Here is a 45,679-nt window from a genome sequence, read left to right on the forward strand (position 1 = left end):
GACATGGCGGATCACCGTGGCATGGTGGACGCCCAGAACCTCCGCCGCGCCGGAGACCGTTCCCACCCGCGCGACCTGATAGGCGGTGCGGATTTCATCCCAGTTTTCAAAGCTCATTTGTGCGCCTGTAAACATCCATTGCGCGATCATTACACTTGTGTTCGGCAAGGCAAAGCCCGAATTTTTCTGCAAGTGCAAACCCCTGTTGGAGACCCTCCCATGACCAAGATCCTGCGGATCGATACCTCGATCAAAGGCCCATATTCGGTGTCGAAGAAACTGGCCGAAAAGATCACCGCGAAGATCGGCGGCGATGTCACCGTGCGCGACGCGACCGCCCTGCCGGTGATCGACGGCGCGTGGATCGCCGCGGCCTATACGCCCGCCGCCGACCGCACCCCGGAACAGAAGGCCGCGCTGGCGCTGTCCGACGAACTGATCGCCGAACTGAAGGCCGCCGATGTGGTCGTGCTTGGCAGCGGCGTCTACAACTTCGGCGTCACCGGCCCGCTCAAGACCTGGATCGACCAGATCTGCCGCGTCGGCGAAACCTTCAAATATGGCGAAAACGGCCCGGTCGGGCTGGTCGGCAACAAGCGCGTGATCGTCGCCTATGCCTCGGGCGGCGTGCCGGTTGGCTCGGCCTATGACCTTGCCACGCCCTATATCCGGCAGGTGCTGGGCTTCATCGGCATCACCGATATCACCGTCGTCGCCACGCAGGGCGTGAACGTCGACGAAGCGGCGGCGCTGGCCAATGCCGATGCGCAGATCGCGGCGCTGGCGGCCTGAACGCCCCCTTGCCGATGACGGATGGCCCCTCGGTTGACTCCGGGGGGCTTTTTCTGTAGTCAGGCCACGATTCCCCGGAGGTATGCCCCTCCGGTCCCTGTTCTGTGACGGGGATCGCCACCAGTCAGCGCGTCGCGCCCACTGGTGCGCTTGTCGTTTGCCGCGCGGGCTTTCGCCCCCGCATGTCGTAGCCCGCCGCATCGCGGCACATGGAGGTGACCATGTTCGAGAATCTCTCCGAACGCCTTGGCGGCGTGTTCGAGCGTCTCACGAAGCAGGGCGCGCTTTCCGCCGACGACGTGCGCACCGCGCTGCGCGAAGTGCGCACCGCTCTGCTTGAGGCTGACGTCTCGCTGCCCGTGGTGCGCGAATTCGTGAAGAAGGTCGAGGCCGAGGCGACCGGCGCGCGGGTGACGAAATCGGTCACGCCGGGCCAGCAGGTCGTCAAGATCGTCCATGACGAACTGGTCAAGATGCTGGCGGGCGACGACGATGCCGGCGCGCTGAAGATCGACAATCCGCCCGCGCCGATCCTGATGGTCGGGTTGCAGGGCTCGGGCAAGACCACCACCACCGCGAAGCTCGCCCGCCGTTTGAAAGAGCGGGAAAAGAAGCGTGTGCTGATGGCCTCGCTCGACATCTACCGCCCGGCGGCGATGGAGCAGTTGCAGATCCTCGGCCATCAGGTCGGCGTCGACACGCTGCCGATCGTGGCGGGCGAAACCGCGGTGCAGATCGCGAAACGCGCCAAACAGGCGGCGACGCTTGGCGGCTATGACGTCTACATGCTCGACACCGCGGGCCGTCTGCACATCGATCAGGTGCTGATGGACGAGGTGCAACAGGTTCGCGACGCGGTTTCCCCGCGCGAAACGCTGCTGGTCGTCGATGGCCTGACGGGTCAGGTCGCGGTCGAGGTCGCGCAGGAATTCGAGGACAAGGTCGGCATCTCGGGCGTCGTGCTGACCCGGATGGACGGCGACGGGCGCGGCGGCGCGGCGCTGTCGATGCGCGCGACGACGGGCAAGCCGATCCGCTTCGTCGGTCTGGGCGAAAAGATGGATGCGCTGGAGACCTTCGAGGCCTCGCGCATCGCCGGGCGCATCCTTGGCATGGGCGACATCGTCGCGCTGGTCGAGAAGGCGCAGGAGGTCTTCGAGGCCGAACAGGCCGAGCGCATGATGAAGCGGTTCCAGAAGGGCCTCTTCAACATGAACGACATGAAGGGCCAGCTCGACCAGATGCTCAAGATGGGCGGGATGCAGGGCGTCATGTCGATGATGCCGGGCATGGGCAAGATGGCCAAGGCGGCGGAAACGGCCGGCTTTTCGGATGTCATGATCCGGCGGCAGATCGCGCTGATCAATTCGATGACCAAGAAGGAACGGGCGAACCCCGATATCCTTCAGGCCAGCCGCAAGAAGCGGATCGCGGCGGGCGCCGGGCTTGAGGTCGCTGAACTGAACAAGCTTTTGAAGATGCACCGGCAGATGTCGGACACGATGAAGAAGCTGGGCAAGATGGGCAAGGGCGGCATGCTGAAGCAGGCGATGGCCGCGATGCAGGGCAAGGGGGGCGGCCTGCCCTCGCCGGGTGAAATGGACCCCGCGAAGATGGAAGAGGCCGCCAAGGCCATCGGCCAGATGAAGGGCCTGCCGGGTGTGCCCGGAATGGGCGGAATGAAGCTGCCGGGCGGGCTGTCCGGTCTTGGGTTCGGCAAAAAGAAATGACCGCTGTTCCGACCCTCGAAACCGACCGTCTGGTCCTGCGTGCCCCCGGCCCGCAGGATCTGCCTGCGATCTATGATTTCTACGATTCCGACCGCTCGCGCTTCGTCGGCGGGCCGTGCTCGCATGAACAGGCTTGGCGGTTTCTGGCGATGGAGATCGGCCATTGGGCGCTGCGCGGCTACGGCCGCTGGACCGTCGAGGAGCGGGCCACCGGCGCGGTGGCCGGCATGGTCGGGCTGTTCAACCCCGAGGGCTGGCCCGAACCCGAAATCGGCTGGGACCTGTTCAACGGCTACGAGGGCCGCGGCTATGCGACCGAGGCGGCCCGCGCCGCCCGTGCCTATGCCTATGACACGCTCGGGCTGGACACCGTCATCAGCCTGACGCGGATCGCCAACACGCAATCGGCGGCGGTGGCGCAGCGGCTTGGCGCGACGCTCGAAGGCACGTTCCACCACGAACGCCACGGCATGATGAATGTCTGGCGTCACCTGTCGCCCGCGCAGCTGAAGGAGCAGGCCGCATGACCGATGACGTGACCCGCGCCGCCGCGCTGCTGAAGGAACACCGCGATTCCATCGACCGGCTCGATGCGATTCTCGTCTACACGCTGGCCGAAAGGTTCAAGCACACCCAGTCCGTGGGGCGGCTGAAGGCCGAACATCATCTGCCCCCCGCCGATCCGGCGCGTGAAGCCACGCAGATCGCCCGGCTCGAAACGCTGGCGAAGGAAGCGGATCTCGATCCCGACTTCGCCCGTAAATTCCTCAACTTCGTGATTTCGGAAGTGATCCGGAACCACGAAACCTTTCAGAAATAAGGGCCTCGGCCCCCACCAGCCATCACAGGAGACAACACCATGGCTATGAAGATCCGGCTCGCCCGCGGCGGCTCCAAGAAACGTCCCCATTACGCGATCGTCGCGACGGATTCGCGCATGCCGCGCGACGGCCGCTTCCTTGAGAAGCTGGGCACCTACAACCCGCTGCTGGCGAAGGATTCCGAGGATCGCGTGAAGCTCAACGTCGAGCGCGTGCAGCACTGGCTGGGTCAGGGCGCGCAGCCGACCGACCGCGTGGCCCGCTTCCTCGAAGCCGCCGGCCTCAAGGCGAAGACCGAGCGCAAGAACCTGAAGAAGGCCGAGCCGGGCGACAAGGCGAAGAAGCGCGCCGAGGAAAAGGCCGCGAAGGCCGCCGCCCCCGCCGAGGAATGATCCCGGGGAATGATCCGGTCAACGACCTGATCTTCGGCTGAAGATATGGGCCGGGCAGCGATGCCCGGCCTGTTGCCAAATGGCCCGGAGCGTGGTCCAAGACCGGGATCGGGTCGCGTGCGGATCGGTCGCAGGGGGCCAGCCCCCTCGCGCATTCTGCGCTCACCCCCGGGATATTTATGGAAGAATGAAGACAGGCCGTTTATCCGGGCGGTTCTGAAATACGCTCCTGATGCAGGGGGAGAGAATGGCGAACAACGATCGGGTCTGCGTGGGCGCCATCGCCGGAGCCTTCGGCGTGAAGGGCGAGGTGCGGCTGAAGAGTTTCTGCTCCACCCCCGCGGATATCGCCGCCTATGGCCCGCTCTGGACCGAGGATGGCGCCCGCCAGTTCACCGTGAAGCTGACCCGCCCCGTCACCGGCGGGCTGGGCGCGCGGCTGTCGGGCGTGGCGACGAAGGAAGAGGGCGATGCGCTGAAGGGCGTGACGCTGTGGGCGGACCGGGACCGGCTGCCCGCGCTGCCCGACGATGAATTCTACCATGCCGACCTGATCGGGCTGGATGTCTTTGACACCGGCGGGGCGGCTTTGGGCAAGGTGCGGGCGATCCAGAATTTCGGTGCCTCGGACATACTGGAGATCTACGCGCCGGGGCGGAAGAGCACGCTGATGCTGCCCTTCACCCGCGCGGTGGTGCCGACGGTCGACCTGAAGGCGCGGCGCATCGTCGCCGATCCGCCGGAGGAGCTGGAGTGATGCGCGTCCTGCTGCATCCGGGCTTCCACAAGACCGCCACGACCACGGCGCAGGATTTCCTGCATGAAAACCGCAAGCTGATCTGGCCGCATGCGGCGCTGGTGCTGCCGGCGCGGATCCGTCCGGTGACGGAGGCCGTCTTTGCCGGGGCGGGGATCACGGCGGCGATGACGGCCTTTTTGCGCGGGCTTGACCTGACGCCGCGGCGCACGATCCTGATCAGCGGCGAGAACCTGCTTGGCCGGATGCCGCGCGGTTTGACCGGGGCGCCCTATCCCGATGCCGTGGCGAACCTGCGCGCGCTGCTGGCGGCCTTCGAGGGGCTTGGCTGGCCGTGCGAGGTGACGCTGTATCTCTCCACCCGCGATCAGGCGGGGTGGGAGGAAAGCCTCTGGGCGCATCACGCGCGCAAGGACCGGGACGAGCCCTTCATCGACGATCTGGCCACTTTCCGCGCCCGCGTCGGAGGGGTGAGCCTTGCCGAACAGCTGGACCGCATCCGCGCGGGTCTGCCGGGGCTGCGTGTCCTGAGCCACGACATCGCGGAATTCGCGGCGATGCCGTTGGGGCCCGGCCAGCCCTTCGTCGACTTTCTGGCGCTGCCCGAGGCGCAGCTGCGGGCGTTCCGCCCCGTCGCGGCGCGGAACGCCTCGCTCCCACGCGAGATGACCGAACGGTTTCTGGCGCTGAACCGCGACTGGAACACCGACACCCCGGCCGCCAAACGCGCGCTGCGGCAGGCGGAGGGGGACGCCCGATGAGCACCGAAGACGACCTGCCGAAGCCGATCGCCACCTACAAGGGGGCGCAGAAATTCTCGCTCGGCGATTTCGCCGAGGCGGCGGCCTCGGACAGCGCGCCCGCGTCAACGGGCGGGCGCTCCATCGGGCGGCGGCATGTGGTGACCTCGCTTGCCGGACCGCTGAAGCCGCGCGACCTGATGGAGGAGAGCGCCGAAAAGCAGGGCGTCTGGCGGGCAAAGATCGTGACCCTGTTCCCCGAGGCCTTCCCCGGCGTGCTGGGGCTGAGTCTGACCGGCAAGGCGCTGCATGACGGGATCTGGGCGCTCGACACCATCGACCTGCGCCCCTTCGGCATCGGGCGGCACAGGAACGTCGACGACACCCCCGCGGGCGGCGGCGCGGGCATGGTGCTGCGCCCCGATGTGGTGGCCGCTGCGCTGGACCGCGCGGCCGAGGGCACGCCCGAAGACCGCGCGAAATGGCCGGTGATCTACCTCTCGCCGCGCGGGCGCCCCTTCACCCAGGCGATGGCGCGCCGATTCGCCGGGGCCGAGGGGATGACCCTGCTGTGCGGCCGGTTCGAGGGGGTGGACGAGCGCGTTCTGGAAGAATACGCTGTCGAGGAAGTGTCGATCGGCGATTTCGTCCTGACCGGCGGCGAACTGGCCGCACAGGTCTTGATCGACGCGACGGTTCGCCTTATACCGCGCGTGCTTGGGAATCAGGCTTCCACCGAGGAGGAGTCCTTTTCGGATGGTCTGCTTGAGCACCCGCAATACACCCGCCCCGCGCTTTGGCAAGGTCGCGCGATACCGGAAATTCTTCAGTCCGGGCATCATGCGAAGATAGAGGCGTGGAAACGGGTGCAGGCCGAAAGGCTGACGAAGGAACGACGACCTGACCTCTGGCGGGCTTGGTGTGCGCAGCACAACAGGGACCCGGATGAAGACCGAGAGCTCTGAGGACGCGAGAAACCATTGCGGAACCACCGCAAGCAACCAAAGGAACAGCGATGAACCTGATCGCACAACTCGAGGCGGAACAGATCGCCGCCCTCGGCAAGACGATCCCGGATTTCAAGGCCGGTGATACCGTGAAAGTCGGCTACAAAGTGACCGAAGGCACCCGTTCGCGCGTGCAGATGTACGAAGGCGTCGTCATCGCGCGCAAGGGCGGCTCGACCCTCGCGGCCTCGTTCACCGTCCGCAAGATCTCGTTCGGCGAAGGCGTCGAGCGTGTCTTCCCGCTCTATTCGACCAACATCGATTCGATCGAGGTCGTCCGTCGCGGCCGCGTCCGCCGTGCGAAGCTGTATTACCTGCGCACCCGTCGCGGTAAATCGGCCCGCATCGCCGAGGACACGACCTACAAGCCCAAAGCCCAAGCCTGAGGAGTGGACCGATGAAAGCCGAAACCCATCCCGACTACCACTTCATCACCGTCAAGATGACCGACGGCACCGAATACCAGACCAAGTCGACCTGGGGCAAGGAAGGCGATGTGATGTCGCTGGACATCGACCCGACCTCGCACCCGGCCTGGACCGGCGGCAACGCCCGCCTGATGGACACCGGTGGCCGCGTGTCGAAGTTCAAGAACAAATACGCTGGTCTCGGCTTCTGATAGCCGCCAACGGACCCGAAGAAGGGCGCGCCACCGGCGCGCCCTTTTGCTTTGTCAGCCCGGTCCCAGATATTGCGCGTTGCGCGCCCGGATACGGGCTGCGGCCTCGTCATACAGGAACGGCAGGAAGGCGAACCTTTGCCCCCGTGTCACCCGTGACACCTGATGCAGAAGCGCGCAGGAAAACACCACCGCGCCGCCGACAGGCGCTTTGAAGCCGCGCGGGCCGTATTCGGGAAAGCTGACCTCGCCGCCCTCGAAATCCGCGTTCAGGTTGATCGAGACGGCAAAGCGCCGATGCGCCGTCGCCGCGGTGGTATTGTCCCGATGCGCGGCGAAATGGCCGCCGTCCTCGGCGGCGTAGCGGGCGACGATATAGCGTTCCATCCGGGTGGCGTGGAAGTGGAAGGCCTTGGCGATCTCGGGCAGGACGCGGCGCTTGAACCGGGCGCGCAGTTCCTCGATCAGGTCTTCATCCGCGATCACATGATCCTGCCGCCGCTTGAACCGCGGATCGGACACCGCGAGGGGCCGGCCCCCCTCTTCGCGCATGAAGCCGCTGTCGACCCCGCCCCGGCTTTCGTAGAGCGCGATCAGATGGGCGCAAAGCTCCGGCTCGAACACCCGCGGCAGGATCAGCACCGGCGCCTGGATCACCTCGCCGATATGCGCCTCGGGCGGTGGCAGGCCGTCCAGCAGCGCCAGCAGCCGCCCGACATCCGCGCCATCTTCCGCGAGGGGGATCGAGGCGATCACCCGCATCCCCGGATCGGCCACGATCCATCCGGGCCGGAACCCCGTCCCGTCGGCAAGGCGATATAGCTGCGCCAGCCGCAGGTCGGGATCGTGAAAGAACCGGTAGCCCGGTTCCCCCTCATGCGGCACGGCATCGGTCGTGATCCCGAAGAAGCTGGCGCGACGATCGTCGAACAGATCCCGCCGGGCCAGCACCGCGCGCAGCGCGCCCTGCGCCGCCGCCGCATCCGACCGGCCGAGGAAGCCCAGCACCAGATAGCGCCCGGCCATCGCGCCGATGCTGAACGGCCGCCCTGAGCCGATAGGCCAGCTGAACATCGGCGCCGGTTCCCCGGGCGTCAGGGCGGGGCCGATCCGGGGGAAAATCTGTGTTTGCACGGTCATCGGAACCCATCCTTCGCTGCCTGCGCCGCAGGATAGCGGGGCAGACTTAACAACAGGTTCGCCACTTTCCCCGGCGAATCGTCCCGCGCCTCCCCCGATGCCGATCACAGACTCTTGCGCGCGGCGGCAACCTTCGTTAGCCCGTCTGAGATGCTCCGCGCCCTGCCAGGCGCTTAATGATCCGGGGGTGCCACTTGGCGCATATCATCGTTTTCGGCAACGAAAAGGGCGGCTCGGGGAAGTCGACCACCTGCATGCATGTCGCGACCGCTCTGGTGCGGATGGGGTTCACCGTCGGTGGGCTCGACCTTGACCTGCGCCAGCGCAGCTTCGGCCGCTATGTCGAAAACCGCCGCGTCTTTCTGGGGCGCGAGGGGCTGGACCTGCCCGTCCCCGACTACCGCCCGCTGCCCGAGCTTCCGCCCGAGGCGATCCCCGAGGGCGAGAATGCGATGGACTACCGCATCTCTTCCCTCGTGGCGGAACTTTCGGGCCATGACTTCATCGTCATCGATTGCCCCGGCTCGCATACCCGCGGCGCGCAGGTCGCGCATTCGCTGGCCGATACGCTGGTCACGCCGCTGAACGACAGTTTCATCGACTTCGACCTGCTCGCCCGGATCGACCCCGAAACGCTCAAGGTGCAGGGACCGTCGATCTATTCGGAAATGGTCTGGTCGGCGCGGCAGTTGCGCGCCCGCGCCGGGCTGAAGCCGATCGACTGGATCGTGCTGCGCAACCGGATGGGCGCCCAGCAGATGCACAACAAGCGCAAGGTGGGCGCGGCGCTCGAAGAACTCTCCCGCCGCATCGGCTTCCGCGTCGCGGCGGGCTTTTCCGAACGGGTGATCTTCCGCGAACTCTTTCCGCGCGGGCTGACGCTGCTCGACCTCAAGGACATCGGGATCGAGAACCTGAACATGTCGAACATCGCCGCCCGGCAGGAATTGCGCGAACTGGTCAAGGAACTGAACCTGCCCGGGGTCGAGGTCAATTTCTGAACCGTCCCCGGGGCATCTGCCTGTCGTTTTTCCATAAATATCCCGGGGGGAGTCTTCATGAAATGAAGACGGGGGGCAGCGCCCCCCGCAACGATGGCCACAGGCGGTCCGGCCCGTCAGATCAGCGCGGCATGTTTCAGCGCCGCGTCGATCTTGGCCTTGGTCGCATCCGAAAGCCCGGTCAGCGGCAGGCGCACTTCCGGGCTGCACAGGCCCAGCTTCGACATCGCGTATTTCGCCCCAGACACGCCGGGTTCAAGGAAGATCGCGATATGCAGCGGCATCAGGATATCCTGATATTCCAACGCTTTCGCATAATCCCCGGCCAGCGTCGCCGCCTGCATTTCCGCGCAGAGCTTCGGCGCGACATTCGCCGTGACCGAGATGCAGCCCACGCCGCCCATCGCATTGAAGCCGACCGCCGTCGCATCCTCGCCGGACAGCTGGATGAACTCCCCGCCGCAGGTGAGCCGCTGCTTCGCCACCCGCGCCAGATCGCCCGTCGCATCCTTCACGCCGACGATCCGCGGCAGCTTCGCCAGTTCGCCCATCGTTTCGGGCGTCATGTCGACGACGGACCGGCCGGGGATGTTGTAGATGATGATCGGCAGGCCGCAGGCATCGTGGACGGCGGTGAAATGCGCCACCATGCCGCGCTGCGTCGGCTTGTTGTAATAGGGCGTCACCACCAGCGCGGCATCGGCGCCGGCGGCCTCGGCATGGCGGATCAGCTCGATCCCCTCGGCGGTGGCGTTCGAGCCGGCACCGGCGATCACCGGGATCCGGCCGGCCGCCGCCTTCACCACCTCTTCGACCACAAGGTTGTGTTCCTCATGGCTCAGGGTCGGGCTTTCGCCCGTCGTGCCCACCGGGACGAGGCCGTTCGAGCCCTGTTCCACATGCCAGTCGACCAGTTTTTTCAGCGTGTCCAGATCCAGCGCGCCGTCCTTGAACGGCGTGATGAGTGCGGGAAAGGACCCTTTGAACATGACACGCTCCTGAAATTTGGCGGATTCGCCCGGTTGATTTCGCGCGGAACATAGGCGAGCGCCCGCGCCTTGCCAACTTGTGAATTGCGCTGGCGGGTGCTTCCCTGCAACAAGGGGAAAACAAGAGCAGAGCCATGTTTCATCCGACCGCCCGCCTTCTTATCCGTGCGGCCCTCGTGGCCGCTGCCCTGTCCGCACCGGCCGCCGCGCAGCAGGGTCCGATGCCCGCGCCCGATACCATAACCGCCGACGAAGCGCACCGCGTCGCGATCGAGGCGCTGAAGCGCGCGCTGACCCTTGCGGGGCGCGAGGACTGGGTCTTTGCCCGGGCCGAGGCCAAGGCCGCCGGTCCGGTGGCCGTGGACATCATCGAATGGCACCGGCTGCGGGCCGGCGCCGGCACGTTCGACGACTACCGCGCCTTCGCCACCCGCCACGCCGACTGGCCGGGGATGGACCTTCTGCGCCGCCGCGCCGAAAGCACGCTGACCGAGGCTCCGGCCGCGAAGGTCGTGGCCTGGTTCGCCGGCGCGATGCCGCAGACCGGGCAGGGGGCGCTGACGCTGATCGCCGCGCTGCAATCCGAAGGCCGTCACGCCGAGGCGCGGCAGACCGCGCGCAACGTCTGGCGGTCGCTGAAGCTGACCGAGGCCGAGGAAACCGCCTTCCTCGCCCGTTACGGCGATCTCGTGGCGCCTTATCATGCCGACCGGGCGCAGGCGATGCTGGACCGGGGCGAAACGGCGCAGGCGCAACGGCTGGTGCCGCTGCTGCAACCGGGGCCGCGGGCGCTGAGCTCGGCGCGGATCGCGCTTCAGCGCCGCATGGGCGGCGTCGACCGGCTGATCAACGAAATCCCCGAGGGGCTGCGCAATTCGGCTGGGCTGGACCGCGACCGCACCGTCTGGCGCTGGCGCAACAGCATGGAGGATGGCGCGGCGGATATCCTGCTCGACCGTTCGACGGATGCGCAGAACCTTGGCGATCCGGCGATCTGGGCCACGGTGCGCGGGCAGCTGGCGCGGTTCTACATGCGCAAGGGCGATCCGCGGCTGGCCTACAAGATCGCGGCGCGGCACCGGATGCAGCCGGGTGGCGGCGACTGGGCCGATCTGGAATGGCTGGCGGGCTATGCGGCGCTGAAGCTGGGCGATGCGCCCGTCGCGCTGGAACATTTCACCCGCGTCGCCGATCACGTCCGCAGCCCGATCAGCACCGCCCGCGCCGCCTATTGGCAGGGCCGGGCGCTGGAGGTCATCGGCCGGGTGGGCGAGGCGCGCGAGGCCTTTCGTCAGGGCGCGCGCTGGCAGACGGCCTACTACGGCCTCCTCAGCGCCGAACGGCTGGACCTGCCGCTCGACCCGGCGTTCAGCCAGCCGACCGTGCTGCCCGACTGGCACGACGCCGCCTTCACGCTGAGCGACGTGCATCAGGCGGCGCTGATGCTGCACGAGGCCGGGGCGCAGGATCTGGCCCGCCGCTTCCTGCTGCATCTTGAGGAAAGCCAGCCCGCCGACCAGATCCCCCCGATGGCCGCGCTGGCCGAGGATTGGGACGATGCCTATCTGGCGCTGAGCCTTGCCAAGCGGGCGGCGAATGCCGGGGATGTGCTGGTGTCGGCCTATTATCCGATCCCGGCGCTGACCACCGACGATCTTGGCGTGCCCGAGGAGCTGGCCCTGTCGATCGCCCGGCGCGAAAGCGAATTCGACCATACCGTCGTCAGCCACGCGGGCGCGCGCGGGCTGATGCAGCTGATGCCCGGCACCGCGCAGCTGATGGCGCCGGCGATCGGCGAACCCTATGAGCCCGCGCGCCTGACCTCGGATCCGACCTACAACGCGCGGCTCGGCGGGGCCTATCTGGCAAAGCTCAGGGCGGAGTTCGGCACCTCGCCGGTGCTGGTCGCGGCGGGCTACAACGCCGGGCCGGGGCGGTCGCGCCGCTGGATCGTGGAGCAGGGCGATCCGCGCCTGCCCGATGTCGATGTGGTCGACTGGGTCGAGATGATCCCCTTCACCGAAACCCGGAACTACGTGATGCGGGTGGCCGAAAGCCTGCCTGTCTATCGCGCGCGGCTGGGTGAGCCCGATCAGGGGCCGGTCCGCTTCACCGAGGAACTGCGCGGCACGCCGCCCGCCATCGAGGCCGATACGCAACCCCCGCCCGAGACGGTGATCCCCACCGGCGCCCCGGCACCGCAGGCGCCGCTCAGTCCTTCTGCGCCATGAGGATCTGGCGGGCCTTCACCCGCGCCCGCCAGATGGTGAACAGCCCCGCGCCCACGGTGATCGCCGCGCCGATGGCGACATGCAGATGCAGCACATCGCCAAAGGCCCACATGCCGAGGATCGAGCCCCAGACCAGTTGCAGATAGGCGATGGGTTGCAGGGCCGATGCCTCGGCCATCTCATAGGCGCGGATCATCAGATAGTGGCCCGACGTCGCCGTCAGGCACAGAAGCGCCATCCAGCCCCAGTCGCCCAGGCTCATCGGTTCCCAGAAGAACATGCCGCCAAGCGTGGCAAAGACGACGCCCACGATCCCGGTCCAGAAGAACGAGACGATCCCGTCGTCGCTATGGCCGACATAGGCCGTCAGCAGCGCATAGGCGGCGAAGATCACCGCGCTCAGCAGCGGGATGACGGCGCCCATGGTGAACAGCCCCTTGCCGGGGTCGAGGATGATGATCACGCCGACGAACCCCACCGCGATCGCCGTCCAGCGCCGCCAGCCGACCTTTTCGCCCAGAACCGGCCCGGACAGAGCGGCGACGATCAGCGGATAGCAGATGAAGACCGAATGGGTGTTGATCAGCCCGTTCTGCACGAAGGAAAAGATGATGACGTAGATCTGCACCACCAGCAGGATGCCGCGCAGCGCCTGCAGCCAAGGCCGCTTCGCCCGGATCGCATGGCGCAGCCCGCCCCGCGTCCGTGCCGCCATCGCGATGACGAACAGCGCAAAGAACCAGTAGCGGATCATCACGATCATGTAGGTATTGTAGGCCTCGGACAGATGGCGCGAGATCCCGTCCTGCATGGCAAAGATGAAGGTGACCGCCACCATCATCATCACGCCCTTGCGCGTATCCTGTTGGGTCATGCCAGAACTCCCCGGCTCATGTGTCGTTTACCGGCGTATCCCGGCGCGCGCTCGACCGCAAACCCGGCGGCCGTCAGGGCGCGGCGCACGAAGCCCGCGGCGGTATAGGTGGCGAAGGTGCCGCCGGGCGCGGTATGGCGGGCGACCTCGGCCAGCAGATCCGCACCCCACAGCTCGGGGTTCTTCGCCGGGGAAAATCCGTCGAGGAACCATGCGTCCGCCCGGCCCGGCCAGAGGGGCAGGGTATCGCGCGCGTCGCCTTCGATGATCTCGGCGCTGACCGGCCCCAGCGTGAAGCGCCGTTCCCCCCGCGCCCATGCGGCGATCATCGGCGCGGCGAAGGCATGCGCCTCCGGAAAGGCGGAAAGCGCGCGGTCCATCTCATCCCCCGACATCGGGAAGGCCTCGAAAGAGGTGAACTGCACCGGCACATCCCCCGCCGCGATCGCCACGGCGATCAGATTCAGCCCGGTGCCGAAGCCCAGTTCCGCGATCCGAAAGCCGGGCCGGAACCGCGCGGGCAGCCCGTTGCCCTCCAGAAACACGTGCCGCGTTTCCGCAAGCCCGCCGGCAAGGCTGAAATACGGATCGTCGAAGCGCGTCGAAACGGGCGTGATGCCATCGCGCCAGTCAAGCGCGGCGGGGCTCTGGTCAGGGCAGGTCATCGGAGGTAGTCCGTGGGGGGCGGGCGGAATGTCCGTGACGGGCCGCTTAGTCGAAAGGACACGGAATTGGCAAGGGCTGACAGGATCACGGTCCGGGGAGGCGGCATTTTCGGCCTTGCCTGTGCCTATTCCGGCGCGATCCGTGGCGCGCGGGTCACGGTGGTAGAGCCACGCCGAATCGGCGCGGGCGCCTCGGGCGGGACGGTGGGCGCGCTGGCGCCGCATGTGCCGGAACAGTGGAATCCCAAGAAACAGTTCCAGTTCGAAAGCCTGCTGATGGCGGCGGATTTCTGGGCGGACGTCGCGCGGCTCGGATCCGATCCGGGTTATGCGCGGCTCGGCCGGATCCAGCCTCTGGCGGATGCGGATCAGGTCGCCCGCGCCCATGCCCGCGCGATGGGCGCCCGCGATCACTGGGGTGAGGCCGCCGTCTGGCGCGTGGCGGAGGCGGCGGAGTTCCCCTTTGCCCCCCTCTCGCCCACCGGGCTCGTTGTCCACGACAGCCTCACCGCGCGCATCGCGCCCCGCACGGCCTGCACGGCGCTGGCGCAGGCGGTCATCGCCTTGGGCGGTCAGATCGTCCCCGAGGCACCGGACGAAGGCGCGGTGATCCACGCCACGGGGCACGAAGGGCTGGCCGATCTGTCCCGCGCCTTCGGACGCCCTGTCGGCAACGGGGTCAAGGGGCAGTCGGCGCTTCTGCGGCTCGATCCCGGCGCGGTGCCGCAGGTCTATGCGGACGGAGTCCATATCGTGCCGCATGCGGATGGAACGGTGGCGATCGGCTCGACCTCCGAACGCGACTTCGCCACCCCCGACAGCACGGATGCCCAGCTCGATGCCCTGATCGCCAAGGCCCGCGCGATCTGCCCCGCGCTGGCCGAGGCCCCGGTGACCGACCTCTGGGCCGGCGTCCGACCCCGCGCCCGGACCCGCGCGCCGATGCTCGGCCCCTGGCCCGGCCGCCCCGGCCATTTCATCGCCAATGGCGGGTTCAAGATCGGCTTCGGCATGGCGCCCAAGGTCGGCGCGGTCATGGCCGATCTCATCCTCGAGGGCCGCGACGCGATCCCCGCGGGCTTCCGGGTCGAGGACAACCTCTGACCCTTCCCATCGTGTTTCCATAAATATCCCGGGGTGAGCCGGGAGAAAGCGGCCTTCCGGTGGAAGGACGCCCCGGCGAACGCGCGGCCCGTGGCCGCGCCGGCCTGGAACGCGCGAGGGGGCTGGCCCCCTGCTACCAGCGTTTCAGCGCGTCTTCATCCGCCTCTTTCGCGGCGATCCAGTTCTCGCCGGTCGGGCCGATCTCCTTCTTCCAGAAGGGGGCGCGGGATTTCAGATAATCCATCAGGAATTCGGCGGCCTCGAAGGCGGCCTTGCGGTGACGGGCGGCGGTGGCGACCATCATGATCTGCTCGCCCACGGCGAAACGTCCGTAGCGGTGGATCACCAGCACGTCGGTCAGCGACCAGCGGGCCACGGCCTCCTCGGCGATCGCGGTCATCGCGCGTTCCGTCATGCCGGGGTAATGTTCGAGTTCCAGCGCCTGCATCTCGCCGCTGTCGTTGCGCACGATGCCGGTGAAGGTGACGATGGCGCCGGCCCCGGCACCGCCGAAACCGGCCAGCTCGGCGGCGGAGTCGAAGGGGGCGGACTGGACGGCGATGCGCATCTCAGCCCCCCGTCATCGGCGGGAAGAAGGCGACCTCGCGCACGCCTGCCAGAGGCGCCGAGAAATCCGACAGCTCCTGATCCAGCGCCACCCGCAGCGCCGAGAGGTCGGCGAAGGCGGCGGCATAGCGCGGTTCGCGGGCGCAAAGTTCCTCGACCAGATCGGCGACGGTGGCGGCCGAGGTGGTGATGCTTTCGCGCGGCAGGCCGATCCTTTCGCGCACCCAGGCGAAATAGACGACCTCGATTCCGGCTGGCTCAGTCATGGTCCGAATCCCGCAAGAAGGGCAGCGCCTTGCGGAAATAGTCCCAGCCGGTGATCGCGGTCAGGATCGCGGCGATCCAGATCAGCAGCAGCCCGACGTGATTGGCGATGTCGGCGGGCGACAGGCCGGTGGGCAGGTCGCCCTCGCCGGCGCGCGGCGCGCGGCCCTTTTCCAGATAATCGAGCCCGGTCGCCAGAAACAGCACCGCGATCGCCACCATCTGCGCCGTGGTCTTCCACTTGGCAAGCTTTGTGACCTTCAGCAGCCCCGCCTGACCGCGCAGATATTCCCGCAGGCCGGACACGAATACCTCGCGGAACAGGATCAGCGTGGCGGGCAGGATCAGCCATGGGTTCATCCCCGAATAGCCGGTCAGCACCATGATGGCGATCACCACCATCGCCTTGTCCGCGATCGGGTCGAGCATGGCGCCAAAGCGCGATTCCTGCTTCCACAGCCGCGCCAGATAGCCGTCGAAATAGTCGGTGATCGCCGCGCCGATGAACAGCGACAGCGCCAGCCAGTCGGCCCAGGGACGGTGGAAATACAGGAACATCACCGCCACACCCGGGGCGGCGAGCAGGCGAAGCACCGTCAGCGTATTTGGCAGGGTCCATTTCATGCGCGCACCCTACCCTTGCCCCGGAGGAAGGGGAAGGGGGTTAGCGGACCGGGTCGGCATAGTCGTGGACGCGGCCCTTCCAGTCCGTCACCTTCCATGTGCCGGGGACCGGGCCGGGGGCGAAATGATCCGCGGTGATCGGCACCTTGCCGTAACCGCCCGGAATGTCGAGCACATAGGTCGGCACCGCCGCGCCCGACAGATGCCCGCGCAGGCCGCGCACCAGCGCCCGCCCCTCGTCGATCGTGGTGCGGAAATGCGAGGTGCCGCGTGCCAGATCGCAATGGTGCAGGTAATAGGGCTTCACCCGGATGTCCTGCAACGCGCGGAACAGCGCCACCAGCGTGTCGTGATCGTCGTTGATCCCGCGCAGCAGCACCGATTGCGTCAGCATCGGAATGCCGCCGTCCACCAGCCGGGCGATGGCGGCGCGGCCCTCGGGCGTCAGCTCCTGCGCGTGGTTCGTGTGCAGCACCACCCAGACCGAGGGGCGCTGCCCCCGCAGCAGATCGACCAGCGCCGGCGTGATCCGTTCGGGCGCGACCACAGGCACGCGGGTGTGAAAGCGCAGCGTCGTCACATGCGGAATGGCCGAGATCCGCGCCAGCACATCCGCCAGCCGCCGCTGCGACAGCGTCATCGGATCGCCGCCCGTCAGGATCACCTCGCGGATCGCCGGGGTGCGCGCGACATAGGCCAGCGCCTGTTCCAGCGCCTCTTCCGGCAAGGGCCCGGTCCCGCCCACCGTCTCGCGGCGGAAGCAGAAGCGGCAGTAGACGTCGCAGGTCTTGGTGACATGCAGGATCACCCGGTCCGGGTAGCGATGCGTCAGGCCGGGGGCGGGGGAATGGGCGGCGTCGCCGATCGGATCGATCAGCTCCTCGGGGCGGGTGCGCAGCTCCTCCGCCGTCGGCACGAACTGCCGGGCGACGGGATCTTCGGCCCCGGTAATCGCGTTCCGCATCGCGGGGGTGATCCGCAGGCGGAAATTTTCCGACACCTCGCGCAGGGCGGGCATCTGGGCGTGACGCACCAGACCTTCGCGCAGAAGATCCTCTGGATGGGTCAGGGCGGTGCGGATCGGGCTTGTATCGTTCATGGCGGTGGTATCGGGAAAGCGCCCGCGACTGTCAATCACACGTCCCCGTGTTCTGGTGGCCCGTGTTGTGGGGAGCTGTGTTCAACGGGCCGTGAGAAAGGCGGAAAGCCCGCGTCCGCCGCCTATTCTAGGGGACCGAGGGACGGAACAAGACCAAGAAGGAACCGAAGTGACCAGACCGCCCGGACATTATCCGATGCTCGACGGCATGCGGGGCTATGCCGCGCTGATCGTGATGCTCTACCATTTGCAGCATTTCTTCGGCGACCGGCTGCCGGTGGGCAACGGCTTCCTCGCCGTCGACCTGTTCTTCATGATGAGCGGCTTCGTCATCGCGCTGAGCTGTGAGACCCGCCTGCGGGAGGGCGAGATCCGCTTTCGCGGGTTCCTGCGGCGGCGGTTCCTGCGGCTGTATCCAGCCTATCTGGCGGCGACGCTCTTTGGGCTGGTGGTGGCGCTGATCCTTGCGCGGCAGGGGGTTGAGGTAGCCGCGGCCTTCGCCTCGGCGCTGCTGATGCTGCCCGAGCTGATCCTGCGCGGGGCGGACGGGCCGTTTCCGCTGGTCCCGCCCGCATGGTCGCTGTTCTACGAATTCTGGGGCAACCTGTTCTATGCGGCGCTGGCGATGCGGTGGCGCACCCGCACGCTGGCGGTGACGGTGGCGGGGGCGCTTGCGGTCTATGTCGCGGCCACGCAGATCGGCGGCACGTTCGAGCTGGGCGTCGGTTACGCGAACCTGTTGCCGGGGATCGCGCGGTTCTGGTTCGGCTTCGGGCTGGGGGTGCTGATCTGGCGTTGCCGCGCACGGCTGCCCGATCCGGGCCGGGCGGCGGTGCCGCTGCTGCTGGCGACGCTGGCCTTCGGCGCGGTGCCAAAGGTCGACGCGCTGCGGTTCCTGTGGGTGGCGGTGGTGATGCCGATGGGCCTGATCGCGGCGCTGCGGATGCCGCTGACCGGGCGCGCGGCGGCGGTCACCGCGCATCTGGGGCGGATGTCCTATCCGCTTTATCTGCTGCACTGGCCGGTGATGGAGCTGGTCGTCCATCTGGCCGAGGGGTCCGAGGGCGTCCGGGCATGGACCGATCCGGTGCTGGGCCTGACGATCGTGGCGGTGTCCTGCGCGCTGACGGTGATCCTGACCTATGGGGTCGAGCCGTGGCTGCGCCGGGCGCTGGATCGGATCACAGCTTGTCGTTGAAGAAGTTCCAGATCGTCTCCGCCATCGCCTGCGAGATGCCGGGCGCCTCTGTCAGATCGGTGACGCCCGCGCGGCTGACCGCCTTGGCCGAGCCGAAATGCTGCAACAAGGCCCGCTTGCGGGTCGCGCCGATGCCGGGGATCTCGTCCAGCGGGTTGACCATCTGCGCCTTCGCCCGTTTCGCGCGGTGGGCGCCGATGGCCCAACGGTGCGCCTCGTCGCGCAGGCGCTGAATGTAATACAGCACCGGGTCCTGACGCGGCAGGGCGAAGGGACGCTGGCCGTAGCGGTAGAATTCCTCCTTGCCCTGATCGCGGTCGATCCCCTTGGCGACGCCGACCATCGGGATATCGGTCACGCCCATCTTTTCCATGATCTCGTGCACCGCCGAAACCTGCCCCGCGCCACCGTCGATCAGCAGCAGGTCGGGCCAGATGTCGGTCTTGCGTTCGGGGTCCTCCTTCAGCAGGCGGGCGAAGCGGCGGGTCAGCACCTCTTTCATCATGCCGAAGTCGTCGCCGGGGGTGAGTTCGTCCCCGCGGATGTTCCATTTGCGATACTGGCTTTTCAGGAAGCCGTCCGGCCCCGCGCAGATCATCCCGCCCACGGCATTGCTGCCCTGAATGTGGGAGTTGTCGTAGACCTCGATCCGCCCGGGCGGTTTAGGCAGGCCGAAGGCCTCGGCCACGCCCTTCAGCAGCCGCGCCGTCGCCGCCGATTCCGACATCCGCCGGGCAAGGCTTTCGCGCGCGTTGCGCAGCGCGTTTTCGACCAGTTCGGCCTTTTCGCCCCGTTGCGGCACGGTGATGTCCACCCGGTGGCCCGCCTTGCCGGTCAGCGCGTCCTGCATCAGGTCGGCATCCTCGATCGCATGCGACAAGAGGATCAGGCGCGGCGGCTCCTTGCGGTCATAGAACTGGCCGAGGAAGGCTTCGAGGATTTCCGCCTCTTCCGCGCCCGATCCGGTGCGGGGGTAGAAGTCGTGGTTGCCCCAGCTTTGATGTGCGCGGATGAAGAAGACCTGCACGCAGGCCTGCCCGCCATCCATGTGGAGCGCGATCACATCCGCCTCGGCGACGCCGCGCGGGTTGATGCCCTGCGACTGCTGCACCGTGGTCAGCGCCTGAATCCGGTCGCGCAGCGCGGCGGCCCGTTCGTATTCCATCGCCTCGGATGCGGTGTTCATCTCCTGCGCCAGATCCCTCTGGATCGAGGTGGTCTTGCCCTGCAGGAACCGTTCGGCATCGGCGACGGTGCGTTGATAATCCGCCTCGGCGATCTTGCCCACGCAGGGGGCGGAGCAACGCTTGATCTGGTATTGCAGGCAGGGCCGGGTGCGGCTGGCGAACATCGCATCCGAGCAGTTGCGCAACTGGAAGACGCGCTCCAGATGGTTGAGCGTGCGGTTCACCGCCGCCGCGCTGGCGAAGGGGCCGAAGTAGCTGCCCTTCACCGTGCGCGCGCCGCGATGCTTGCGGATTTCCGGAAAGGGCGTCGACTTGTCGATCAGGATGTAGGGGAAGCTCTTGTCGTCGCGCAAAAGCACGTTGTAGCGCGGCTTGAGCTGCTTGATGAGGTTCTGTTCCAAGAGCAGCGCCTCGGTCTCCGTGCGCGTCGTCAGGAACATCATGTAGGCGGTTTCGCGGATCATCCGGTCGATCCGCCCCGAATGGCCGTTGAGCCGTGCGTAGCTGGACACCCGCGCCTTCAGGTTGCGCGCCTTGCCGACGTAAAGCACCTCCTGCCGGTCGTTCAGCATCCGGTAGACGCCCGGAGAACTGTCCAGCCGCGAGACATAATCCGCGATCAGCGCATGGCCGCGCAGCCGCCGGGGGGCGGGGTCGGTGACATCTGGCTGGTCGGGATCGGAGCTGTTCATTTTACCTTTTGTTAAGATTTTGATTCCCCCTCTGGCTGCAACCTTCCGGGGGCGAGTTCAAGGATAAAGGCATCCACCGTTTCTGTGGATAACTCTGTTGGGAAGTTTTGGAGATCGCGAAATTATCCTTGAATCATTGGCCCTTCCTTGAACGGCCTAATTTTTGGGCAACCGCGTAGGCATTTGATATTTCAGGATATTTTTTTGACGTTTTTGCAACCCCCTGAATCCATTGAAAGAATCGTATCAGATTTGTTACGGTTTCGTGAGGGGTGGACAACCTGTCGCAACGATCCCGTCGACGGCGGATTTTCGCCTTACTCGGGGCCCAGCACATCGGGGGTTTTCCAGCCCAGATGCTGCCCTCCGTCGACGCAGAGGAGTTGCCCGGTCACCGCCACCGCATCCAGATAATAGCCAAGCGCGGCACAGATATCGGAAGGGTCGGCCCCCCGTTCAAGGATCGTCGCGGCGCGCTGGCGGGCGAAGTGATCGGCGGACTGGCGGTCGCCTTGCAGCGTCGGTCCGGGGCCGATGGCGTTGACCCGGATCTCGGGCGCCAGAGCCTGCGCCGAGGTCCTGGTCAGCGACCACAGCGCCGCCTTGGCAAGGCTGTAGGTGATGAACTCGGGCGTCGGTTTCAGCACCCGCTGATCGACCATGTTGACGATGAGCGAGGTGGCGCGCGGCTCTCCGCCCTTCCGGTCGGCCTTTGGCGCCTGCCGGGCAAAGGCCTGCGTCAGCACGAAGGGCGCCCGCAGGTTCGATCCGATGTGGCGGTCCCAGCTTGTCCGGGTCGCGCTGTCCAGATTGTCGTATTCGAAGATCGAGGCGCTGTTCACCAGCACGCCGAGCGGCCCGCCAAGCGCCTCCGCCGCCTGTCCGACCAGCGCCTGCGTCTGGTCTTCGTCCAGCAGGTCGGCGGTGACGACCCCGGCGGTGACGCCAAGGGCGCGGGCCTCGGCGGCGGTGGTCTCGGCCTCATGGCGCGATCCGTGGCAATGGATCGCCACGTCATGGCCGCGTCCCGCCAGATACAGCGCCATCGCCCGGCCAAGCCGTTTTCCCGCGCCGGTGACGAGGGCCTTGGGCATGTTCATCCTCCTCGAAGTTTCTGGCTCAGGATTTCGGGGTCTTGCCGCAGGGACAGGGGCCGGGGCCGATCCGCGGGCGGCCGCAGGCGGAACAGCGCCCGCGCCCCCGTATCACCCGCCGCTTTGCCGCCGGGACCCAGTATTTGGCAAAGATCGCAAGGACCGCCATGGCGATCAGGAACAGGGTCATGATCTTGATCAGCATGGTGCCCCCTAAAGCCCGTAGCGTGCGCGGATGGCGCGTTCCTCGGCCTGCGCGATGATCGCCTCCGCCGCCTCGGTGCCAAGGCCCGATCCGAAGGCCGCGCCGATCCGGCGCAACAGCGAGCGTCTTTGTCCGTAGGGGATCAACGCCACCTTGTCGCCGTAAAGCGCCTTCAGCTTCGGCACCGCATGACCGATGCCGTCGATCAGCCCGGTGGCGATCGCCTGCCGGCCGGTCCAGACCTCGCCGGTGAACAGGTCGCCTTCGGCGAGCTTCGGCCCGCGCCGGCTGGTCACCCAGTCGCGGAAGCTGACGTGCATGTCTTCGAGCAGGCGGGTGAGGCGTTCGACATCCTCGGGCTTTTCCGGGCGGAACGGGTCGAGGAAGCTTTTCGAGCCGCCCGCCGTATGGACGCGCCGCTGGATCCCGTGGCGGTCGATGAACCCGTCGAGCCCGAACCCGGCCGAGATCACCCCGATGGAGCCGACGATCGAGGTGCCGTCCGCCCAGATGTCATCCGCCGCGCAGGCGAGCCAGTAGCCGCCCGAGGCCGCCACATCCTCGACGAAGGCATGGACCGGGATGCGCTTTTCATCCGCCAGCCGGCGGATGCGCGCGGCGATCAGCGAGGACTGCACCGGCGATCCGCCGGGCGAATTGATCAGCAGTGCCACGGCATCCGGGCGGCCGCGGGCGAAGGCGCGCTCGATCAGCGGCGCGAGGGCCGCGTCGGACAGGCCCGCGGCACCGGGGCGCGTGGCGCCGATGACGCCGTGCAGGCGCAGCACGGCCACCCGTTTCTGGCGGGGGCGGAAGCGGGCGGGGAGGAGGCGCAGGATATCCATGCGACCGATTTAGGGGCCCCGGGCGGGCGCGGCAAGCGCGCAGGCGGTGGCGGCTCGACTTTCGTGCCGAACGGGGGCAGTTTGGCCTTTCGATCCCGGACCGGAGGTTCCCATGTCCCTGCCAGACGGCGCGATCCGCATCACCCTGCCCGACGGGGCGGAACAGGTCCTGCCCGAGGAAACGGCGGTGGCGCTGGTCTATGACGGCACGACGCAGGCGGTGATGATGGCGACGCCCGCCGATCTGGAGGATTTCCTGATCGGCTTCGCGCTGACCGAGGGGCTGATCGAGGCGCCCGGCGAAGTGTCGGGGGTCGAGGTGCTGGAGCAGCCGCGCGGGATCGAGGCGCGCGGCTGGCTGGCCGCGGGCGCCGGGCTGCGGTTCATGGAACGGCGCCGGGCGATGGCGGGGCCGGTGGGTTGCGGATTGTGCGGCATCGACAGTCTGGAACAGGCATTGCGCCCGCTGACGCGGGCGCCCCGCGCCCCCTTCGGGGGCGAAGAAGGGGGGGCGGCTTCGGCCGGGCTGACGCCCGACCTCGCCGCGCGGGCGCTTGACGATCTGCGGGCGGGGCAGGTGCTGAAGGATGCGAGCCGCGCCACCCATGCGGCGGGGTTCTGGGTGCCCGATGCGGGGATCGTGGCGCTGCGCGAGGATGTCGGGCGGCACAATGCGCTGGACAAGCTGGTGGGGGCGCTGGCGCGTCAGGGGATCGACCCGGCGCGCGGGGCGGTGGTGATGACCTCGCGCGTGTCGGTCGATCTGGTGCAGAAGGCCGCCGTCGCCGGGGCGGGCGCGCTGATCGCCCCCTCGGCGCCGACCTCGCTCGCGGTGCGGGAGGCCGGGGCGGCGGGGCTGCGGCTGATCGCGCGGGGGGCGGCCGGGTTGACGGTTTTCGCCACCGGGGCGTGAGCGACTGGAACGAAACCGAACCCTTGTGCGCGTGGAGAGGGAGGAGGGGGCGCTGCCCCCTCTTGGCCTGCGGCCAATTCACCCCCGGGATATTTAAGGAAAGATGAAAGGCAGAAAGGGGCTTTGCTGGTTTGAAATGCGCTTTCAGCCGCCGGTCTTCGCCCGGTCGAGTTTCGCGCGCAGCTCGGACGCCTCGCGGCGGGCGTCGCGCAAGCCGTCCATCGCGGCGCGGAGTTCCGCCTCGGTCTGGGTCAGCTGGTTGGTCAGCTCCGCCTCGCGCGTTTCCATGTAGCCAAGCGCCTGATCGCGCGTTTCCTCGGCCTCGTGCAGGGCCTGCGCCATCTGTTCCAGTTCGCCCATATCCGCCTTCGACACCCGCGTCAGGCGGTGCATCAGCCATGACGAGAACCAGCCGAGGCAGAAGAAGACAAACAGGATGATCGCCGTGGCGATGACGAATTCGGTTCTGTTCATGGGCGGTCCCTGTCGTCTCGGGTCGGGGAATGGGATTGGGCGGGCGTCATTCCGAGGTGTCCAGCCCGTCGGGGCGGGTCTCGGGCTTCGCCGGGGAATCTTCGGCCGGGGCGACGGGGACCTCGATCGTCGGATCCTGTTCCGGCAGGGCGGCGGGCGCGGGGCCTTCGCTCTCGGGGGCGGTGTCGGGCGGCGCGCCATCCGTGGATCCGGTGTCGGGTCCCTCGGTTTCGCCGGCCTGCGGGGCGGTCGCCTGCGTATCATCGGTGGCAGGCGCCTCGCCCGTATCGTCGGGGGCTTCCTCCATCGGCGGGGCGTCGTCGCCCAGGGTGTCCAGCGGGGCTTCGTCTTCACCCTCGGGCGTGGTCACCTCCGTCTCATCCGTCACGCCGGCGTGTTGCTCCGCCTCGGTCACGGGCGTCGCCTCGGTGGCGGGCAGGGGGGCGCCCTCGGTTTCGATCGGCTTCGCGTCCAGCAGGACGAATTCGATGCGGCGGTTGGCCTCGCGCCCCTCTTCGGTGCCGTTGTCGGCGATCGGCTGCGTCTCGCCATAGCCCGCGGCCACGAGGTTTTCGGTCAGGACATGGCGTTCCATCAGCGCCATCAGCACCGACCGCGCCCGTTCCTGCGACAGCGCGAGGTTCATTTCGTCGCGGCCCTGGCTGTCGGTGTGGCCGGCGATCTCCATGCGGAAATCCTGGCAGTCCTTCATCGCCACCGCCAGATCGTCGAGCGTCTTTTCCCCGGCGGCGGCGATGACCGCCGAGCCGGGCTCGAAGCTGACCTTGCTGGCGGCCAGAACGCCGTTCAGCCGGTCCACGCATTCCGGCCCGGTGGGCAGGCCCAGCACCGGGTCGAGCCGCCGGTCATACTGGATGGCGAGCGCGATCGCCGCCCCTTCGCCCAGCCGTTTGGCCAGAAGCCGCGAGACGGTGTCCGAGGCCTGCTGATCACCGGTGATGCCGCTGACCCGGACCAGATCCGGGGTGACCACCACCGAACCGGAGGCCAGCGTGTCCAGCGCCTCGAGCGCGGCCATCGTGCGCACCGGCCAGCCCTGCGGCAGGTCGGGGTCGAGCCGCGTCGCCCCGTAGACCGAGGCGGCGCCGAACCGCGCGCGGGCGTAGCTTTCGATCGCGTCGCGGCTGCGGGCATTGGTGACGCGGCCGCGCAGGGACACCTTGCCGTCCTTGTCCAGAAGCGCGGTGAATTCGGGGCGGGTGCCCTCGGCCTCGGCCGCCTTCTGCCGTTCCGCCTTGAGCGAGAAGATATCCGGCAGGTTCGATTCCAGCTCGCCCACGACCTTGTCGTAGGTCGCCTGCGGCACGTCCGGCGCGGCGGCGAGGACGATATCGGCATCGGCGAAGGTGATGGTGCCCGCGCCCAGTTCCCTGAGCGCCTTCAGCCCCATCACCACCGCGTCGCCCCATTGCGGCGAGGGGGTGCCCATGCCGATGGTGCAGCCCTGCGCGCCCTTGACGCCCGCATCGCGCGCGGCGGCCAGGATGCGGTCGCGCGCGCGGTCGGTATCGGCGGAACAGGCGTCGAAGCGCGCGCCCTCATCGTCGATCAGGAAGCGCAGGGTGAAGGGGGTGATGACCGGGCGCGGGGCCGAGATCTCGGAGACCAGCTTCAGCTCAACCGGGCGGCGACGGGCCAGCGATGTCTCGATCCGGGTCTTTTCCGCCGGGCTGTCGGCGATCGCGTTCACCTCGACCAGCCCCGGATCGACCGAGATCTTGGCGCGCGGCAGGGTGCGGATCGTCTCGACGGCGAAGTCGACGGCCATGCCCCAGCCATCGGGTTCGGGATAATCGGCGGTCTCCAGCATGTCGGTGACGGTGCCGACGCCCTGCTGCGCCTCAAGCCGCGACACCAGCGCCGCGCGGTCCGTGGCCGAGGGGATGAACCCGATCAGCGAGATCCCGTCGTCATTGCGCAGCATCTCCAGCGAGAAATCCGGCGGCGCGGTGGCCACGCTGTTTTCGACATCGGTGTTGTCGACGATGCGCGAACTGTCGACCACGGTGCTGGCGCGGGTGATGGCGCGGAAGCGTTCCGCCTCGGACGGCGCGGTGCCCAGCAAGATCACCTGCAGCCCGTCGGTGCGCACATCGACCCAGCCGTGGCCCGTCGCCTCCATCTCGATCTGCATCATCTTCTGCGAACGCTTCTCGATCACCGTGGCCGAGCCGCCCGCAGCGAAGGCCGCGAGCACCGCGGCGGAGGCAAAGCAGACGGTGGTCAGGATCTTGGCGCGCAGGCTCATGCGGTCTCCTCATTGCCGTTCGGATAGGGGCCGTCCGGGTCGGGCCTGTCTTATGCGGCAGGGTCGGGCGAGGCAATTACACGATTGCGGCAACGGCAAGAAACAGCGCAGCCAGCAGCCCCGCATCACGGTTCGAGCGGAACAGCCGGAGGCACACGTCGGGATCGTCGATATCGAGCCTGCGCAGCTGCCACAGCAGATGCGCGCCAAGCGCGACGGGCGCCAGAAGCGCCAGCACCAGCGCGGCGCCGCCCATGCCCGCCGGCAGCAGGGCGGCCAGCACTGCCACCTCGAACAGCGCGACGGTCAGGATCAGGAAGCCGGTCAGCCATTGCCCGGTCCTGTCGGCGAACAGCCGGGCGGTGGATTTCACCCCGATCAGGACGTCATCCTCCTTGTCCTGATGGGCGTAGATCGTGTCGTAGAACAGCGTCCAGACCAGCCCTGCAAGCCACAGCAGGACCGGCGCGGCGGACAGGCTGCCCGCATGCGCCGTCCAGCCGACAAGCGCGCCCCAGTTGAACGCGATGCCAAGGAAGGCCTGCGGCCACCATGTGAAACGCTTGGCGAAGGGATAGACCAGCACCGGCAGCAGCGACACGATCCCCACGACGATCGCCGCGCCATTGAAGCTGAACAGGATCAGCGCCGAGATCGCCGTCTGCGCGACCAGCCAGACCAGCGCCTGTTTCACCGTCACCTGCCCCGACGGGATCGGGCGCGACCGCGTCCGCGCCACGGCGGCGTCGAACTTGCGGTCGGTGATGTCGTTCCAGGTGCAGCCCGCCCCGCGCATGAGAAACGCGCCGATGGCGCAGCCGAGGATCAGCCACAGATCCTCCCACCGCGGTGTCCCGGCCGCGGCGGCCAGCGAGATCCCCCACCAGCAGGGGATCAGCAGCAGCCATGTCCCGATCGGCCGGTCCGCGCGGCTGAGCCGCAGATAGGGCCGCGTCGCGGGCGGCGCCAGCCGGTCGACCCAGTTGCCTTTCACGGCATCGGCGACGGCGCCTGCTTGCTCTGGCGTTTGCGGTTGGCCTTGCATAATCTGCGCCTCATGGAACGTGCCAAGATCAGACTCCATGTAGATCAGCCTTTGGGGCAGGGGCAAGCGGTGTCCCTGACGCCCGATCAGGCGCATTACCTGTTCGCGGTGATGCGCGAGGGGCCGGGTACGCATGTCGCGCTGTTCAACGGGCGCGACGGCGAATGGACGGCCGAGGTGACTTCGGCGGGCAAGAAGACCGGGGTGCTGACCTGTCTGGCATGGGCGGCGCCGCAGCTGAACCCGCCGGACCTATGGCTGCTGTTTGCGCCGATCAAGAAGGAGCGCACCGATTTCATCGTCGAGAAGGCGGCGGAACTGGGCTGCGCGCGGATCCTGCCGGTGGCGACCGACTACACCAATTCGCAGCGCATCCGGCAGGACCGTTTGCAGGCCCATGCGCTGGAGGCGGCGGAGCAATGCCTTGGCACCTATGTGCCCGAGGTGACCGATCTGGTCCCGCTGAAAAAGCTGCTGGCCGACTGGTCGCCCGAACGGCGCATCCTGTGGGCGGACGAAAGCCTCGTCGGCGCGGGCCGGGTGATGGCGGGGCTGACCCCCGGCCCCTGGGCCATCCTGATCGGGCCGGAGGGCGGCTTTTCGGAAGGGGAGCGCAACTGGCTGCGCATGAAACCCTTCGTCACGCCGGTCAGCCTTGGCCCGCGCATCCTGCGCGCCGATACGGCGGTCTGCGCGGCGATCACCCTGTGGCAGGCGACGCTCGGGGATTGGCGGTGATCCGGCCGGAGCTGCGCGACAGACTCCACCGTCACCGCGAGCTGATCGCGGCCATCGCCGCCATTGCCGCGGGGCTGTGGATCGCCTCGCTTGGCGGATGGCTGCTGATCCCGGTGGGCCTGCTGGTCGCGGCGGCGGCCTGCGCCTGGGCGACGAGCGCATGGCGGCGCGGCCGCTTCACCCGGCCGGTCACCGATCCCGGCGTCGTCGAGGTGATCGAGGGCCGGATCGGCTATTTCGGCGCCGGGCAGATGCTGGGCGGATATGTCTCGATCGACGATCTGGCGGAAATCCGGCTGCTGACGCTGCGCTCGGCGCGCTACTGGCGGCTGAAGACGGCCGACGGGCAGGCGATTCTGGTTCCCGTGGCGGCGGCGGGGGCAGAGGCGCTTTACGACGCTTTCGCCGCCCTTCCCGACATCGACATGCGCCGGCTGACGGCGGCGCTTGAATCCGATATCGTCGCACAACGCCTGTGGACCCGGCAGGGCCCGCGCGACCTTGACACCCGCGCGCGATAGAGCCACCAGTTCGTGCGACCTTCAGACAAGAGAGCTTCATGTCCATTCCCCAGCAGGGCGGCGGCCCGATCGAGCGGCTCGAACAACTCGCCGAATACATCGCGTCGGGCGAGAAGCCGCGCGAGGACTGGCGCATCGGCACCGAGCACGAGAAATTCGGCTACGACCGGCGCGGGCTGGCCCCGCTGCCCTATGAGGGGGAAACCTCGATCCGCGCCATGCTCGAAGGGCTGCGCGACCGCTTCGGCTGGGAACCCGTCGATGAACAGGGCAAGCTGATCGGCCTGACGCGGAATGGGGCGAATGTCAGCCTCGAACCCGGCGGGCAACTGGAACTGTCGGGCGCGCCGCTGGCCACGCTGCACGAAACGCGGGACGAACTGGAAAACCACCTGAGCGAGGTGGCGGCGGTCGGCCAGCCGATCGGGGCCGAGTTCATCGGCCTTGGCGCGGCGCCCGTCTGGACGGCGGATGAGATGCCGGTGATGCCCAAGGGGCGCTACCGGCTGATGAACGACTACATGGGCCGCGTCGGCACCATGGGGCGGACGATGATGTTCCGCACCTGCACGGTGCAGGTGAACCTCGACTATGCCTCCGAGGCCGACATGGTGCGCAAGATGCGCGTGGCGCTGGCCTTGCAACCGGTGGCGACGGCGCTGATGGCGAATTCGCCCTTCCTCGACGGCAGGGTGAACGGGTTCAAGTCGTGGCGCGCGAATGTCTGGCAGAACCTCGATGACGCGCGCACCGGCATGCTGCCCTTCATGTTCGAGGACGGCGCCGGCTATGAACGCTATGTCGATTACGTCCTCGATGTGCCGATGTATTTCGTCTACCGCGACGGCAAATACATCGACGCGCTCGGGCAGAGCTTCCGCGACTTCCTGAAGGGCGAACTGCCCGCGCTGCCCGGCGAAAAGCCCACCCTGTCGGACTGGGCCGATCACATGACCACCGTCTTCCCCGAGGCGCGGGTGAAGAAATACATCGAGATGCGCGGCGCCGATGGCGGTTCGCGCGAACGGCTGGTGGCGCTGCCGGCACTCTGGGTCGGGCTGATGTATGACGGTGCGGCGCTGGATGCCGGCTGGGATCTGGTCAAGGACTGGGACGCCGGGACCCGCGACGACTGGCGCCGCGTGGCGGGGCGTGACGGGCTCGCGGCCGAGGTCGGCGGCGTGAAGATGCGCGATCTGGCGCGCGAGGTTCTGGCGATTTCCCGCGCCGGGCTGGCCGCGCGCGGGAATGTGGCGGAGGGGCAGGACGAAACCCGCTTCCTCGACGTGCTCGACGAAAGCGTCGCCACCGGCCGCACCCCGGCCGACGAACTTCTGGCGAAATACCACGGCGAATGGCAGGGCGACCTGTCGCGGATCTACCCGGAATACCGCTACTAGGTCACCTCATCCGCCAAGGCGCCCTTCCTGCCTTCATTCTTCCATAAATATCCCGGGGGTGAGCCCGGAACGGGCGAGGGGGCAGCGCCCCCTGCTGCGCAGGCCCCTCCGCTCAGACCACGGGCGGGCCGAAGCGGTTCGCCTCCGGCTCGGCATCCGGTGCCCGGCTGATGAAGAAATACAGCAAGATCAGCGACCCGATCAGCGGGATCAGCGAGATGAACAGCCACCAGCCCGAATGGTTGGTGTCATGCAGCCGCCGCACGCCCACCGAGATCGCCGGCAGCAGCACGATGAACGAGAAGATCGTGCCAAGCGGCCCGCCGCTGGTCGCGTAGTAGAAGAAGCCCATCCCCGCGTCGAAATGCGCGCGCCCGAACAGCAGCCCGTCCAGCACCGCAAAGACGATCTGGCCGAGGAAGATGAACAGCATGAACCACCAGAATTCGGAACGCGGCGCGCGACCCTGAAATGTGGCGAAATCCTTGAAACATTTGCGGACAGCGGTCTGAAAATCCATCGGTCGGCTCCTTTTTCACCATCAGGCACCCGCACCGGGCGGAAATCAAGTCTTCTTGCCGATCTTCGGTTCCCGCCCCTGCGCGAGGCGCTGGATGTTCGCCCGGTGCCGCCAGAAGATCAGCACCGCCATGATCGCCGCGGCGGGCATCAGTTCGCGATAGCCGAGGATCTGCGCCAGCGGCACCGACAGCGCCGCCGCGACCAGCGCCGACAGAGAGGAGATCCGCGTCACCAGCGCCGTCACCAGCCACGCGAGGCAGGCCGCGATGCCAAGCGGCCAGGCCAGCGCCAGCAGCGTGCCGAGGAAGGTCGCCACCCCCTTGCCGCCGCGGAACCTCAGCCAAACGGGATAGAGATGACCGATGAAGGCCGCGACGCCCGCGATCTGCGCCGCCGCCTCGCTGCCCAGAAACCATTCGACCAGCAGCACCGCCACCGCGCCCTTGGCGCCGTCGAGGATCAGTGTCGCCGCCGCCGCCGCCTTGTTGCCGGTGCGCAGGACATTCGTCGCGCCGATATTGCCGGATCCGATCTGTCGCAGATCGCCGAGCCCCATCAGTTTGGTGATGACGACCCCGAACGGGATCGAGCCGAGCATATAGCCCAGCAGCGCCACCGCCGCCAGAATCGCGGCGCCGTCTCCTGCCTCCGGCATTGCTGCCCCTCATGTTTTATTATTGCTCTTTGTTATCGCTATAAACCTGCACTCCGCCGACGAATGTGGCAAGGACCTTTCCTTGCATCCGGGCGCCGTCGAAGGGGGTATTTTTCGATTTCGAGTGCAGTTTGAAGCGATCCAGCACGAAAGGCCGGTCCGGATCGAACAGCACGAGGTCGGCGGGGGAGCCTGCCTCGAGCCGCCCCTGCGGCAGGCCGAGCCGCTTTGCCGGGTTCAGCGACAGCGCCCGGAACAGCTGGTTCAGCGTCAGATGGCCGCCGTGATACAGCCGCATCGCCGCCGGCAGCAGGGTTTCCAGCGCCACCGCCCCGGCCGCCGCCTGCTCGAACGGCAGGCGCTTCGATTCCTCGTCCGCCGGGGTGTGCATCGAGCAGATCACGTCGATCAGGCCCGACCCCACCGCCTCGATCGCCGCCAGCCGGTCGCTTTCGGCGCGCAAGGGCGGGGTCAGCTTGAAGAAGGTGCGGTAATCGCCGACATCGAGTTCGTTCAGCGTCAGATGGTGGATCGACACCCCCGCCGTCACGTCGAGACCGGCGGCCTTGGCCCGTTCCAGCGCCGGCAGGCTGCGCGCCGAGGTGATCTGGTCGGCGTGGTAGCGCACGCCCGTCATCTCGGCCAGCGCCAGATCCCGGTCGAGGCCCATCCTCTCGGCCATCGGGCTGACGCCCGGCAGGCCGCGCAGCGCGGCGAACTTGCCCGAGGTGACGGCGGCGCCATGGCTCAGCCCCGGTTCCTGCGGATGGCAGATCACCAGCGCCTCCAGTGCGCGGGCATAGGTGAAGGCGCGCGACAGGACCTTGGCATCGGTGGCGACATGCCCGGCATCGGTGAAGGCGACGGCGCCCGCGTCCAGAAGAAAGCCGATCTCGGTCATCTCGCGCCCGGCGCGGCCCTTGGTCAGGGCGGCCATGTGGCGGATGCGGACCGGCTGTTCCGCCGCGCGCTTGGTGGCGAATTCGAGCGATTCCGGCGTGTCGATGGCGGGCGCCGTGTCGGGCCGCGCGATGATCGTGGTGACGCCGCCCGCCGCCGCCGCAAGGCTGGCCGAGCGGAAGCTTTCCATGTGCCGCTCACCGGGTTCGCCGATCTTGACGCCCAGATCGACGATCCCGGGCGCAAGGCACAGGCCCGAACAGTCGATCACCCGGGCGCCCTCGGGCACTTCGGTCAGGCCGACCTCGCGGATGAGGCCGTCCCGCACCAGCAGGTTGCCCGTCGTTTCGGTATTCGCGGCCGGATCTATCAGCCGGGCGTTTTCAAAGAACAGGGTCATTCCATCCCCTTCTGTATGCCGCGGATCAGGGCGTATACCCCGGCCGGGTCCGTGATGTTCTGAAAGCTGGCGATCACCGGCTGTTCCGAATCGTCCTGACGGCGCCGGCGGGTGCCGACGGTGAACCGCACGGAATTGTCGGTGACGGTGACCGGAAGCCGGGCGGTGATCGGAAACCGCTGGACGCGGCGCCCATCCCCCGGCGGGACCGAGGCGATGTAGATCGCCCGGTCGGTGACGAGGTAATGCAGATAGCGCAGCCGGCGGGTGCCCGGCTTCAGCGTGCGGGCGATCTGCGCGCCCGACAGCACGAACAGCGCCATGCCCAGAACCTTGATCCAGATCGCCTCGCTGGCGTTCACCAGCAGCGCGATGCCCGAAACGAAGCCCGCGCCGGACAGGACCGTCAGCAGCGGGCTGGTGCGCGCGGCGGGGGCCTCGGCCTTCGCGGGATCCGGGGAGCCGAACCAGAGCACCGTCTCGGCCCGGTCGATCTCGCTTTGCCAGAAGGCGGGGGGCATGTCCGGCTGCGCGCTGTCGCGGGCCTCGGGGTCGTCGCCTCTGGCGCCGCGCCGCACGGCGGGGATGACCGTGGCGCGATCGTCCCGGTCCAGCAGGATCGGGTCTTCGTCGCGCAGCGCGTCCCGTTTGCGGAGAGGGTCGGACAAGGCGGGCCTCAGACGAATGTGCCGCGGGCGAGGTTCTCGGTCGCCGCGCGCCCGCGTTCCGCCCTGAGATTCTGCGCCAGCAGGTCCATCACCGCCATCCGCACCGCGACGCCCATTTCCACCTGTTCCTGAATGACCGAACGGGTGATGTCGTCGGCGATGGTGCCGTCGATCTCCACCCCGCGGTTCATCGGGCCGGGGTGCATGACGATCGCATCGGGTGCCGCGAAGCCGAGCTTTTCGGCATCCAGCCCGTAGCGGTGGAAATATTCGCGTTCCGAGGGGATGAAGCCGCCGTCCATCCGTTCCTTTTGCAACCGCAGCATCATCACCACATCGGCGCCCTTCAGGCCCGCGCGCATGTCCTCGTAGATATCGACGCCGAATTCGCCGAAGCCCGAGGGCATCAGCGTCGGCGGCCCGATCAGCCGCACGTGGTTTTCCATCTTGCCCAGCAGCAGCATGTTCGACCGCGCCACCCGGCTGTGGGAAACGTCGCCGCAGATCGCCACGGTCAGCCCGTGCAGCCGCCCCTTGGCGCGGCGGATCGTCAGCGCGTCCAGCAAAGCCTGCGTCGGATGTTCGTGCTTGCCGTCGCCCGCGTTGACGACCGCGCAGTTCACCTTCTGCGCCAGCAGGTCCACCGCGCCCGAGGCCCCGTGCCGCACCACCAGCAGATCGGGGTGCATCGCGTTCAGCGTCAGCGCGGTGTCTATCAGCGTCTCGCCCTTCTTCACGCTGGAATTCTGCATCGCCATGTTCATCACATCCGCGCCGAGCCGCTTGCCCGCAAGCTCAAAGCTCGACTGCGTGCGGGTCGAGTTCTCGAAGAACATGTTGATCTGCGTCATGCCCTCCAGCGCGTCGGTGCGCTTCACCGTGCGCCGGTTCAGGTCGACATAGCGATCCGCAAGATCGAGGACGGTCAGGATCTCCTCCGGTGCCAGATGTTCGATGCCCAGAAGATGTCGCGCGCGGAATGCCATGACCTGCCCCCGAAAATGGTCCGTGCCGTATATCGCAAACGGGGAAGGCTGCGTCCAGCGGCTTTACCCGGCGCGGGGGACGGCATAGCTTGCGCGAATGACAGGGGATGCCGATCAGTTCGACCATGATGCCGCCCGCGCCGCGCTCGAATGGCTGGTCGAGCTGGGCGTGGATACGGCTGTCGGCGATGCGCCGGTGAATGCCTATGAGCTGCCCGACCATCTGGCGCAGCCGAAGCCCGCAGCGCCCCCCGCCGACGCGCCCGCCCTGCCGCTGCGCGTGGCCGAGGCAGGGCCCGATCCGGTGGAAGAAGCCCGCCGCGCCGCCAAATCCGCACGGACATTGGAAGAACTGCGCGAGGCCATCGTCGCCTACGATCTTTGCCCGTTGAAGAAGGGGGCGAAGAACACCGTTTTCTCGGACGGCAATCCGAAGGCGCGGGTGATGGTGATCGGCGAGGCGCCGGGCCGGGACGAGGACATTCAGGGCAAGCCTTTCGTCGGCCGGGCGGGGCAGTTGCTGGACCGGATGTTCGCGGGAATCGGTCTGGACCGCACTGCGCCCGACGCGGCGCATGCGCTCTACATCACCAATGTTTTACCGTGGCGCCCACCGGGCAACCGTGAGCCCGAGGCGGGTGAGATCGCGCAGATGCTGCCGTTCCTTGCGCGGCATGTCGAACTGGCGGACCCGGATCTGATCGTTCTGATGGGCAATGCGGCCTGCGCCGCCGCGCTGAACCGGCGCGGCATCATGCGGCTGCGTGGCCACTGGACAGAGGCCTTCGGCCGTCCCGCCATGCCGATGACCCACCCGGCCTATCTGCTGCGTCAGCCGCATGCCAAGCGCGAGGCCTGGGCCGATCTGCTGGCCATCCGGGCGCGGCTGGATTCGCTGCCCGGATAGTCACGCCGGGGTAGGCCGCGAAATCCGCGGATGGTGCGGATCATTCGGCCGGGCAGCCGTCTATCTCGATCGCCTGCGCATCGCCTTCGGCCGGGTTGTCCAGCACGGTGATCCGCAGGTCGGACTGGTCCAGCGCGAAGGGCCGGGCGTCGTCGGGCACGAAATCGGCCGAGGCGATCAGCACCCCGCCTTCGCGCGACATGGTGGATTCCGACACCCACATCGGATGAGAGCGCAGCTCGAACAGCGCGACGCGATCCTGATCGGCGGTATCGCGATCATCGGGCAGGTCGATCCGCGCCGTGACGCGGGTGCCGTCGGACACGGGTTCCGTCGTGCAGCGGGCAAGGCCGGGGCGCGGGACGGGCACATCCTCCATCGCCGCGCTGATCCTGTCGTCGGGGGCGCCCGCGCCCTCCAGATCCACGTCGAGCCGCACCGAGACCGGCACGCAGATGTTGCGGCAGACGCCGAAATCCATCACCGCGTCCAGCATCACCGGCTCCGCCGGGTCGTGAGGCGTGATCCGCACCGGCAGCACCAGCACGTCGTGATAGCCGATCGAGCGCATGCCGTTCTGGTCGAAGGCGGTGGGCACCGGCCAGATCACCTGCAATTCGGCGATGTTGCGCGATCCGGTGAAATCCAGCATCGGCGGGATGCCCGCCTCGCCGGGCACGCGCCAGTAGGTCTTCCAGCCGGGGTCGAGCCCGATGCGGATCGCCGCGATGCGGCTGCCATCGGGGGCGCGCCAGCCGGGCAGGATCTCCACCCCGGCGATGCCGGGGGGCTGTGCCTCCTGCGCATGGCCGGACAGGGGCTGCGCCAGCGCGGCGGCAAGGATCAGCGAGGGGGTGACGGAACGGATCATGCGCCTTCATATCCCCCGCCCGGGCGCGCGTTCCAAGTCACAATCGCGCAAGCGATGCGCGGGATGGCGCGAAAGCCACCGCGCATCGGCCCGGCCGGGGGTTGATCGTGGCGCCGGTCGGGGCCACTTTGGTTAAAAGCGCTTTCTGCGGCGCTTCTTGGCCCGGAGGCGACGCGATGGATATGGCAATGGATATGACGGGCAAGCTTCTGATCGCCATGCCCGGTATGGAAGATCCCCGGTTCGAGCATGCCGTGGTGGCGATCTGCGCCCATTCGCCCGAGGGGGCGATGGGTCTGATCGTCAACAAGCCCCTGCCGAAACCGGCGATGAGCGACCTTCTGGGCCAGTTGGGCATCACCGTGCCGACCTCGGATCTACGCGGGGGCGAGCCGATCCTGTTCGGCGGCCCGGTGGAGACCGGGCGCGGCTTCGTGCTGCATTCGCGCGACTGGCCGCGCGGCGCGGATCAGGCCGGCGCGATCATGGAGGTCTCGCCCGACATGGCGATGACCGCGACGCGCGACATCCTTGAGGCGATGGCCTCGGGCCACGGGCCGGAACGCGCGCTGCTGGCGCTTGGCTATGCCGGATGGGGTCCGGGGCAGCTTGAGGCCGAGATCATGTCGAATGGCTGGCTGGTGGCCGATGGCGACGCGGAACTGGCGCTTGGCGCCGATCACGCGACGAAATGGATGCGCGCGCTTGGCGCGATGGGGATCGATCCGCGGACGCTTTCGGCTTCGGCCGGGCGGGCGTGACGGAGGGGTCGCAGGGGGGCGCTGCCCCCTCTTTGCGCTGGCGCGCAAATTCACCCCCGGGATATTTATGGAAGAATGAAGGAAGGTCTCGGTCAGGGCCGGGGCGCGGCGGCGCGGCGCAGGCGGTCGTTGATCGCGCGGCCAAGGCCGGTTTCCGGCACGGGGGCGACGGCGATGCGCCGCGCGCCCGTTTCGATGGCGATCCGGTCGGCCGCCCGCAATGCGGAAAACAGATGCGCCGCGGCCTCGGTCGTGTCGCCGGCGGGCGAGAAGTTCAGATCCGCGCCGGCGCAATCCGGGCCGAAGCCGATCCAGACCTCGCCGGGTTCGCGCGCCGTCGCCATCAGGCGCACGGGCGCGCCGGGGGCGTAATGGGATGTCATCTGGCCGGGCGCGTTGGGTTTGTTCGCGTCGCCGCCGATGGGCAGGGGCTGGCCGAGCGCCTCTTCCAGCGCCTCCGCCGTCAGGCCGCCGGGGCGCAGCAGCATCGGCGGGTTCAGGGACAGGATCGTCGATTCCACCCCGACCCGGCAGGTGCCGCCATCGACGACCGCCGCGATCCGGCCCGACAGGCCCTGGATCACATGGCAGGCCGTCGTCGGGCTGACCTTGCCCGAGGGATTGGCGGAGGGCGCAGCGACCGGCCCGCCGAAGGCATGCAGCAGCGCCTGCGCCACCGGATGCGCGGGCACCCGGATCGCGATCGTGTCAAGCCCCGCCGTCACCAGATCCGAGATCCCCGCATCGCGGCGCAACGGCAGCACCAGCGTCAGCGGCCCCGGCCAGAACCGCGCGGCGATGGCGCGGGCGCGATCGTCGAAGACGGCGATTTCCTCGGCCGCCGCCAGATCGGGCAGATGGGCGATCAGCGGATTGAACGAGGGCCTTCCCTTGGCCGCATAGATCGCCGCCACCGCGTGGCTGTTGCGGGCATCGCCGCCAAGACCATAGACCGTCTCGGTCGGGAAGGAGACGAGTTCACCCTTCGACAGCAGTTCCGCCGCCCGGGCCAGTCTTGGTGCGTCAGGTGCAAGAACGTCGGTCATGTATCCTCGGTCGTGGCGTGACATCTGCGGCGGATCGTTCGTGACGTGGCGTAGCGGTTGATGCGACCTGCCCTTGCGGTAACGTGCCGCCAATCAGTCCGCATCCATCTGACCCTTGCAATTAAGCCTTATGGCCGCGGATGCCAAGCCCGGCGCTTCAGGAGGAAAGCCATGCCCTATCGTTCACCCGTCGCGGAACTGCGCTTCATCCTCGACAATGTGGTGCCGCTCGCGCCGGTCGCGCAGACGGATCTGTTCGCCGAGGCGACGCCCGACACGGTCGAGGCGATCCTGACCGAGGCGGGCCGGCTGTGCGACGAGGTCATGGCCCCGCTGAACCGCGAGGGCGACCTGCACCCGCCGCGTCTGGTGGATGGCGCGGTGATCGCCACGCCCGGATTCCGTGAGGCTTATCAGCAGATTGCGGAGGGCGGATGGGTGTCCGTCGCGGGGCCGGTGGACTATGGCGGAATGGGCCTGCCGCTGACCGTGGCGATCGCGGTGAACGACATGATGGCGGGGGCCAATCTGTCCCTGCAGCTCAATCCGCTGCTGACGCAGGGGCAGATCGAGGCGCTGGAACACCATGCCTCGGATGCGCTGAAAGAGGTCTATATCCCGAAGCTGGTTTCCGGCGAATGGGCGGGGACGATGAACCTGACGGAACCGCAGGCGGGGTCGGATGTCGGCGCATTGCGGGCGCGGGCGGAGCCTTTGGGCGATGGAACCTATGCCGTGACGGGGCAGAAGATCTTCATCTCCTGGGGGGATTCGGACCTGACGGCGAACGTCTGCCATCTGGTTCTGGCGCGTCTGCCGGATGCGGCGCCGGGGACCAGGGGCATATCCCTCTTCATGGTGCCGAAGTTCATCCCCGACGAAAACGGCGAACCGGGCGAAGCCAATGCGGTCAAGGTCGTGTCGCTGGAACACAAGATGGGGCTGCATGGCTCGCCCACCTGCGTGATGAGCTTCGAGGGCGCCACGGGCTGGCTTGTCGGGGCGCCGCACAAGGGGATGGCGGCGATGTTCACGATGATGAACAACGCGCGGCTGAACGTCGGCGTGCAGGGGATCGGCATCGCCGAGGCCGCCTATCAGAAGGCCCGCGAATATGCGCAGGAACGGGTGCAGTTCGCGCCGATCATCGAACATGCCGACGTGCGCCGGACGCTGGCCGAGATGAAGGCCGAGCTGTTCGCGGCGCGTTCCATCGCGCTCGCCTGCGCGGTCGCGCTGGATATGGGCCGGGCGACGGGGGAGGAAGACTGGGCCGCGCGCGGCGCCCTGCTGACCCCGGTCGCCAAGTCTTTCGGGACCGAAACCGGCATGTGGGTCGCGGATCAGGGGATTCAGGTCCACGGCGGCATGGGCTTCATCGAGGAAACCGGCGCCGCGCAGTTCTGGCGCGACGTGCGGGTGACGGCGATCTACGAAGGCACCAACGGCATTCAGGCGATGGACCTTGTGGGCCGCAAGATGGCGGATGGCGGCAAGGCGGCCTTCCGGCTGTTGCAGGAGATCGAGGACGAGGCCCGTTCCGCCCGCGACAGCCTGCCCGATCTGGCCGGGGAGGTCTGGCAGGCAGCCGAATCCCTGCGCGAGCATACCGAATGGCTGCAGGGGCAGGACAGTGCCGACCGCTTCGCCGGCGCGGTGCCCTATCTGCGCGCCTTCGCCCGGGTTCTGGGCGGGCATTACCACCTGCGCGCCGCGCTGGCCGAGGGCGGCGCCGGTCCCCGCACCGCGCTGGCCGCGGTCTATATCCGCCGGCTTCTGCCGCAGGCGGGCGCCAGCCTTGCCGAGGCGCGCGAAGGCGCCGCGGGGCTTTATGCGCTGACGGACGAGGATCTGGCCTCCTGAGATCGGGCGCGGAACGGGCGCAGTTGTCATTGCGCCTGTTCTGGTGTTTGTGGTGCGCGTGAAGTCCGGCGGCCTCCGCGCAGCCCGAAAATGAGGAGAGCGCCTCTTGCGCCGATTGATCCTGTGCCTGCTCCTGCCCCTGTTTCTTGCGGCCTGCGGGGCGGAACCCGTATGGGCCCCTGACGAGGCGGTCCAGAAGGCCGCCTATCGCACCGGCAACCCGCCCTCGGTCACGCTGATGACGGTGATCGGCACCAAGACCGGATCTGGCGGGCATTCCGCGCTGATGATCGACGGCTCGCAGCGGGTGATCTTCGACCCGGCCGGAAGCTGGCATCACCCTTGGGTGCCGGAACGGAACGATGTCGATTACGGCATTACCGACCAGATGTATCGCTTCTACTACGATTACCATGCGCGCGAGACCTGGTATGTCCGCGAGCAGAAGGTGTTCATCTCCCCGCAGCAGGCGGAAATGCTGATCAAGCGGGTCGAGGCGAACGGCGCGGTGTCCAAGGCGATGTGCGCATGGGCCGTTTCGGGCGTGCTGCGCGATATTCCGGGGTTCGAATCGATGCCGCGGACCCTGTCGCCCACCAAGCTGTCGCGCGCCTTCGCCAAGCTGCCGGGGGTCGAGACGAAGGACCATTACGACAACGACCCGGATGACAATTCCGGCGTGCTGATGATCGAGATGGAGGCCGTCCGCGAAGGTGCGGACGGGGCGAACCGGCGGCGCTAGATCAGCCAGAGCGCCAGATAAAGCGTGGCAAAACCGCCGAGGATCGCCGCCAGCGTGTTGCGGGTGGCGATGCCGACCGCCACCGTCGCCCCGGCGGCCAGCAGCCGCGCCGGATCGGCGCCGCTGCCCTCTGCCGCCTGCGGCCACAGCACCAGCGGCGCGACCAGCCCCGGCAGCACCGCGACGGCGGTGTAGCGCAGATAGCGCAGCGCCCAGGCGGGCAGCGGGCGGCTGCCGATCAGTCCGATGAAGGAATAGCGCAGCAGGAAGGTGCCGATGCCAAGCACCACGATGATGCCCCAGATCATCGGCCCGCTGTAGTGGTCCGCGGCGGTCATGCGGCGTTCCTCCGTTCCAGAAGGCGCTCGACCGTCGCGCCGGTCCACATCGCCAGAAGCGCCGCCAGCAGCAGCCCCGTGCCGGTCGGCAGCGGCGACAGCGCCAGCGCCGCGATCACCGACACGGCCGCCGCCGCCAGATGCGGCACCGACCGCAGCCCCGGCGCGATCATCGCGAGGAAGGTCACCGGCACGGCGAAATCCAGCGCCAGCCCCTCGGGGATCGCCTTGCCGGCCAGCGCGCCCGCCAGCGTCGACAGCGACCACGGCAGGCAGGTCGGCAGGCAGGCCCCGAGGAAATAGGCGACCTTCTGCGGCAGGCTCATCGCCGGGGCGCGTTCGTATTCCTGCTGCGAGAGGCCAAAGCTCTGGTCGGTCATCAGATAGGCGATCAGCACCCGATGCCAGGGCGCCGCCCGCCCCAGATGCGGCGCGAGCGAGACGGAATACATCGCCATCCGCAGGTTCACCGCCAGCGAGGTCACGATCACCATGAAGGCCGGCGCGTGATCGTTCATCAGTTGCAGCGCGGTGAACTGCGACGCCCCCGCCAGCACGAGGATCGAGAAGCCCATCACCTCGGCCAGATCGAGCCCGGCATCCGTCGCCGCGACGCCGAACAGCGCCCCGAAGGGCAGGATGACCAGCAGGAACGGCAGGGCGTTGCGCGCGCCGCGCCAGAAACAATGTGAAATCGGAGTGATTGACGCCATGCTCTGCTTTCCGGACGAAGGATGTTGCGCCAGTTCTAGAAGGAGGATCGGGGAACACCAAGCGCGGGATTGTAAGGGGAGCAATTGGTCGATGTTGGCACAGACGCGACCTGACATGCCGGTTCCGCTGGCGCGCATCCGGCGCGGTGTTCCCGAGGCTGACCGGCGCGCGGCGGCCGAGCTTTACTGGCAGGCGTTCGGGGCGAAGCTCGGCCCGGTCATGGGACCGCGCGACCGCGCCTTGGCCTTCATCGAGCGGGTGATGGATTCCGATCACGTGCTTTCGGCCTGGGACGGATCGGGCCGGCTGCTCGGCGTGATCGGTTTCCGCAATTCCCACGGCGCTTTCGTCGGCGGCACGACCGAGGATCTGGATGCCGTCTACGGCCCCTTCGGTGGCTTGTGGCGCAAGCTGGCGCTTTCGGTTCTGGGCACGGATCTGCCGGGCGGGGTGCTGGCGGTGGACGGGCTGGTGGTCGTCGACGACGCGCGCGGCACCGGCATCGGCGCCGCCCTGATCGAGGCCCTGTCGCGCGAGGCCCGTGACCGCGGCTACCGGAGCCTGCAGCTCGAGGTGGTGGATGGCAACGACCGCGCCCGGGCGCTGTATGAACGGCTGGGCTTTCTCCATGCGGGCTGGTCGCGGAGCTTTCTGGCCGCGCTGTTCTTCGGCATCCGGGGCAGCACGTCGATGCAGCGGCCGCTGTGAGCGCTTCACGACGGCGAAGCCAAATTCACGGCAAAAGGCACCGAACTCCACGCGAAGATATTCCTTCAGGGCGGTTCGGAGCCGGACGCGCCCTCTCCCCTTCATTCTTCCATAAATATCCCGGGGGTGAGGCCGAAGGCCGAGGGGGCTGGCCCCCTTCTCCCTCTCCGCCGGCACCGCGGCTTCCCGCCGTGAAATGGCCTAGTCGAAAATACCCGTGACCCGGCCAAGCAGCATGAACGCCCGCGCCGTGCGGGTGTTCGCCAGCGCGACGATCTCCTGATCCGTGGCGTTTTGTTCAAAGGCCGCGAAGCCGCGGTCGAAATGGCGCAGGAAATGATGCACGGCATCGCGGAAGATCGTGTCCGACCGCATCTGCGCGGCGCTGATCGCCAGCACCGAACGGTCGCGGATGCCGCCGACGGCGGCGATCTCGCGGCCGCGCTCGCCTTGGGCGAAGCGGCGCCACAATTCGGGCCGGGCCAGATCGGGGCTCAGATCGTCCATGAAAATGTCGATCCGCGACAGAAGGTTCAGCACATCCTGCGACGCGCGGATCAACCGGGCCGTCGAATGATCCTCAAGCGCGCGGCGCAGGGCGCCGAAACCCTCCCGGTCCTCGGCATTGTCGGGAAAGTTCAGCGCGCGGATGAGGTCGGCACTGGACAAGGGCGGCGCCAGCGCCTCGGCCGGGGTGCCAAGCGCGAGCGAGGGCTCCGCCTCGCCGGCCGGGGCGGGACGGGCGGAAACGAGCGCCGCGCGCCGATCCGCCGAAGGCTCGGTCGCCCGCCCGTCGCGGCGCGAGGTGAAGGCCCCCTGCCGCTCGACCGGAGGTGGAGGCGCGGGGCGGTCGGCGAAAGGCTCCGGCTCGGCCGGGCGCGGCACCGCGATTCCCGATGGGCGCGGCGGCGACAGCGCCTCGATCACCGCCTTCATCCGTTCGGCCTCGTCGCGCAGGTCCTGCACGGTGCGCGCGGTCAGCGCCGCGATCCAGATCAGCGCGAGCGGCAGCACCGCACCGACCAGAGCCAGGATGACCGTCGCGGCGCTGGTCTCAGCGGGCGCGGGCAGGAACAGCCAGAAGGCCAGCACCAGCAGCAGCCACACGGCGCTGAGCGCGATCGCGATCCGCTCCGCCGGGCCGAGCCGGTCGAGCCCCTGCCCAAGCCGCGCCTGATGGCTGCGCAGAGGTGCCACCGGGCCGCCCGGCGCCTGCGGCGCGGGGGGGACGGGGTCCGTATCGGTGCGGCTCATGGCGATAATCCTTGCGTCGATTCCTCCCGCATCCCGCGGGAAGGGGCCTTGCATCGGTTCCCGCGGGATGCGGGAGGCGGGCAGGCGGCCCTGCCTTCGGCCCCCGTCTTCAGGCGTAGACCACCTTGATGATCTCGTAGCTGCGCACGCCGCCGGGGGTGCGGACCTCGACGCTGTCGCCTTCGTCCTTGCCGATCAGGGCGCGGGCGATCGGCGATTTCAGGTTCAGCAGGCCGCGTTCCAGATCGGCCTCGGTCTCGCCGACGATCTGGTAGGTGCGTTCCTCGTCGGTATCCTCGTCGACGATGGTCACCGTGGCGCCGAACTTGATCGAGCCCGACAGCCGGGACGGGTCGATCACCTCGGCAAGGCCGAGGATCGACTCGATCTCCTTGATCCGGCCCTCGACGAAGCTCTGCTTTTCGCGGGCGGCGTGGTATTCTGCGTTTTCCGACAGGTCACCATGTTCACGCGCTTCCGCGATCGCCTTGATGACCATCGGGCGCTCGACGCTCTTGAGCGTCTTCAGTTCTCCATCAAGCGCGTCGAATCCGGCGCGCGTCATCGGTATCTTTTCCATGGTGCCCTTGGTCCGGCTTTCTGTTCCTGGATCAAAGAGTGTAAATCTGTCCTCCCCCCCCGAAGTCAAGAGGCGCGGTGGATTTTGCCCGCATCGCGCGCCGGGCCGCGATCGGGGGGCGGAATGTCGCTGCGGGGCAGAAATCCCCGTCCCCGCCTGTTAGATGCCGGGGTCGTCGCGTCACAATTGCCTCATTCCCTCAGGTAAGTTAGCAACGGCACAGGGAAAGCGGATGCCAAGCCGAAAGGGGCCAAGCGGATGAGCGAGCCAGCGATTGATCGTGAGTCGATGGATTATGATGTCGTGATCGTGGGGGGTGGTCCTTCGGGGTTGTCCGCGGCGATCCGGCTGAAGCAGATCGACCCGGATCTGGGCGTGGTGGTGCTGGAGAAGGGCTCCGAGATCGGGGCGCATATCCTGTCTGGGGCGGTGCTGGATCCGGTGGGGCTGGACCGGCTGATCCCGGACTGGCGCGAACGGGGCGCGCCGGTCACGACCGGGGTCACGGAGGACAGCTTCCTGTTCCTGACCGAGACCGGGCAGATGCGGATTCCGAACTGGCCGATGCCGCGGTTCATGTCGAACCACGGGAAATACATCGTCTCGATGGGCAATGTCTGCCGCTGGCTGGCGGAGCGGGCCGAGGAGCTGGGGGTGGAGATCTTCCCCGGCATGGCGTGCTCGGAACTGGTGTTCGAGGGCGACCGTGTCGCGGGCGTCGTCGCCGGCGAATTCGGCCGCGAGGCCGATGGCACGCCCGGGCCGAACTACGAGCCGGGGATGGAGCTGCGCGGCAAATACGTGTTTCTGGCCGAGGGGGTGCGGGGGTCGCTGTCGAAGGTGGCGATGGCGAAATACGACCTCTCGGCCGGGCATGATCCGCAGAAATTCGGCCTTGGCATGAAGGAGATCTGGGAAATCGACCCGGCGAAGCACAGGCTGGGCACGGTGGTGCATACGATGGGCTGGCCGCTCGGCAATAACGCGGGCGGTGGGTCGTTCATCTATCACGCGGAAAATAACCAGATCTTCATAGGTTTCGTGGTTCATCTGAATTATGCGAATCCCTATCTGTATCCCTACATGGAGTTTCAGCGTTTCAAGCAGCATCCGGCGGTCAGGCCGCTGCTGGAGGGCGGCAAGCGCGTGGCCTATGGCGCGCGGGCGATTTCCGAGGGCGGTTGGCAGTCGATCCCGAAGCTGACCTTTCCGGGGGGCGCACTGCTCGGCTGTTCGGCCGGGCTGGTGAACGTGCCGCGGATCAAGGGCAACCACAACGCCATGCTGTCGGGCATCGCGGCGGCCGAGGCGGCGGCGGCGGCGATCGCGGCCGGGCGCGCGGGCGACGAGTTGGTGGAATATGAGGCCGACCTGCGATCCGGCCCGATCGCGGAGGACCTGAAGAAGGTGCGCAACGTCAAGCCGATGTGGTCGCGGTGGGGGATGGCGGCCTCGACGGTGCTGGGCGGCTTCGACATGTGGACGAACGACCTGTTCGGGCTGTCGCTCTTCGGCACGCTGAGCCATGGCAAGACGGATGCGGCGGCGACCGGCAAGGCCCGCGATTTCAAGCCGATCGACTATCCGAAACCGGACGGGGTGATCAGCTTCGACCGGCTGACCAACGTGGCCTTCAGCTTCACCAACCACGAGGAATCGCAGCCCTGCCACCTGAAGCTGAAGGATCCGACGATTCCGATCCGGGTGAACCTGCCCGACTACGCCGAGCCCGCGCAACGCTACTGCCCCGCCGGCGTCTACGAGGTG

The 45,679-nt window shown here is 67.9% G+C and carries 51 protein-coding genes (1 of these 51 running past the window's edge); 24 read left to right on the forward strand and 27 right to left on the reverse strand.

Annotation, left to right across the window (positions count from 1 at the left end; genetic code table 11):
* Nucleotides 1–117, reverse strand: the start of a protein-coding gene (locus D2T30_RS12205) for a LysR family transcriptional regulator (protein ID WP_128209092.1). The gene continues 789 nt to the left of window position 1, outside the view; the window shows 117 of its 906 coding nt (coding positions 1–117); the start codon lies at nucleotides 115–117; the stop codon falls past the left edge of the window.
* Nucleotides 118–219: 102 nt separating this feature from the next.
* On the opposite strand from D2T30_RS12205, the gene D2T30_RS12210 reads away from it, so the two are divergent.
* The 10 genes from D2T30_RS12210 (at nucleotide 220) to rpmE (ending at nucleotide 6,858) form a co-directional block, all read left to right on the forward strand.
* Complete coding sequence (locus tag D2T30_RS12210; protein ID WP_128209093.1) at nucleotides 220–792, forward strand: FMN-dependent NADH-azoreductase; 573 nt, start codon at nucleotides 220–222, stop codon at nucleotides 790–792.
* Between the two features lie 221 nt (nucleotides 793–1,013).
* The gene (ffh, locus tag D2T30_RS12215) at nucleotides 1,014–2,522 is read left to right on the forward strand and encodes a signal recognition particle protein (RefSeq protein ID WP_128209094.1); all 1,509 of its coding nucleotides are present in this window, start codon (nucleotides 1,014–1,016) and stop codon (nucleotides 2,520–2,522) included.
* A complete protein-coding gene (locus D2T30_RS12220; RefSeq protein ID WP_128209095.1) occupies nucleotides 2,519–3,049 on the forward strand; it encodes a GNAT family N-acetyltransferase in 531 nt (176 codons plus the stop codon). The genes ffh and D2T30_RS12220 overlap by 4 nt, the downstream gene beginning before the upstream one ends.
* Nucleotides 3,046–3,342: a chorismate mutase gene (locus tag D2T30_RS12225; RefSeq protein ID WP_128209096.1), complete on the forward strand. Its 297-nt coding sequence runs from the start codon at nucleotides 3,046–3,048 to the stop codon at nucleotides 3,340–3,342. The genes D2T30_RS12220 and D2T30_RS12225 overlap by 4 nt, the downstream gene beginning before the upstream one ends.
* Before the next feature lie 39 nt (nucleotides 3,343–3,381).
* Nucleotides 3,382–3,735 (forward strand): 30S ribosomal protein S16, encoded by a 354-nt coding sequence (gene rpsP / locus D2T30_RS12230; protein WP_128180279.1) that lies wholly within the window; start codon nucleotides 3,382–3,384, stop codon nucleotides 3,733–3,735.
* Between the two features lie 247 nt (nucleotides 3,736–3,982).
* Nucleotides 3,983–4,492, forward strand: coding sequence for a ribosome maturation factor RimM (rimM, locus tag D2T30_RS12235; RefSeq protein ID WP_128209097.1), 510 nt, complete (start codon nucleotides 3,983–3,985; stop codon nucleotides 4,490–4,492).
* Nucleotides 4,492–5,253, forward strand: coding sequence for a hypothetical protein (locus D2T30_RS12240; RefSeq protein WP_128209098.1), 762 nt, complete (start codon nucleotides 4,492–4,494; stop codon nucleotides 5,251–5,253). The genes rimM and D2T30_RS12240 overlap by 1 nt, the downstream gene beginning before the upstream one ends.
* Before the next feature lie 179 nt (nucleotides 5,254–5,432).
* A complete protein-coding gene (trmD, locus tag D2T30_RS12245; RefSeq protein WP_128209133.1) occupies nucleotides 5,433–6,197 on the forward strand; it encodes a tRNA (guanosine(37)-N1)-methyltransferase TrmD in 765 nt (254 codons plus the stop codon).
* 50 nt (nucleotides 6,198–6,247) lie between these two features.
* On the forward strand, nucleotides 6,248–6,625 hold the full coding sequence (gene rplS, locus D2T30_RS12250) for a 50S ribosomal protein L19 (protein ID WP_128180285.1): 378 nt from the start codon (nucleotides 6,248–6,250) through the stop codon (nucleotides 6,623–6,625).
* A gap of 11 nt (nucleotides 6,626–6,636) precedes the next feature.
* Entirely contained in the window at nucleotides 6,637–6,858 is a 222-nt protein-coding gene (gene rpmE, locus D2T30_RS12255) for a 50S ribosomal protein L31 (protein ID WP_128180287.1), read from the forward strand.
* A gap of 54 nt (nucleotides 6,859–6,912) precedes the next feature.
* Here the strand turns inward: rpmE and D2T30_RS12260 are convergent, their stop codons facing one another.
* Nucleotides 6,913–7,998 carry a 2OG-Fe(II) oxygenase gene (locus tag D2T30_RS12260; RefSeq protein ID WP_128209099.1) on the reverse strand — a complete coding sequence of 362 codons (1,086 nt, stop codon included), beginning with the start codon at nucleotides 7,996–7,998 and terminating at the stop codon, nucleotides 6,913–6,915.
* Between the two features lie 194 nt (nucleotides 7,999–8,192).
* Here D2T30_RS12260 and D2T30_RS12265 point away from each other — a divergent pair, with 194 nt between their 5' ends.
* Nucleotides 8,193–8,999 carry a division plane positioning ATPase MipZ gene (locus tag D2T30_RS12265; protein ID WP_128180291.1) on the forward strand — a complete coding sequence of 269 codons (807 nt, stop codon included), beginning with the start codon at nucleotides 8,193–8,195 and terminating at the stop codon, nucleotides 8,997–8,999.
* A gap of 116 nt (nucleotides 9,000–9,115) precedes the next feature.
* On the opposite strand, the gene dapA is transcribed toward D2T30_RS12265, so the two are convergent.
* Nucleotides 9,116–9,988: a 4-hydroxy-tetrahydrodipicolinate synthase gene (gene dapA / locus D2T30_RS12270; protein ID WP_128209100.1), complete on the reverse strand. Its 873-nt coding sequence runs from the start codon at nucleotides 9,986–9,988 to the stop codon at nucleotides 9,116–9,118.
* Nucleotides 9,989–10,209: 221 nt separating this feature from the next.
* Here dapA and D2T30_RS12275 point away from each other — a divergent pair, with 221 nt between their 5' ends.
* A complete protein-coding gene (locus D2T30_RS12275; RefSeq protein ID WP_128209101.1) occupies nucleotides 10,210–12,219 on the forward strand; it encodes a lytic transglycosylase domain-containing protein in 2,010 nt (669 codons plus the stop codon).
* Here D2T30_RS12275 and D2T30_RS12280 read toward each other — a convergent pair.
* Together D2T30_RS12280 and mnmD are read right to left on the reverse strand one after the other, a co-directional pair.
* Nucleotides 12,200–13,093, reverse strand: a complete 894-nt coding sequence (locus D2T30_RS12280) for a DMT family transporter (protein ID WP_128209102.1) — start codon at nucleotides 13,091–13,093, stop codon at nucleotides 12,200–12,202. The two genes, D2T30_RS12275 and D2T30_RS12280, sit on opposite strands and share 20 nt — an antisense overlap.
* On the reverse strand, nucleotides 13,090–13,758 hold the full coding sequence (mnmD, locus tag D2T30_RS12285) for a tRNA (5-methylaminomethyl-2-thiouridine)(34)-methyltransferase MnmD (RefSeq protein ID WP_128209103.1): 669 nt from the start codon (nucleotides 13,756–13,758) through the stop codon (nucleotides 13,090–13,092). The genes D2T30_RS12280 and mnmD overlap by 4 nt, the downstream gene beginning before the upstream one ends.
* 66 nt (nucleotides 13,759–13,824) lie before the next feature.
* Between mnmD and D2T30_RS12290 the strand changes: the two genes are divergently transcribed.
* Nucleotides 13,825–14,862: an NAD(P)/FAD-dependent oxidoreductase gene (locus D2T30_RS12290; protein WP_128209104.1), complete on the forward strand. Its 1,038-nt coding sequence runs from the start codon at nucleotides 13,825–13,827 to the stop codon at nucleotides 14,860–14,862.
* A gap of 133 nt (nucleotides 14,863–14,995) precedes the next feature.
* On the opposite strand, the gene D2T30_RS12295 is transcribed toward D2T30_RS12290, so the two are convergent.
* Genes D2T30_RS12295 through D2T30_RS12310 form a run of 4 tightly spaced genes read right to left on the reverse strand, consistent with a single transcriptional unit; the run spans nucleotide 14,996 to nucleotide 17,416 of the window.
* Nucleotides 14,996–15,430 (reverse strand): molybdenum cofactor biosynthesis protein MoaE, encoded by a 435-nt coding sequence (locus D2T30_RS12295; RefSeq protein WP_128209105.1) that lies wholly within the window; start codon nucleotides 15,428–15,430, stop codon nucleotides 14,996–14,998.
* 1 nt (nucleotide 15,431) lies between these two features.
* Nucleotides 15,432–15,677, reverse strand: coding sequence for a molybdopterin converting factor subunit 1 (gene moaD / locus D2T30_RS12300; RefSeq protein WP_128209134.1), 246 nt, complete (start codon nucleotides 15,675–15,677; stop codon nucleotides 15,432–15,434).
* Between the two features lie 10 nt (nucleotides 15,678–15,687).
* Nucleotides 15,688–16,317: a CDP-diacylglycerol--glycerol-3-phosphate 3-phosphatidyltransferase gene (gene pgsA / locus D2T30_RS12305; RefSeq protein ID WP_128180307.1), complete on the reverse strand. Its 630-nt coding sequence runs from the start codon at nucleotides 16,315–16,317 to the stop codon at nucleotides 15,688–15,690.
* A 40-nt stretch (nucleotides 16,318–16,357) separates the two neighbouring features.
* Complete coding sequence (locus D2T30_RS12310; protein WP_128209106.1) at nucleotides 16,358–17,416, reverse strand: lysine-2,3-aminomutase-like protein; 1,059 nt, start codon at nucleotides 17,414–17,416, stop codon at nucleotides 16,358–16,360.
* Nucleotides 17,417–17,585: 169 nt separating this feature from the next.
* Between D2T30_RS12310 and D2T30_RS12315 the strand changes: the two genes are divergently transcribed.
* A complete protein-coding gene (locus tag D2T30_RS12315) occupies nucleotides 17,586–18,614 on the forward strand; it encodes an acyltransferase family protein (protein WP_164884294.1) in 1,029 nt (342 codons plus the stop codon).
* On the opposite strand, the gene uvrC is transcribed toward D2T30_RS12315, so the two are convergent.
* The 4 genes from uvrC to D2T30_RS12335 form a co-directional block, all read right to left on the reverse strand.
* Complete coding sequence (uvrC, locus tag D2T30_RS12320) at nucleotides 18,598–20,493, reverse strand: excinuclease ABC subunit UvrC (RefSeq protein WP_128180313.1); 1,896 nt, start codon at nucleotides 20,491–20,493, stop codon at nucleotides 18,598–18,600. The genes D2T30_RS12315 and uvrC overlap by 17 nt on opposite strands.
* Before the next feature lie 317 nt (nucleotides 20,494–20,810).
* A complete protein-coding gene (locus D2T30_RS12325; RefSeq protein ID WP_128209108.1) occupies nucleotides 20,811–21,587 on the reverse strand; it encodes an SDR family oxidoreductase in 777 nt (258 codons plus the stop codon).
* Between the two features lie 25 nt (nucleotides 21,588–21,612).
* Nucleotides 21,613–21,792 (reverse strand): hypothetical protein, encoded by a 180-nt coding sequence (locus D2T30_RS12330; protein WP_128180317.1) that lies wholly within the window; start codon nucleotides 21,790–21,792, stop codon nucleotides 21,613–21,615.
* An 8-nt stretch (nucleotides 21,793–21,800) separates the two neighbouring features.
* Nucleotides 21,801–22,637, reverse strand: coding sequence for a S49 family peptidase (locus D2T30_RS12335; protein ID WP_128209109.1), 837 nt, complete (start codon nucleotides 22,635–22,637; stop codon nucleotides 21,801–21,803).
* A gap of 112 nt (nucleotides 22,638–22,749) precedes the next feature.
* On the opposite strand from D2T30_RS12335, the gene D2T30_RS12340 reads away from it, so the two are divergent.
* On the forward strand, nucleotides 22,750–23,550 hold the full coding sequence (locus D2T30_RS12340) for a formate dehydrogenase accessory sulfurtransferase FdhD (RefSeq protein WP_128209110.1): 801 nt from the start codon (nucleotides 22,750–22,752) through the stop codon (nucleotides 23,548–23,550).
* A 144-nt stretch (nucleotides 23,551–23,694) separates the two neighbouring features.
* Here the strand turns inward: D2T30_RS12340 and D2T30_RS12345 are convergent, their stop codons facing one another.
* The 3 genes from D2T30_RS12345 to ubiA form a co-directional block, all read right to left on the reverse strand.
* Nucleotides 23,695–24,024 (reverse strand): hypothetical protein, encoded by a 330-nt coding sequence (locus D2T30_RS12345; RefSeq protein WP_128180322.1) that lies wholly within the window; start codon nucleotides 24,022–24,024, stop codon nucleotides 23,695–23,697.
* A gap of 46 nt (nucleotides 24,025–24,070) precedes the next feature.
* The gene (locus tag D2T30_RS12350; RefSeq protein ID WP_128209111.1) at nucleotides 24,071–26,293 is read right to left on the reverse strand and encodes an OmpA family protein; all 2,223 of its coding nucleotides are present in this window, start codon (nucleotides 26,291–26,293) and stop codon (nucleotides 24,071–24,073) included.
* Nucleotides 26,294–26,369: 76 nt separating this feature from the next.
* On the reverse strand, nucleotides 26,370–27,338 hold the full coding sequence (ubiA, locus tag D2T30_RS12355; protein ID WP_128209135.1) for a 4-hydroxybenzoate octaprenyltransferase: 969 nt from the start codon (nucleotides 27,336–27,338) through the stop codon (nucleotides 26,370–26,372).
* 12 nt (nucleotides 27,339–27,350) lie between these two features.
* On the opposite strand from ubiA, the gene D2T30_RS12360 reads away from it, so the two are divergent.
* From D2T30_RS12360 to D2T30_RS12370, 3 genes are read left to right on the forward strand one after another with little or no spacing between them, the layout of a single operon-like run.
* Nucleotides 27,351–28,076: a 16S rRNA (uracil(1498)-N(3))-methyltransferase gene (locus D2T30_RS12360; protein WP_128209112.1), complete on the forward strand. Its 726-nt coding sequence runs from the start codon at nucleotides 27,351–27,353 to the stop codon at nucleotides 28,074–28,076.
* Nucleotides 28,073–28,597 carry a hypothetical protein gene (locus D2T30_RS12365; RefSeq protein ID WP_128209113.1) on the forward strand — a complete coding sequence of 175 codons (525 nt, stop codon included), beginning with the start codon at nucleotides 28,073–28,075 and terminating at the stop codon, nucleotides 28,595–28,597. Before D2T30_RS12360 ends, D2T30_RS12365 begins: the two co-directional genes overlap by 4 nt.
* Nucleotides 28,598–28,635: 38 nt before the next feature.
* Entirely contained in the window at nucleotides 28,636–29,997 is a 1,362-nt protein-coding gene (locus D2T30_RS12370; protein WP_128209114.1) for a glutamate--cysteine ligase, read from the forward strand.
* Nucleotides 29,998–30,109: 112 nt separating this feature from the next.
* Here D2T30_RS12370 and D2T30_RS12375 read toward each other — a convergent pair whose 3' ends face one another.
* From D2T30_RS12375 to D2T30_RS12395, 5 genes are read right to left on the reverse strand one after another with little or no spacing between them, the layout of a single operon-like run.
* The gene (locus tag D2T30_RS12375; RefSeq protein WP_128180329.1) at nucleotides 30,110–30,517 is read right to left on the reverse strand and encodes a DUF805 domain-containing protein; all 408 of its coding nucleotides are present in this window, start codon (nucleotides 30,515–30,517) and stop codon (nucleotides 30,110–30,112) included.
* A gap of 45 nt (nucleotides 30,518–30,562) precedes the next feature.
* Nucleotides 30,563–31,174 (reverse strand): glycerol-3-phosphate 1-O-acyltransferase PlsY, encoded by a 612-nt coding sequence (plsY, locus tag D2T30_RS12380; RefSeq protein WP_128180331.1) that lies wholly within the window; start codon nucleotides 31,172–31,174, stop codon nucleotides 30,563–30,565.
* A gap of 19 nt (nucleotides 31,175–31,193) precedes the next feature.
* Entirely contained in the window at nucleotides 31,194–32,474 is a 1,281-nt protein-coding gene (gene pyrC, locus D2T30_RS12385; RefSeq protein WP_128209115.1) for a dihydroorotase, read from the reverse strand.
* Nucleotides 32,471–33,142: a hypothetical protein gene (locus D2T30_RS12390; protein WP_128209116.1), complete on the reverse strand. Its 672-nt coding sequence runs from the start codon at nucleotides 33,140–33,142 to the stop codon at nucleotides 32,471–32,473. The genes pyrC and D2T30_RS12390 overlap by 4 nt, the downstream gene beginning before the upstream one ends.
* 8 nt (nucleotides 33,143–33,150) lie before the next feature.
* Complete coding sequence (locus D2T30_RS12395) at nucleotides 33,151–34,128, reverse strand: aspartate carbamoyltransferase catalytic subunit (RefSeq protein ID WP_128209117.1); 978 nt, start codon at nucleotides 34,126–34,128, stop codon at nucleotides 33,151–33,153.
* Between the two features lie 97 nt (nucleotides 34,129–34,225).
* On the opposite strand from D2T30_RS12395, the gene D2T30_RS12400 reads away from it, so the two are divergent.
* Nucleotides 34,226–35,035 carry a uracil-DNA glycosylase gene (locus D2T30_RS12400; protein WP_128209118.1) on the forward strand — a complete coding sequence of 270 codons (810 nt, stop codon included), beginning with the start codon at nucleotides 34,226–34,228 and terminating at the stop codon, nucleotides 35,033–35,035.
* Nucleotides 35,036–35,075: 40 nt separating this feature from the next.
* Here the strand turns inward: D2T30_RS12400 and D2T30_RS12405 are convergent, their stop codons facing one another.
* Nucleotides 35,076–35,906: a protein-disulfide reductase DsbD domain-containing protein gene (locus D2T30_RS12405; RefSeq protein ID WP_128209119.1), complete on the reverse strand. Its 831-nt coding sequence runs from the start codon at nucleotides 35,904–35,906 to the stop codon at nucleotides 35,076–35,078.
* Between the two features lie 176 nt (nucleotides 35,907–36,082).
* Here D2T30_RS12405 and D2T30_RS12410 point away from each other — a divergent pair, with 176 nt between their 5' ends.
* On the forward strand, nucleotides 36,083–36,667 hold the full coding sequence (locus D2T30_RS12410) for a YqgE/AlgH family protein (protein ID WP_164881790.1): 585 nt from the start codon (nucleotides 36,083–36,085) through the stop codon (nucleotides 36,665–36,667).
* 92 nt (nucleotides 36,668–36,759) lie between these two features.
* Here D2T30_RS12410 and D2T30_RS12415 read toward each other — a convergent pair whose 3' ends face one another.
* Nucleotides 36,760–37,713, reverse strand: a complete 954-nt coding sequence (locus D2T30_RS12415) for an L-threonylcarbamoyladenylate synthase (RefSeq protein ID WP_128209120.1) — start codon at nucleotides 37,711–37,713, stop codon at nucleotides 36,760–36,762.
* Nucleotides 37,714–37,884: 171 nt separating this feature from the next.
* Between D2T30_RS12415 and D2T30_RS12420 the strand changes: the two genes are divergently transcribed.
* The gene (locus D2T30_RS12420) at nucleotides 37,885–39,576 is read left to right on the forward strand and encodes an acyl-CoA dehydrogenase (RefSeq protein ID WP_128209121.1); all 1,692 of its coding nucleotides are present in this window, start codon (nucleotides 37,885–37,887) and stop codon (nucleotides 39,574–39,576) included.
* 106 nt (nucleotides 39,577–39,682) lie between these two features.
* Nucleotides 39,683–40,318: a hypothetical protein gene (locus tag D2T30_RS12425; protein ID WP_128180347.1), complete on the forward strand. Its 636-nt coding sequence runs from the start codon at nucleotides 39,683–39,685 to the stop codon at nucleotides 40,316–40,318.
* Here the strand turns inward: D2T30_RS12425 and D2T30_RS12430 are convergent.
* On the reverse strand, nucleotides 40,315–40,656 hold the full coding sequence (locus D2T30_RS12430) for an AzlD domain-containing protein (protein ID WP_128180348.1): 342 nt from the start codon (nucleotides 40,654–40,656) through the stop codon (nucleotides 40,315–40,317). The two genes, D2T30_RS12425 and D2T30_RS12430, sit on opposite strands and share 4 nt — an antisense overlap.
* Nucleotides 40,653–41,369, reverse strand: coding sequence for an AzlC family ABC transporter permease (locus D2T30_RS12435; protein WP_128209122.1), 717 nt, complete (start codon nucleotides 41,367–41,369; stop codon nucleotides 40,653–40,655). The genes D2T30_RS12430 and D2T30_RS12435 overlap by 4 nt, the downstream gene beginning before the upstream one ends.
* Before the next feature lie 115 nt (nucleotides 41,370–41,484).
* Here D2T30_RS12435 and D2T30_RS12440 point away from each other — a divergent pair, with 115 nt between their 5' ends.
* The gene (locus D2T30_RS12440) at nucleotides 41,485–42,078 is read left to right on the forward strand and encodes a GNAT family N-acetyltransferase (RefSeq protein WP_164884296.1); all 594 of its coding nucleotides are present in this window, start codon (nucleotides 41,485–41,487) and stop codon (nucleotides 42,076–42,078) included.
* A 201-nt stretch (nucleotides 42,079–42,279) separates the two neighbouring features.
* On the opposite strand, the gene D2T30_RS12445 is transcribed toward D2T30_RS12440, so the two are convergent.
* Both D2T30_RS12445 and greA read right to left on the reverse strand, forming a co-directional pair.
* A complete protein-coding gene (locus D2T30_RS12445; protein ID WP_241651261.1) occupies nucleotides 42,280–43,332 on the reverse strand; it encodes a hypothetical protein in 1,053 nt (350 codons plus the stop codon).
* Between the two features lie 109 nt (nucleotides 43,333–43,441).
* Nucleotides 43,442–43,912 carry a transcription elongation factor GreA gene (greA, locus tag D2T30_RS12450; RefSeq protein WP_128180351.1) on the reverse strand — a complete coding sequence of 157 codons (471 nt, stop codon included), beginning with the start codon at nucleotides 43,910–43,912 and terminating at the stop codon, nucleotides 43,442–43,444.
* Between the two features lie 258 nt (nucleotides 43,913–44,170).
* Here greA and D2T30_RS12455 point away from each other — a divergent pair.
* Nucleotides 44,171–45,679, forward strand: a 1,509-nt coding sequence (locus tag D2T30_RS12455) for an electron transfer flavoprotein-ubiquinone oxidoreductase (protein WP_128209124.1), incomplete at its 3' end; no start/stop codon positions are given.

The organism is Paenirhodobacter populi, assembly GCF_004022215.1.
Lineage (GTDB): Bacteria > Pseudomonadota > Alphaproteobacteria > Rhodobacterales > Rhodobacteraceae > Rhodobacter > Rhodobacter populi.

Bases quoted from the DNA above. Each gene is read 5' to 3' on its own strand.
- D2T30_RS12210 (WP_128209093.1), top strand. From the start codon at position 220: ATGACCAAGATCCTGCGGATCGATACCTCGATCAAAGGCCCATATTCG.
- ffh (WP_128209094.1), top strand. From the start codon at position 1,014: ATGTTCGAGAATCTCTCCGAACGCCTTGGCGGCGTGTTCGAGCGTCTC.
- D2T30_RS12220 (WP_128209095.1), top strand. From the start codon at position 2,519: ATGACCGCTGTTCCGACCCTCGAAACCGACCGTCTGGTCCTGCGTGCC.
- D2T30_RS12225 (WP_128209096.1), top strand. From the start codon at position 3,046: ATGACCGATGACGTGACCCGCGCCGCCGCGCTGCTGAAGGAACACCGC.
- rpsP (WP_128180279.1), top strand. From the start codon at position 3,382: ATGGCTATGAAGATCCGGCTCGCCCGCGGCGGCTCCAAGAAACGTCCC.
- rimM (WP_128209097.1), top strand. From the start codon at position 3,983: ATGGCGAACAACGATCGGGTCTGCGTGGGCGCCATCGCCGGAGCCTTC.
- D2T30_RS12240 (WP_128209098.1), top strand. From the start codon at position 4,492: ATGCGCGTCCTGCTGCATCCGGGCTTCCACAAGACCGCCACGACCACG.
- trmD (WP_128209133.1), top strand. From the start codon at position 5,433: ATGGAGGAGAGCGCCGAAAAGCAGGGCGTCTGGCGGGCAAAGATCGTG.
- rplS (WP_128180285.1), top strand. From the start codon at position 6,248: ATGAACCTGATCGCACAACTCGAGGCGGAACAGATCGCCGCCCTCGGC.
- rpmE (WP_128180287.1), top strand. From the start codon at position 6,637: ATGAAAGCCGAAACCCATCCCGACTACCACTTCATCACCGTCAAGATG.
- D2T30_RS12260 (WP_128209099.1), bottom strand. From the start codon at position 7,998: ATGACCGTGCAAACACAGATTTTCCCCCGGATCGGCCCCGCCCTGACG.
- dapA (WP_128209100.1), bottom strand. From the start codon at position 9,988: ATGTTCAAAGGGTCCTTTCCCGCACTCATCACGCCGTTCAAGGACGGC.
- D2T30_RS12275 (WP_128209101.1), top strand. From the start codon at position 10,210: ATGCCCGCGCCCGATACCATAACCGCCGACGAAGCGCACCGCGTCGCG.
- D2T30_RS12280 (WP_128209102.1), bottom strand. From the start codon at position 13,093: ATGACCCAACAGGATACGCGCAAGGGCGTGATGATGATGGTGGCGGTC.
- mnmD (WP_128209103.1), bottom strand. From the start codon at position 13,758: ATGACCTGCCCTGACCAGAGCCCCGCCGCGCTTGACTGGCGCGATGGC.
- D2T30_RS12295 (WP_128209105.1), bottom strand. From the start codon at position 15,430: ATGCGCATCGCCGTCCAGTCCGCCCCCTTCGACTCCGCCGCCGAGCTG.
- pgsA (WP_128180307.1), bottom strand. From the start codon at position 16,317: ATGAAATGGACCCTGCCAAATACGCTGACGGTGCTTCGCCTGCTCGCC.
- D2T30_RS12310 (WP_128209106.1), bottom strand. From the start codon at position 17,416: ATGAACGATACAAGCCCGATCCGCACCGCCCTGACCCATCCAGAGGAT.
- uvrC (WP_128180313.1), bottom strand. From the start codon at position 20,493: ATGAACAGCTCCGATCCCGACCAGCCAGATGTCACCGACCCCGCCCCC.
- D2T30_RS12325 (WP_128209108.1), bottom strand. From the start codon at position 21,587: ATGCCCAAGGCCCTCGTCACCGGCGCGGGAAAACGGCTTGGCCGGGCG.
- D2T30_RS12330 (WP_128180317.1), bottom strand. From the start codon at position 21,792: ATGCTGATCAAGATCATGACCCTGTTCCTGATCGCCATGGCGGTCCTT.
- D2T30_RS12335 (WP_128209109.1), bottom strand. From the start codon at position 22,637: ATGGATATCCTGCGCCTCCTCCCCGCCCGCTTCCGCCCCCGCCAGAAA.
- D2T30_RS12340 (WP_128209110.1), top strand. From the start codon at position 22,750: ATGTCCCTGCCAGACGGCGCGATCCGCATCACCCTGCCCGACGGGGCG.
- D2T30_RS12345 (WP_128180322.1), bottom strand. From the start codon at position 24,024: ATGAACAGAACCGAATTCGTCATCGCCACGGCGATCATCCTGTTTGTC.
- D2T30_RS12350 (WP_128209111.1), bottom strand. From the start codon at position 26,293: ATGAGCCTGCGCGCCAAGATCCTGACCACCGTCTGCTTTGCCTCCGCC.
- ubiA (WP_128209135.1), bottom strand. From the start codon at position 27,338: ATGCAAGGCCAACCGCAAACGCCAGAGCAAGCAGGCGCCGTCGCCGAT.
- D2T30_RS12360 (WP_128209112.1), top strand. From the start codon at position 27,351: ATGGAACGTGCCAAGATCAGACTCCATGTAGATCAGCCTTTGGGGCAG.
- D2T30_RS12370 (WP_128209114.1), top strand. From the start codon at position 28,636: ATGTCCATTCCCCAGCAGGGCGGCGGCCCGATCGAGCGGCTCGAACAA.
- D2T30_RS12375 (WP_128180329.1), bottom strand. From the start codon at position 30,517: ATGGATTTTCAGACCGCTGTCCGCAAATGTTTCAAGGATTTCGCCACA.
- plsY (WP_128180331.1), bottom strand. From the start codon at position 31,174: ATGCCGGAGGCAGGAGACGGCGCCGCGATTCTGGCGGCGGTGGCGCTG.
- pyrC (WP_128209115.1), bottom strand. From the start codon at position 32,474: ATGACCCTGTTCTTTGAAAACGCCCGGCTGATAGATCCGGCCGCGAAT.
- D2T30_RS12395 (WP_128209117.1), bottom strand. From the start codon at position 34,128: ATGGCATTCCGCGCGCGACATCTTCTGGGCATCGAACATCTGGCACCG.
- D2T30_RS12400 (WP_128209118.1), top strand. From the start codon at position 34,226: ATGACAGGGGATGCCGATCAGTTCGACCATGATGCCGCCCGCGCCGCG.
- D2T30_RS12405 (WP_128209119.1), bottom strand. From the start codon at position 35,906: ATGATCCGTTCCGTCACCCCCTCGCTGATCCTTGCCGCCGCGCTGGCG.
- D2T30_RS12410 (WP_164881790.1), top strand. From the start codon at position 36,083: ATGGATATGGCAATGGATATGACGGGCAAGCTTCTGATCGCCATGCCC.
- D2T30_RS12415 (WP_128209120.1), bottom strand. From the start codon at position 37,713: ATGACCGACGTTCTTGCACCTGACGCACCAAGACTGGCCCGGGCGGCG.
- D2T30_RS12420 (WP_128209121.1), top strand. From the start codon at position 37,885: ATGCCCTATCGTTCACCCGTCGCGGAACTGCGCTTCATCCTCGACAAT.
- D2T30_RS12430 (WP_128180348.1), bottom strand. From the start codon at position 40,656: ATGACCGCCGCGGACCACTACAGCGGGCCGATGATCTGGGGCATCATC.
- D2T30_RS12435 (WP_128209122.1), bottom strand. From the start codon at position 41,369: ATGGCGTCAATCACTCCGATTTCACATTGTTTCTGGCGCGGCGCGCGC.
- D2T30_RS12440 (WP_164884296.1), top strand. From the start codon at position 41,485: ATGCCGGTTCCGCTGGCGCGCATCCGGCGCGGTGTTCCCGAGGCTGAC.
- D2T30_RS12445 (WP_241651261.1), bottom strand. From the start codon at position 43,332: ATGAGCCGCACCGATACGGACCCCGTCCCCCCCGCGCCGCAGGCGCCG.
- greA (WP_128180351.1), bottom strand. From the start codon at position 43,912: ATGGAAAAGATACCGATGACGCGCGCCGGATTCGACGCGCTTGATGGA.